Consider the following 55,179-nt stretch of genomic DNA (forward strand, 5'->3'; position numbering starts at 1 on the left):
ACCACCCCCACCCAGGAGATCGTCGCCGGACTCTTCACCGACATCCTCGGCGTCACCGACGTCGGCCCCACCGACAACTTCCTCGACCTAGGCGGACACTCCCTCCTGATCATGCGGCTCGTCAGCCGCATCCGGACGCTCTTCGACACCGAACTCCCCCTGCGCCAGATCTTCGCCGACCCCACCGTCACCGGCATCGCCCACCACATCGACCACCCCACCGAAGGGGCCGGCAGGCAGACGTTCCCGATGTTGCTGCCGCTGCGCACCGCCGGTGACCGCGTCCCGCTGTTCGGCGTCCACCCGGCGACCGGGACCAGCTGGGGCTACTCGGCGCTGGTCCCCCACCTCGACCCCGGCCGGCCGTTCTACGGCCTGCAGGCCAGGGGCCTCGGGCAGCCGGGTGCCACCAGGTCGGTCCCGGCCATGGTGGACGAGTACACCGCGCTGATCCGGTCGGTCCAGGAGCACGGCCCGTACCGGCTGATGGGCTGGTCGTTCGGTGCGGTCGTGGCCCACGCCGTGGCGGTGGACCTGCAACGCCACGGCGAGCGGGTCGAGCTGCTGGCCCTGCTGGACGGCTACCCGGCCGAGGTCGCCGCGGCGCGCGGGCCGGTCCACGCCGAGGATCCGGCCGTGCTCGCCGAACTGCTGGCCGAGCTGGGCCTGCTCACCGCCGACCGCTCGCCCGCGTCGCTGGACCGGGCGGCGTTCGTCCGCATCGTGCGCGGCTCCGACAGCCCGCTGGCCCGCATCGAGGAGGCGGAGATCGCCGCGCTGCTCGACGTGTTCGCCAGCAACCTCAACGCCGCCCGGGTGCACCGAAGCGCCGCCTTCGACGGCGACATCACGTTCGTCGAGGCCACCGCCGGGCGGCCCGCCGACTGGCCGGGCGGGCACGCGTGGACGCCCTACGCCACCGGACGCGTCGACGTCCACCGGCTCGACTGCGGCCACAGCGACCTGGTCAGCCCGGCCATGGCCGCGATCGTCGGGCCGATCCTGCAGGCCCCGGCGCGGTCGCGCGTCTGACCGTCGTCCGCCACCCCACGCCGAGGAGGTCCCGTGTCCACGACCACCGACATCCGCCACTTCTACCAGCTCATCGACCACGACCAGGTCACCGAACTGGTCGGCCTGTTCGCCGCGGACCTGTGCTACCACCGGCCGGGGTTCCCCCCGCTGATCGGCCGCGACCAGCTGCGCCACTTCTACGAGCACGACCGGCCGATCCGCTCGGGGCGGCACACCCTGACCGGCATCGTCGTCGACGGCGCCACCGCCGCCGTCCACGGTTCCTTCACCGGCACCCTGCGCGACGACCGGCCGGCCGGTCACCGCTTCGCGGACTTCTTCAGCTACGACGACGCCGGCCTGATCACCCGGCGCGACACGTTCTTCTTCGTCCCCCTGGTCTGACCCCGATCCACGGGAAGGAACCGCCATGGCAGGCATCCTGCACACCGCCACCCGCACCAAGCCGGTGATCGATCCCGGGCACGGCGACGCGTTCACCGACCACATGGTCGGCATCGAGTGGACGCCCGAACAGCAGTGGACCCGGCCCGTCCTGCTCCCGCTGGCCGACCTCGCCATGCACCCCGGCACGGTCGGACTGCACTACGGGCAGGTCGCCTTCGAAGGGCTCAAGGCCCACCGGCAGCCGGACGGGTCGATGGCCGTCTTCCGTCCCTGGGACAACGCCCGCCGGTTCCGCCGTTCGGTGGCCCGGCTGGCCATGCCGGAGCTGCCCGACGAGCTGTTCGTCACCGCCATCGACGACCTCGTGCGCCACGACGAGGGCTGGCTGTCCGACGACCCCTCGCACAGCCTCTACCTGCGCCCGCTCATGTACGGCGACGAGCGGACCCTGATGCTGCGCCCCTCGCGGACCTACCGGTTCCTGCTGATGGCGTTCGTCACCGGCGGCTTCTTCGGCGACGACGTGGACTCGGTGTCGGTCTGGGTCGCGCACGAGCATCCGCGGGCCTTCCCCGGCGGCACCGGCGACGTGAAGATCGCCGGCAACTACGCGCCCACGTTCAACGCCCAGCAGCAGGCGCAGGCGGCCGGCTGCCAGCAGGTCATCTGGCTCGACGCCACGGAACGCGAGTGGGTCGAGGAGATGGGCGGCATGAACCTGTTCTTCGTACGCGGCCACGGCTCCCGCGCCGAGGTGGTGACCCCGCGGCTGTCCGGCACGCTGCTGCCCGGCGTCACCCGCGACACGCTGCTCACCCTCGCCGCCCGGCTCGGCCTGACCCCCCGCGAGGAGCGCATCGGCCTGCGGCAATGGCGCCGCCAGTGCCTCGACGGCGACATCACCGAGGTGTTCGCCTGCGGCACCGCGGCGGTCGTCACCCCGGTCGGGCGGGTCCGCGACCGCGACGGCGACTGGACGATCGGCGACGGCACGCCGGGACCGGTGACCCGCGCGCTGCGTACCGCGCTCGTCGACCTGCACCACGGCATCGCACCGGATCCCGATGGATGGATGCACCACATCCACTGACAGAGAAGGGCCTCCTGTGGGTTTTGACGAAGTTCGCGAGCGCTGCGGCGTCGTAGCCCTCTACCAGCCGGAATCGTCCGGCGATCGTCTCGACCGCCTCGCCTACTACGGGTTACTCGCACTTCAGCACCGCGGCCAGGACTCCGCCGGCATCGTGGTGGCCCTCGACGGCCGCCTGTTCCGGCACCGGGGCACCGGCCTCGTCCAGGACGTCTTCGACGAGTCGGCGCTCAACGCCGCGCACGCGACCGCCGCCGTGGGCCACGTGCGTTACGCGACGGCCGGCGGCACCGGCGAGAGCAACATCCAGCCGCTGCTCGGATCGACCCGCGCCGGCCACCGCTTCGCGCTGGCGCACAACGGCAACCTGCTCGCCGTCGACGACGCTGACGACCTGGCCGGACGCCGGCACGTCGACCGCACCGGCGAGGCGGACGCGGACACCCCGGTGCTCGTGCGGGCGCTGTCGGACCAGGACGGCGACACGCTCGCGGCGATGCTGGCCGTGCTGCCCCGGGTGTCCGGGGCGTTCAGCCTGGCGGTGGCCACGCCCGACGGCCTGCTGGCGGCACGCGACCCGAACGGTTTCCGGCCCCTGTGCCTGGGCCGCCTGCCCGGTGGCGGCTGGATCACCGCCTCCGAGACCACCGCCCTGGACGCGGTGGGCGCCGCCTTCCTGCGCGAGGTCGAGCCCGGTGAGCTGCTCTCCATCGGCCCGCACGGCGTCCTCAGCCATCGCTTCGCCTCGCCGGCGCCGTCCACCTGCATCTTCGAGTACGTCTACTTCGCCCGCCCCGACTCGATGCTCAACGGCCGGCGCGTGCAGCAGGTGCGGCAGGCGATGGGCGCGGCCCTGGCACACGACGCCCCGGCCGCCGCGGACGTCGTCGTCCCCACGCCCGACACCGCCCGGCCCGCGGCCCTCGGTTACGCCGCGGCCAGCGGCATCCCGTACGCCGAGGCGCTGATCCGCAACACCTACGTGGGACGCTCGTTCATCATGCCGGCAGACGGCGAACGCCGGCACGCGGTCGACCTGAAGCTGAACGCCATCCCGGAAACCGTCGAAGGCCGCCGCGTCGTGCTGATCGACGACTCGGTGGTGCGCGCCAACACCGCCCGCGCCGTCGTGACGAAACTGCGCCGCGCGGGTGCGGCGGAGGTCCACCTGCGGGTCGCGTCCAGCCCGCTGCGCTGGCCCTGCTTCTTCGGCGTCGACATCAGCACGAAGCACGACCTGGCCGCGCGCGCCCGGTCCGTACCGGAGGTGGGCGAGTTGATCGGGGCCGATTCGATCGGCTACCTGTCACTGGAGGCGATGAAGCGGGCGATCGGCGGCGGCCGCACCTGCGACGGCTGCTTCACCGGCACCTACCCCCTACCGCTCCCCCTCCCCCTGACCACCACCGCGACCGCAGGCCGCTGACCCCGGGACCCGGAGGAGCTTCTGGGCGTGGTCGGCCGACCCGCAGGGGCGACGCGGCCCACCGGACCGCGGCGCCTCTGCGAAGGGGGTCAGGGCTTGGCGATGTTGTACTGGACCATGTACCGGCGGGCTCAGCAGCAGCCGGGGTGTCTCCACCATCGGCCGGACCGGGTCGCCGACAGCCCGCGGAACGTTGACTTTGTCTCAAGCAATGACGCATCATGTTGCTACAAAGCTTGCGACAAAAGGAGAGGGCATGACGAACACTCCCATGTCCGACGCCGGACCTCCGCCGGCGGACATCCGGTGCGCCGAGACCTGGCTGCGGCGGCACGGTCTGAGCGACGGCCCGCCGACGCCCTTGCTGGCCACGCGCCTGGCGGTGCGGCGGCGGGTGCGACTGCTGGGCAGCGTCCTGTTGGCCGTGCTGTTCGTCGCGGCCTCCCTGGCACAGGTCGCCGCCCTGCCGGGCGCCTCCGGCGGGTCCGGGTCGGGCCGCATCGTGCCGGTGATGGCGCTGAGCGCGTCGATCGTCGCGCTGTTGCTGACCCAGGTGCTGCTGGACGCCTGGGTGCGGCGCGTCGACCGGCGCGCCGGGGCGGCACTGCCGCGGCGGGTGACCCACCCGGTGCAGCTCGGCTGGGCCGCCCTGCTCGGACGGCCCCATGCCGTCATGGCGGGCGCCACCTTCGCCTGCGCGTTCGCGCTGGGGGTGAGCGCGCTGGTCGTCACCGAGGGCACCGCACGGCACGCCGCCGTCGTGCTGCTCGTCGCCGTGATCGGAGTCGCCCTCGGCGCCGTCCTGCAACTGCGCGAGATGCTGGCCCGGCCCGTCGTGGCCGAGGACGAGGTCTCGCTGACGGCCGACGTCGTCATGCGGATCGAGGACGCGCGCGAGAGCTCCGCGCCGGCTGTGCTGTGGGCGCTGCCGGTGGTGCTGCTGTCCGGGTTCGCGCCCGGGTGGTGGAGCGCCGCCTCGGCGGGCTTCCTGGTGGCGGGGGTGCTCGCCTTGGTCGCCGTCCACGTTAGGGCGCCGTCGTACGCGGCCACGGCGCGGCGCGCGGTGGGCCTGCGATGATCGTCATCGATGCGGGCTCGCCGGTGCCGCCGTTCGAGCAGCTGCGGGCCCAGCTCGCGCGGCAGATCCAGGACCGCACGCTCGCCGTGGGCGCCCGGCTGCCGACCATCCGCCACCTCGCGGCCGACCTCGGCCTGGCCGTCAACACGGTCGGCCGGGCCTACCGGGAGCTGGAGGAGGCGGGGCTGATCGAAACGCGCGGCCGGGCGGGCTCGTTCGTGGCGGCCGCCGGCGAGGAAGGCCGGGAACGGGCCCGCCGGGCCGCCGCGGACTACGCCGCCGTGATCGCCAGCGTCGGCATCGACGCGACCGAGGCGATCCGCATCGTCCAGGCGGCCCTGACGTCCGGCGCGGCAGCACCGGCCTCGCCATGACCGCCACCCGGCCGCCGGCTCATCCCGGGCGGCGTCCCCATGCCGAGATCAGCGGCGCGAGGGTGAGGTCGAGCTCGCCGGCGTCGACGGCGGCCAGGTGCGCGTCGATCTCGGTGTCGTCGGCCAACCCGGCGGCGAGCAACTCGGCGCGGACCATGCGCACCGTCGCGGCCTCCAGCCGGTCGCAGGCCACCCCGCCGACCGGGAAGCAGCCGGCCGCCGAGACCTCGACCAGGCCGGCCGCCCGCAACGCCCGCGGCAGCGTACGGCCGTAGCGCAGGTCGGCCCCGCGGCGGGTCATCAACTCCCGGACGGCGCGCCGCAGCCGGTTGGCGCGCCGCTGTGCCGGGCCGACCTCGTCGAGGCAGGCCAGCGGCTGCAGCTCGGTGTCGGCGTCCTCGATCAGCAGCCGGCCGCCGGGGCGCAGGGCCGCCACCATCGTCGCCAGCGCCCGGGCACGGTCGGGCACGTGGACGAGCACGAGCCGGGCGTGCACCAGGTCGAACGTGCCCGGCTGCGGCGGCGGGTCCCCGACGACGTCGTGCCGGCGCACCTCGTACCCGCCGTGCGGGTCCAGCCAGGACGGATCGATGTCCGTGGCCAGCACGTAACCGGTCGGCCCGACGGCCGTGGCGAGTGCCTCGGGAATGCCGGGGCCTCCGGCACCGACCTCCCAGCAGCGCCAGCCCTCCTGCACGCCGAGCCGGTCGAAGTGCCCCCGTGTGACACCGTCGAACAGCTCGGCCAGCCAGGTGAACCGCTCGCCCGCCTCCGTCCGGGCGTTGTCGAGCAGGTAACGGTGGTCCGGCTCGGACCCGGGGTCGGCGAGGGGCTGCGATGAACTCATGCCTACATCCTCACGATCTTCCACGCACTGTGCCAGCGAGTGGTCAGCGTGGTTCTGGTTTGTCCGGCAGTCGTACGACGGCGGTGCCGGCCTGGGACTCGCCGAAGCCCCAGCCTGCGACGAGGGAGCAGCCGACCGCCTCCAGGACGTCGGCCCACGGCCAGTGGTCGGTGCCGTGGTAGAAGCCGCCCTCGCTGCGCGCGTCGCCCTCGGAGAGGCAGAGCATGCGGAGATGGTCGCGGAGCGCGGGATGCGTGACCGCGCTCAGCCTTTCCTCCCAGGGCTCCTCGGCCGAGCGGACGCGGGCCATGTCCTGAACCGACACCAGGTGTCCGGGCCCGCGCTCGGTGAACGTGGCGGCCCGCATCGCATCGGTGAGAGTGCCGTCGGTGGCGACGCGCAGCAGCACGGTCAGCCAGCCGTTCAGTTTCCCGGACTCCGGGCCGGTCAGGTCGACGCCATGGAGGCCCAGGAGCGGCCCCAGCTCCGCGCCGTGGGCCAGCGCCTCACCGGCTTCGCCGATCGAGGAGACGGTCCGCAGGTCGGCGACGAAGGCGTCGTCGAACGGCCGGGGGCCCTTGTGGCCGTCGGCGCCCCACGGTCCCGTTCCTGCCAGGAGTTCGGCGTCGAAGCTGAACAGCGACTCGCTCAGGTCGAACCGCCACGTCCACGGGGAGAAGGGGTATTCGCCGTCCGAATCCGGAAGATGTCTCGGCTCCCCGGCCGACAGCGCGTCAGGGGTGGCCCAGGGACTCGGGAACAGGAACTCGTCGAGGGAGTCCGAGGCGTAGTACACGCCGTACCTGGCGGCAGGGTCGGCGGCCGGCTCTCCGCCGAGCAGTGTCGCGAAGGCGCCGGCGAGCGCGGCCTCCCACCCGTTGAGGTCGGTCGCCGGTTCCGTCTCGGGTGTCACGCTATGCACTCCTTCATGTCGTGTCGCAAGCCGTCGGCAAGGGTGGACGTGATCCTTCCAGACTCGTCGCCCATCGGCATCGGCATGCGACGGGCCCGACGGTGCCGGAGATCGAGCGCGACCGTGGCGGCGACGCCCGCGGGCGCGTGCCCCTCGTCCATGCAGCGCTGCACCGCAGGCGATGGACCGCGCGAAGATCATCGAGCACTGGGACGTCATGCAGCCCATCCCGGACACCGCCGCCAACGCCAACGGCATGTTCTAGCCGCGACCGGCTCCGCGACGCGGCCGGAAGCCGCTACGGCGGAGCCGGGGCCGCGATCCACGGCTTCAACGTGGCCGGTCTGAGCGCGGCCGCGGTTCCTGTGCCTCGTCGCGGCCGCGGTCTTCGCCGGGCCGCGCCCCGAGCCACGCGTGAGGGCCGGGCGGCGCGGGTGAACCTTCCCTTCGGGGCGCTACAGCCCGAGTGAGGCGATGAGGTCGCGCATCTCGTCGCGGAAGACGGTCGCCGGGTCGTGGACGAGCCCGCGCAGGTGCCCGTAGATCTCCAGCGCCATCAGGCCGTGCATGCGCCCCCACACGCGCATGGTCAGGGCCAGCCCCGCGGGCGGCAGGTCGGGGAACGTCTCCCGGGTGTGCGCGACCAGCCCGGGGTCGAAGTCGGCCCAGTCATAGCCCTGGCTCGCGCGCCCGGCGACCGGCCACGCGGCGGCGACGAGACCGGTGATGCCGGTGCAGGCGCGCACCTCGGCCGCGATGCCGGGGCTGTCGTCCGGCGCCCGGTAGCCGGGCACCGGGTCGCCGTAGATGAGCCGGAAGCCCTCGGGGTTGGCCAGGGACCAGTCCCGTACGGCCTGCGCCCAGGCCATGATCCGCCCGCCGACGTCGGATTCGGGCACCGCGTCGCGCGCCGCCTCGGCGGCCTCGACGAGCGAGGTGTAGACGTCGCCGATCAGCGTCGTGACCAGGTCGTCGCGCGTGGCGAAGTAGCTGTAGATGGCGCCCGCCGTCATGCCCATCTCGCGCGCGATGGCACGCAGCGAGATCGCGTCGGGGCCGCCTTCGGCCATGAGCTTGAGCGCGATCGCCTTGATCTCGGCGCTGGTCTGGGCGCGCAGCCGTTCGCGTCTGCTCATGGTCGCTTCCATGCCGACACCCTACAGGGTTTGACTATTGAACGCCGTGCTCTATGGTGAACGCCGTGTAGTAATTCTTCGGCATGCAGGAAGGCATCTATGGATTCGCCTCGACTGCGCCTTGGGCTGCTGGCGTTGACGCAGCTCATCGTGGCTCTCGACTACAACATCGTGTACGTGGCGCTGCCCGACATCGGGCACGCGCTCGGCTTCAGCCCGTCGTCGGTCCAATGGGTGGTCAGCGCCTACGCGATCGGCCTCGGCGGCCTCCTGCTTCTCGGCGGACGGGCCGTCGACCGCCTCGGCCCGCGCCGGATGTTCATGGCCGGACTGGCGTTGTACGGCGTCGCCTCGCTGGCCGGCGGGCTTGCGAACGGTTCGGAGACGCTGGTGGCCGCCCGCGCGGTCCAGGGCGTCGGCGGCGCGCTGCTGACGCCCGCCACCCTCACGCTCATCTACCGGGGATTCGCCGAGGGGCCGGCCCGCAACCGGGCCCTGGGCGCCTGGGGCATGGCGGGCAGCGCGGGACTGGCCGCCGGGTCACTGCTGGGCGGCGTGCTGACCAACTATCTCGGCTGGGAATGGGTGTTCTACGTCAACGTGCCGCTGGCGCTGATGTGCGCCCTGGCCGCACCCCGTCTGCTGCCCGCCGACCCCGCCCGCACCCCGGGCTCCTTCGACCTGCCCGGCGCGCTCCTGGCCACGGGGAGCGCCGCCCTGCTGGTGTTCGGGCTGGCCGGCGGCCCCGACTCGGGATGGGACTCGCCCCGCGTCTACGGCTCGCTGATCGCCGGCGCCCTCCTGCTGGCGGCGTTCCTGCTGGTGGAGTCGCGCACCCGCGACCCGCTGATCCCCCTACGGCTGGCGCGCGGCCGTTCCCTGGCCACCACCATGATCGTGATCGCCGTCTTCCAGGGCACCCTCGGCGGCGGCTACTACGTCCTGACCTCCTACCTGCAACCCGTCCTCGGCTACAGCTCCCTGCAAGCGGGGCTGAGCTTCCTGCCGCTCACGCTGGTCTGCATGTTCGCCGCCGTGAAGATCGCCCCGGCGGCGCTCGGCCGGTGGGGCATCCGCACGACGCTCTCGGTCTCGACGGTCGGCACCGGCGTCGGCATCGCCCTCATGGTCATGGGCACCACACCCGCGGGCGGCTTCTGGACCCTGCTGCCCGGCAGCGTCGTCTGGGGCCTGTTCGGCGGCGTCGCCTTCGTCACCCTGTTCGCCTCCGCCGGGTCCGGCATCGCGCCGCACGAGCAGGGCGTCGCCTCCGGCATCGCCAGCACCGCCAAGGAGATCGGCGGCGCCATGGGCCTGGCCGTCATCGTCGCCATCACCACCGCCTCGCCCGACCTGCTCGGCGGCCTGCACGCCGCCGGATGGGCGGCCGCGGCGCTCACCGTCGCCGGGGGCCTGACCGCCCTCGCCCTCGAACCCTCCCGGTCCCGCACTCTCGAAGGAGCAAGCGCATGAACACCGACGACCTCATCCTCAAGTACATCGACATCTGGAACGAGCGCGACCGCGCCGCCCGTGACGCGCTCATGAAGGCCGTCCTCACCGACGACTCGCTCTACTCCGACCCCGACTACGCGGGCCTGCGCGGGCACGCGGAGCTGTCGGAGGCGATCGGCAGGGCCCATGGGAAGTTCGGCGACCTCCGCTTCACCCTCGGCACCGTGATCAGCACCCACCACGACCGCGCCCTGTTCACCTGGCGGCTCGGCACGGTGGCCACCGGCTACGACGTGGTCGAGTTCAGGGGAGACCGCATCAGCGGCATCATCGGCTTCTTCGTCTAGACGACCGGGGAGCGGGCCGGACCCCCGCGCCACCGATCATGACTCCTGTCATGTGGAGCCGATGACAGCCGGGACTGACCGCCGAGCCGCGTTCGGATCATGCTTACGCCATGACCATCCGGACGCTTGGAAAGAACGCCTCGGCCGCCGCCCTGACCGCCGCCCTGACCGCCGGAATGTTGGCGGCGGCCACCCCGGCCCAGGCCGCCCCCACCCCGGCGCGGGAGACCGGGCCCGACCGGCAGGCGCTGCGCCGGTCGCTGGACGCCGTGCATCAGGCCGGCATGTACGGCATCTACTCCGCCGTCCGCGACGGGGAACGCGACTGGCGGGGCGCCGCCGGCGTGGCGGACGTCGCCACGAACCGTCCGGTGCGCCCCGACATGGTGCACCGGGTCGGCAGCATCACCAAGACGTTCACCGCGGTGGCCCTGCTCCAGCAGGTGGCCCGCGGCACCGTCGAACTGGACGCCCCCATCGCCCGTTACCTGCCCGACGTGGTGCCCGGCGAGCGCGGCCAGAAGATCACCGTACGGATGTTGCTCAATCACACGAGCCACATCGCCGACCACGTGGGCCCGGCCTTCCCCTCGTTGCTCCAGGGCACGTTCGAGAGCCTCGACGACAACCGTTTCCGCGCCTTCTCCCGGCGCGAGCTGGTCGACCTGGGCCTGGCCGCCACGCCGACCGGCGAGCCGGGCGCCACGCCGGGGATCTACTCCAACACCAACTACCTGATCGCCGGCCTGCTCCTGGAGAAGGTGACGGGCGAGAACGCCGAGCGGTACATCACCCGCAACGTCATCCGCAAGGCGGGCCTGCGGCACACGTCCTTCCCGCGCACGCCGGTCATCCCCGGCCCGCACTCGAAGGCGTACGAGTCGATGTTCGGCTTCATCGACCCGCCCAAGGACTACAGCGTCTACAACATGTCGTGGATCACCACGGCGGGCGCGGTCGTGTCCACGATGGACGACCTCAACCAGTTCTACCGGAAGCTGCTGCGCGGCGAGCTGCTCCGCCCCGCCGAGCTGGCCGAGATGCAGAAGACGGTGCCCGTGGCCGGGGTGTCGGGAGCCTACGGCCTCGGCATCTACGCCACCGACCTGCCGTGCGGACGGTTCTGGGGGCACAGCGGCGGCGTCTTCGGCATGGCCACCGACTCCTACACCAGCCCGGACGGCGCCCGCCAGCTCTCCATGGGCGTCAACCGCACGAAGTACCAGAGCCTGGACGAGAACGGCAACATCGTGATCAGCCCCATCGACTACGCCACCGTCGACTACCTGCTGCTGGGGCTCTGCGGCCAGAGCCCGGCGCGCACGAAGGCGGCGCAGCCGGAGATCGTCCCGTTCGCCGTGGACCGGCTGCTCTCCGTCAAGCGCTAGATCGACGAGTCGTCCAGCCCGGCCCTGGCCAGGGCCGGGCTGCCGCACGCCATGCCGCCTCGCCCGAGAGCACTCAATGTGACATCCCATACACTCATTGCGACAGTCGGGGAGAGGGGATTTCCATGAGTCGTGCACTGATCATCGTCGACGTGCAGAAGGACTTCTGCGAGGGCGGCAGCGTTCCGGTGAAGGGCGGCGCCGATCGAGCCGCCGCCATCGCCGAGCTGCTCCGGAGCGCCGACGGGCAGTACGCCTTCGTCATCGCGACCCGTGACCACCACATCGATCCGGGCGCCCACTTCTCCGACGACCCCGACTTCCAGGACTCCTTCCCCGTGCACTGCGTCGTCGGCAGCGAGGGAGGCGAGTTCCACCCGGAGTTCGCGCCCGCCGTCGAGTCCGGGTACGTCGACGAGGTCTTCTTCAAGGGCGCCCACTCCGCCTCCAAGAGCGGTTTCGAGGGCTCGACCCAGGACGGCACGACGCTGTCGGCCTGGCTGAAGGCCCGTGACGTCGTCGACCTCGACGTCGTCGGCATCGCGACCGACCACTGCGTGAAGGCCACCGCGCTGGACGGGGCTCGCGCGGGCTTCACCGTGCAGGTCCTGCTCGACTACACCGCCGGCGTCGCCGCCGACACCACGCGCACCGCACTGGACGAGCTGCGCCGGGCCGGGGTCGCACTGAGCGGCGAACCCGTCGTCGCCTGAACAGCCCCGACCTCAGCCTCGTACGGGTTCGGCGACGGGAGCCACCTGGACGGGCAGCAGCCGGGACAGCAGGGCCGTGGTCAGACCGGCGATCAGCGCCGCCTCCAGCACGCGTTCCAGGATGATCATGTGCAGCATCCATGGCAGCGCCGCCCGTAGGGGGAGCACCACCAGCTCCAGCACGAGGGCGTAGAGCACCGCGGCGGCCAGTCCGGTCACCATGCCCTTCGCGACCGGCGACGTCCTGGACCAACCGGCCACGGCGGCCGCCAGGGCGGCGCCGGAAGCGGCGCCGGCGGCGATGAGGCCCGACACGGTGGCGCCGGAGCGCTGGAAGATGTAGCCGTTCACCGTGCTCGACACGACCGCCGTGATCACCGCCGCGGCTGCTCCGCAGGCCAGGGCCAAGGCGAGGCGGCCCTTGCGGCGCGGCGCCGGCGGCCGGCGTTCGCCGAGGGCGGCCAGCCGCACCGCCATCGGGGCCAGCATGAGCAGGACGATGGCGACCAGCAGCAGGACGCCCCCCGACAGCCGGGAGTCCAGCATGATCTGCGCCGTGATCAGAACCTGGGCCAGCGGTTCCGATACGGCGGGATATTTCTGGACGTGGGCGACGATGATCTGCGTCTGGACGTCGTAGAACATCCGAGCGCTCAGCGTCACGACCGCCGCGATCAGCGACAACGGCGCCAGCGCCGACCACAGGCCGCGCACCCGCGGCGCCCACACCCTCGCCACCCACCGCACCCACAACCCCAGCAGCAGGCCCGCCACCGCGAGCACCACCAGCCCGCCGAGCTGCACCGACACGGGGAACGGAGCCAGCGCGTGGTCCGTCAGCCTGCTCGGCGCCAGCACCCAGCCGCCCGCCAGCCCCGCGGCCAGGCCCAGCGGCACGTGCACGGCGTCGCCGGGCGCCCCCACGGCCCGCAACGCCCGCAGCCCCAGGGCGACGGCCAGCAGCAGGGCGAACGCCTCCGCCGGCCACGGCAACGTATTGGTGCGTCCCTGCGCGGTCAGCGACGTGGCGGGATCCATGGTCAGGGAGAAACAGCCGCCCAGGGCCAGCGGGAAGACGAAGCCCTGGCGGACCAGCGGCGCCTGCCCGTCCAGCGCGGCCCGGCGTACGGCGAGATGCGGGTGGGTGCGCACCCGCAGCGACACCGGCCGGCGGCGCGCGGCCGGCGCCTGCTCGAACAGGCGGCGCAGCGGCGTGGCGTCCTCCTGCCAGGACAACACGCGGGCGTCGGCCAGCAGCTCACGCGACTGCAGCACCACCGAACGGGTCAGCCACGACAGCACCGCCAGACCGGTGATCTGGACGGCGAACAACCACGACAACATCACGTTCGAGCCGAACGGCATCTGCTCGGACCGCAGGAACGGCGCCCGCCCCGACAACATCCCGTTCACGGCGGCCAGCAGGCCAGGCACAAGGATCACCGCAGCGTACGACCGCCACATCGCCAGCGTCACCGCCGTGATCGTCAGATCCCGGTTGCGCACGTGCGCCAGCTCGTGCAGCACCACCGCCCGGAACAGCGGCCGGTCGCGCTCGAACAACATCCAGGTGCCCCGGCTGATCACGACATATCTGCGTCCGATGCGACCGAACGCCAGCCCGGCCACCCCGGGGTTGAGCACGTCGAGCAGGAAGACGACCCGGCGGCCGCCGAGCACCTCCCCGGCCATCCGCCGCAGCTCGTCGTGGACCTCGCCGACGACCGGACGCAGCCGCCTGCGGCGGATTCGCCAGGCCGGGCCGAACCAGTACTGAAGCCCGGTGAGCAGGACGAGCGTCGCGAAACACAGCAGCACGCCGAGCCGGAGGTCCTGGCGGGCCCCACGCCTCACCACCTCGCACGCGGGGTCGTCCAGGCCCTTCAGCGCCGCCAGCTGACACGCCTCCCTGACCTTCGCCGCGACCTCCGCCCCCTGCACCGACAGCAGGTCGAACACCCCTGGCCGGTAGATCGCGGTCGTCGCGAAGGTCAGGCTGATCAGCAGGACGAACGCGGACGTGGTGGCCGACGGGAGACGGCCTCTCATGACGGATTGCGGGCGAGCTCGCTCACCACCGCGTCGGCCAGCGCGTCGGCCTGCGCCTGCGACATGCCCATCCGGCGGGCCTTGCGGTAGGCGACCGTCCGGATCTCCGCCAGCCGGGCCGGCGGCAACGGCGGCGGGCCCTCGGGCAGCTCCCGCGGACGACGGCGCAACCGGCCGATCAGCCGGCCCGTCCACGAGCCGACGTCCTTGCCCACGTCCGCGAGCACGGTGGTCACGACGCCGGAGACGATGGCCGTCACCAGCAGCTCGTCCACCCCTGGCAACCCGAACCCGAGCGGATCCCGGCGAGACCTCGGCCTGTTCCTGCCGCCGAGCGCGGCCCAGGTCTGGTCGAACAGCGGCAGTTCGGAAGGGGCGATTCTCGTCACGACTCGGCGGCTGAGATCCTTGGCGAGCACATCGGACACCTAGGCCTCCAACAGGGGGATGCTGTTCCCTGAATATAGGCAGCCTTGACGGTCACTGTCCGTTGAATCATGACAGGCCGGACGAGGTCGCACCTCCCGCCCTTTTCCTACTGCTGGGCCTTGCCGAGTTTCCCGGTGATGGACTCCTGATAGACGTCCGCGTAGGTGCGCGAGTCCTTGATCAGGTCGTCGCAGAAGGCGGCGACGTCGGTGCCGATGAGTTCCAGCACTCCCTTCCCGGCCGCGACGCCCTCCTCGAAGAAGTCGACGATCCCCGGAAGCAGGGGCCCGTCATGCAGGTCGACCGGTCCGACCTTGAAGAAGTACTTCTGAACCTCCTTGTAGACGATCTCGTAGTCCGGCGGGAGCGCCTTGACCCGCGCCAGGTGCGCCCGCCACTGCTTCTTGCCTTCGATGATGTCCTGGATGCCCACGTCAGCCTCCCAGCCGGCCCAGTTTCCTTGCGACGTTCCTGTTCAACTGCTCGCGCCAGCGGTCGCGATAGCTCCGGGCCCCTTCACCGCCGGCCAGCGCCGCACAGAAGCCCGCGATGTCGTCACCCAGCACCTCGTGAGCGCCGCGCCCGTCGGCCGCCGCCTCTTCGAGCAGCCCCAGAGCGCTGTCGAGGATCGGCATCAGGTTCCGGCCGGTGAAGTCCGCGTGGGGGTAGAGGTGCTGCTTGATCTGCTCCCACGCCGCCCGGTGGTCGGCCGGCAACGCCCCGGCCCGGGCTTCGAACGCCTTCCATTCCCTGGTGAGATCGCTGCCCGTGATGGTCTCCCAGAAGTTCATCTTCCGACCTCCTTGAGGCTGTCGATCCGTGTTGTGATGTACTCCCACTTCGCCCAGAACGTCGCGAGTTCTTCGCGCCCCGCCTCGTTGAGCGCGTAGAACTTGCGCGGCGGGCCCACCCCGGACGGTCGTTTCGTCACCTGCACGAGCCTGTTCTTCTCCAGGCGCAGCAGGATGGTGTAAACGGTCCCCTCGACGACGTCGGTGAAGCCGAGTTCGTTCAGGCGGCGCGTGATCGCGTACCCATAGGTCTCCTCGCTGCCGATGATCTCCAGCACGCAGCCCTCAAGCGTGCCCTTCAGCATCTCCGTCAGGCCGTCCATCGCGGATCCTCTTCTTCCCGGTACCCGGTGGCACCGAGTACCAGTATAAAGTACCACAGAGTAGCGAGATCGGCCCAGCCATCGGCGGACGTCCCGCGGTCACCGCGACGGCGCCTCGGCGAGGCGGCACAGCTCGTCGTGGACCATCCGGCGCACGGCCTGGGGGGTGAAGTGGTGCGGACAGGCCGCCGTCTGGAGCGTCAGGCCGTCCATGAACACGTGAAGTCGCATGGCCTGCCCTTCCGGGCCGGCGTCGGCGAACTCCTGCCCTATGCGTTCGGGATGCGGCAGGCCGTGACGGGAGGCGACCGCCAGACGGCAGAGGTGGCGTTCGCCCGACCAGCCCTCGCGGCGTTGCTCCGCCGGCGACTCGTCCATACGCGAGCGCATCAGGCACGCCAGCCATACGTCCACCTCGACGCGGCGGTCGTCGTCGAGCGGAAGCATCTCTTCGAGGAGGAGCTGGGCGCGCCGCCTGCCCGGCAGATCCGCCCGGAGGTGGCCGATGACGCGCCTGGCGACGCTTCTGCCGACCGCCTCGGCCCGGCTGCTGCCGCCCAGGACGATCCCTGACCTCGGCGCACCGCCAGGCTGTGGGCTTCGCGTCCAGGCCGTCGTTCTCCTGGTGTCAGCCGTGGCCTTCGCCGTGGCGCCACGGGTGGCGGGCGGCGGCGAACCGGCCCACACGCTGCTGAAGGCCGGTCTTCTGCTCGCCGTACCCGTGCTGCTGTTCTGGTTGTCGCGGCGCGATTCCGCGGCTCGGGGCCTCCTCCACGAGAGGCCCGCGGCCTGGCGTCACTACGGCCCCGTCGCGCCGGTGGCCCTCTGGCTGGCGCTCACCTACGCGGGCCCGCCGGCCGAGTCGCCCAGCGACTACGCGGCGAGCGTCGACCCCGTCACGCTCCTGGCCGCCATCGTCGTGGTGTTCGTCGTCAACAGCCTGCTCGAAGAGGTCTTCTACCGGCGCTGGCTGCAGACCCGATGGGAGCGCGTGCTGGGGATGTTGTGAAGCCCGCCGCCGGCGCTCATCAGGGCGTGTCACCCGGCCGGTCCACGATCCCCGAGCCGAGCACCGACATGCCCACGCTCTGGCCGTCGCTCACGGCCTTCACCCCCAGATAGCGGTAGTCGCCCGGACTGAGCACGTAGGAGAGCTTGCCGAACTGACCCGCGTCGAAGACCACGCCGACGCCGGGACGGCCGTCCATGTCCGTGGCGTTCTCCTCGACGGACACGTGCGGGATCTTCGCCAGCGCCCGGAACATGGCCGCGGCCGTATCCGGCGGGATCACGGGCCCGAACTTCATGTACCACCCGATCGTCCCGAACGCCTTGACGTCCTGCGCGATCTCCGGCGGACACTCCGGCCCGCAGATCGACAACGGCATGGGCGTCGAGGCGTCGTCGCGGACGTACCGCAGCAGCGCGTCGGGATCCGCGGGCATGGCCGCCACCTCCCGTTGGGTGCGCCGCACGGTCGTCGATCCCTTCTCGGCCGGGCCGATCTTCAGCTCCCCGCCCTCCTGGCGCAGCGCCGACCTGGTCCCGTCCATGCGGTCCCAGGTCTCGAACGTCGGCAGGTCGGCCCCCATGTGCTGCGACTCCTTGAGATAGAACCACTGGTCGGGCCTGATCTCGGCGGGTGCGTTCCGGGTCGCCATGAGCGCGGCCCGTTCCAGCACCATCGCCGCGCTCGGCACGGCCGGCCGCCGCGTCCGCGGCTCGTCCCCGCCGGCCGGGACGAGGACCGCCGCGGTCGCGGCCGCCAGCACCCCCGCCGCGGCCAGCGCGAGCCCGAACTTCAGCCGGTACGCCGGTCGCTTCGGTCGTGCGGGGGCGCGTTCCAGGTGCGCGGCCATCCTGAGCCGGACCTGCGACACGTCGGGCCGCTCGGGAACCTCGTCGCGCATCCGGCGCAGCATCTCGATCTCGTTCACCACGGTCTACCCCTCTTCCGGATCGATGTCGGACAGCACCCGGCGCAGTTTGGCCCTCGCCCTGTTCACCCGCGACCGGACGGTCCCCACGGGCACGTCGAGCGCCGCCGCGGCCTCGTCGTACGTCAGCTCGCCCCAGATCACCAGCAGCAACGTGTCCCGGTGCGCCCGGGAGAGCCCGGCCAGCGCCTTCGCCAGCCGCCTGCTCGCCCCGCCCGCGCTCACCCGCCGGTCCACCTCGTCCGTGAACGGCTCGATCACGGCGTCGACGCCGGTGCGGCTCAGCGCCTTGTACAGGCCGATCTCACGGCGCCGGTGCCGGCTGACGAGGTTGGTGGCGATCCCGTAGAGCCAGGCGCGTTCGCTGCCCTTGCCGCCGTCGTAGGACGCCAGGTGTTGCAGGGCCACGGCGAAGGTCTCGGCCACGATGTCGTCGGCCGGCTCGGGGCCCAGCCGCCGCATGACGTAGCGCTTCAGCTCGGGGGCGTGACGGGTGAACAGGACGGCGAACCGCTCGGATTCGCGCCAGGGCGACGGGCCCTCGGCGGTTTGGGGCCAGGAGGAGGGAGCCGCCTGGCTCTCGTGTCGCATCTGTCGCCTCTCGGATGTCCTCGAACATGACACGAGTAATTGCCATGAACGCGGGCGAAGTTCCATATTTCTCGACACGTCTCGCGGTCAGCGCCCGCTGCGGGCCGATCAGGCGGCAGGAGTGCGGCCTCGGTCCAGCAGGCTCAGTCCAGCAGGGCGCGCAACGCCAGGTCGGCGACCTGCCGCAGCTCGTCGCGACCGCGACCGGCCGCCGCCTGGACGGCGATGCCGTCGGAGATCGTGTGGACGAGTGCCGCCAGGGCGGCCGGCTCGTAGTGGGAGGGCAGGTCGTCGGCCTGCTCCAGCCGCCTGCGCAGCGCCGCCTCACCGGCTTTGCGCACCGCGACGGCGTCCTGGCGTACGGCGTGCGAGTCGGGGCCGCCGGCGTGCACGCTCTTGACGCAGAGGCAGCCCTCGGGCGTGTCCTCGCCCGTGGTCAGGGCCACGGCTCCGTGGATCAGCCGCTCGACGACCTCGCGGCCGGTGGGCGCGTCCAGCGCGGCGGCGGTGTAGGCGCCGGGGCCGTCGAGGTAGCGGGCGAGGACCTTGCCGAACAGTTCCTCCTTGTTGCCGAAGGCGGCATAGAGGCTGGGCTTGTTGATGCCCATCGCGGTGGTCAGGTCGGTCAGCGAGGTGCCCTCGTAGCCCTGCCGCCAGAACACCTCCAGCGCGCGGTCGAGTGCGGCGTCCGCGTCGAACGAGCGTGGGCGTCCCCCGGGCATGCGGTCCTCCGTGCTCTCTGCCAAGTTCTATACCTATCGGTACGTTATCTCTTGCGTGACGGCTCCGCACTGCCCTAGTTTCATACCGCTAGGTACACAACTAAGGAGTGACGCATGATCCGAGTCGGAGTTGTCGGGGCCGGCGGCTGGGCGGACGGCTCGCACCTGCCCGCGCTCGCCGCGCTTGAGGCGTTCGAGGTGACCGCGGTCGCGACCACCAAGCAGGCGAGCGCGGACCGGGCCGCCGCCGCCCATGGCGTGCGGCACGCCTTCGCCGACGCGGGCGAACTCGCCAGGCACCCCGAGGTCGACCTCGTCGTCGTCTCGGTGAAGGCCTCCGGGCACGCCGCCGTGATCAGGGCCGCGCTCGACGCCGGCAAGCACGTCGTGTCCGAATGGCCGCTGGGTGTCGACGCCGACGAGGCGGGCGAGCTGACCGAGGCGGCCACCGCCGCGGGCGTCGTCCACGCGGTCGTCCTCCAGGGGCACCACGCGCCGAGCGCCCGCTTCGCCGCCGACCTCCTGGCCGACGGCCGGATCGGCACGCTCGAATCGGTCGCGCTGGTCGCGGAGGGCGCGCCCTGGGGCGGCAGCCGCATCCGGCCTGAACTGGTCTTCGGCCTCGACCCCGCGGAGGGGACCGACATCCTGACCATCATGGCCGGCCACTTCCTGGCCACCCTCGAACGGGTCGCGGGCCCGATGGCCGAGGTCTCGGCCCGGCTGCCCCGCACGCACGACCGCGTCCTGGTCACCGGGACGGAACGGACCGTGCCCAACGCCACCCCCAGCCACGTGCTGCTGCACGGACTGCTGGCGAGCGGCGCCACCGCCTCCGTCGCCGTGCACGGCGGCCACGGTCCCATCCAGGACGCGTTCCTGCTCAAGCTCGTCGGCAGCGACGGGACGCTGACCGCCACCCCGGTCCAGCGCGGGACGTTCATCCACTGGGGCGACTGGGACGTCAGGATCGGCGACGACGTCCTGACCATGCCCGACAGCTATCGCACCGTCCCGGCCGGCGTCCGGTCCGGCCCGCCGGCCAACATCGCGGCCCTCTATCAGGAGGTCGCCCGGGCCATCGCCGAAGGCCGGCAGCCGCAGCCCAGTTTCGAGACGGCCCTGCGCCACCACCGCCTCCTCGCCGCCGTCGAACGGTCCGCGGCCGACGGGATCTCCCAGAAGGTCGCGTGACCCGTCCGGCGCCGCCGAGGGCGGGACGGCGTGAGCCTCAGGAGGACCGGCGAAGTTCCAGCAGTCCTTCCGCGATCCTCGCCACGCCCTCGGCGATCACGGGTTCCTCCGGGGTGAGACTGATCCGGAAACACCGCGTCGCGTGCGACGCCGGCATCGGCTTCCCGAAGAAGTGGCGGCCGGGCACGACGAAGACCTTCTTGGTCTTCATGAGCTGGTACAGGGCCATGTCGTCGAACCAGTCGTGATCGATCCACAACCAGCAGAACATCCCGCCCTCTCCCTCGTGCAGCCGCCAGGCGACGGAGTCCGGCAGGAGATCGGCCAGCAGGCGCTCGGCGTAGAGGCGACGGGCCCGGTAGAACGGGCTGATCGCCGAGGTGGCGAGCCGGTCCAGCAGCCCCGAGGACATCGCCCTGGCCGCCACCAGCTGCACGAGCTGCGGAGCGTGCAGGACGGAGTTGGCCATGAACGACACCATCGCACGGATGTACCGGGACGGCCCGATCGCGAACCCGATGCGTTCGGCCGGCAGGCCCGCCTTGGACAGGGTGAAGCAGTTGATCAGGTGTTCGTCCCACTGGGGCGCCACCCGGGAGGCGGCGACGCGGGGGAAGGGGGCGCCGTAGGCGTGGTCGACGATGAGCGGCACATCACGGCGCCGCGCCACGTCGACCAGCCGGGCCAGCTCGTCGCCGTCGATGCTGCGGCCGGTCGGGTTGCTCGGGCTGGACAGGAGGAGCATGCCGACCTCGGGGCACCGCTCCACCGCGTCGAAGTCGAAGGCGTAGCGGAAGGACCTGTCGCCGGTCAGCTCGACCTCGGGGGCGATGCCGGTCACGCCGTCGGGGTCCATGGACAGTCCGAGGTAGCCCGCGTAGTCCGGGGTCATGGGCAGGACCACACGCTGGAGCGAGCCGTCCGCGGCCTGGCCGGCGAACAGGGCGGTGGCGATGAAGAAGAGCATCTGGCTGCCCGGTCCCACCACGACGTTGTCCGCCGTGATGCCCCAGCCGTAGCGGGCGTTGAAGTGGGCGACGATCTCGTCGACCATGGCGGGCATGCCGCGCGAGGGGCCGTACCGGCTGGTCGTCGAGGCGTAGTCCTCTGCCACGACCGTCGCGGTCAGGTCCTTCCAGGCGTCGAGGACCTCTTTGATCTGGGCGGGGTTGCCGATGCTCAGGTTCAGCCAGTCGGACGCGCCCGAGGCGGTGGAGGTGGCGACGTCCTCCATGATGCTCCGCAGGCCCGACATGTCAGACATCTTCTGACCGCTCCGCGATAACCTCATTCTTGCCTGCCCCTTCTCGGATCTGGCCGAGACACCGGCACATCCCCGCGGTTTCTCGTGATCAACTGAGTCCACCGCATTCGCCGTCGCCGCACAAGGCGGCACCCGAACCGGGTTCCGGCACCTTCACGGTCGCATCAGCGCTTCATCGCGCCCTCGGCCGCGGCGTCGGCGGCGGCCGCGATGGCGGTGCCCGCGATCTCAAGGCGGCGGGCGAGCTCTCCTTCCTTCATCTTGTCCGCGGTCAGCTCGCCGGTGAAGATCCGGGCGATCTCGTACTGGTACATCCTGCGCACCGCGCCGCCCGCCTTCTTGGCCGCCAGGGCGTCCCCGACGGCCGCCGACGGTTTCGACGCCAGCGCGCGGACCGCTTCGTCCAGCGCCTCGATGCCCACGATCACCTGGTCGAGCAGCGGGGTGAAGCCGGCCTGCCCGGGGAGCCGGTACAGGTGGGCTCCCCTGACGAAATCGCGCAACGCGTCGAGCACGTCGTCGATGGCGCGCGAGAGCCGGAACAGGTCCTCCCGGTCGATCGGGGTGATCAGGACGGACTCCAGCGCCACCACCAGCCGGGCCCGCTGGGTGTCGCCGAGGTGCTCGATCGTCCGCATGCGTTCGTGCGCGCCCGTGTTGTCGATCTCGCCCGCCACCATGGCCAGCGCGAGCCGGGCGCCCTCCTTGGTCGCCCGCAGCTGTCCGGCCAGGGCCTCCGTCAGCGCGGTGTCCATGCGCCCGGCCAGCAGGTCACGCACCCGGCTCAGCCGGCTCACACGACCATCCCCCACCCGAGTGCCCCCAGCCCCGCCAGCAGGGCGCTCGTCGGCAACGTCAGCAGCCAGGCCAGCACGATCTTGACGGCCGCGTGCCAGCGCACCCTGCCGCCGCCCTCCGCCATCGCCGACCCGATCAACCCGCCCGCCACCGCCTGGGTCATGCTCACCGGCAGACCGGCCGCGGCGCAGCCGATCACGGTGAGGCCGGAGCCGGCCTGCGCGGCCACGCCGTACAGGGGGCGGACCGGGACGATCTCGATGCTCAGCGTGCGGCCCGCCTTGGGCAGGCCGTACAGCGCTCCGACGCCGAACAGGGCCGCGGTCGTCAGCGTGACGGGGAGCGGCGCGTCCGGGACGCCCAGTGCGAGGACGAACACGGCCGTCATCTTCTGGCCGTCGTTGGCGGCGTAGGCGAGGCTCTGCACGGCGAACCCGGCCCAGTGCCAGCGTGCCAGCCCCCGGCTCGCGGTCACGGCGCCCAGCAGCCGCGCCACCAGCGGCGCCGCCAGCGCCCCGGCGAACGGCGCGGCCAGCCCCACCGCCAGCACGAGCACCACCGGCCCGGCCGCCACGGGCATCCCCCAGCCGATCCCGGCCCCGGTGAGCCCTCCGACGATGGCCAGGGTGAGGCTGGTGGGCTTGCCGAAATGGCTGAGGGTGAGGACGACGACCAGCGCCGCGATCACCGCTACCGCCACCGCCTGCCGGGCGTGCGGGCCCTGTGGCGTGGCCAGGCGTCGCGTGAAGGTCTGCGCCACCTCCTGGGTCAGCAGGGGGACCAGCGCGTTCATCGCGACGAGCACGGCGATGCCGGTACGGGGCCGTACCGTGGGCAGCTTGTGGCCGGGGGCCAGCAGGGCGCCGCCGTCGTTGACGCCTGTGACCAGGGCGAAGACGGCCGCGAGCACAACCTCTAAGGGCACGGGAGGCCGCCTTCTCCGGTCACAGCCCGAGCCGTTCCCGCTCGACGTGGTCGAGTGCCATGCGTACCGCGCCGAGCGCGATGCTCTCCTCGCCGAACGTGGACAGCGTGACCTCGGGAGGGTTCAGGCACGTCTCGGCCAGGTGGGCCCGTACCCGCATGAGCAGCGACTCCCCCGCGCGCGAGAACCCGCCGCCCACGACGACCAGCTCGGCATCCCGTCCCGCCTCGGCGAGCACGGCGGACAAGTCCTCCCAGCCCCCGGTCGGCGAGCACTCCTCCGCCAGCCTTCGTTCGGTCAGGTCGGACAGCGCCACCTCAGCCGTCTGCCGCGACAGGCCGGCGGCGCGGGCGAGCTGGGTCAGCGTCTGCGGCCCGCCCTGGCGCAGGACGGGCAGGGTGGCGCGCGTGTTGAGACGACGCAGCAGGGCGGTGTCGTTGGTAACACCGAGAGTTGTCATAAGGCCCCTTGACGGTCGGGATGCGGTAACCCTAGCTTTACGTCGCGTCTTCTCATAATTGGAGTTAGTTGGGGAGATGCGACAGGTTGGGCCGGCCTTGGTCGGTGCGGGCGACCGAGGGACGAGATACACGCGATACGCGACGGCGGACGGCCGTGCCAGGCTCACCACCGTGGCCGAGCCCGATCCACGGCGCCGGGAAGGACTGCTCGCCCAGCACCCGGACGCCGGGGGCTTCGGCGACTGGCGGGAGCTCGCCGAGCAGCCACGGCTCGCGGACGCGGTGGTGATCGCGACGCTGGACGCCGGCCACGTGGAACCGACGGTGCGCTTCGCCGAGCTCGGCTACCACATCCTGCTGGAGAAGCCGATGGCGATCCGGCTGGAGGACTGCCGCAGGATCGTCGCGGCCGCCGAACGGGCGGGCGTGTTGTTCGCCGTCTGTCACGACGTGGTCGACCATCAGGTGGTCGGCCTGGAGTTCGACGGCGGCGCGACCACCTCGTTCACCATGACCGCCTTCTCCCCCATCCTCTCCGCCCCCCGCGAGAGCCTGCACAGCCACGAGATCGCGTGGGCGGCCGAGGAAGCCCGTCTCACCGGGACCGTCGTCACCCTGAAGGAACGGCGACGGAAGCCGGGCGGGACGCGGACGCCGCGCACCGCCCGGCCCCTGGGGCGGGATCGTCAAGCCGTCGCTGCGGCCTTCAAAGGGCACGACGGGCGACCCGGATGTGACGTCACCGTTGGGGCTCCCGCCTGAAGGTGACGTTGGCGCTGTAACTGAACCCGCCGCCCCGGACCGTGTTCGCGTAGACCGCCACATCGCCGACCGGCAGGGCGGCGTTGGTGGCGTTCACGCCGACGGCGGGACGGGTCGACCCCTCGGTCAGCGTGATGTCGTTGCCCATGATGTCGATCGTTCCGTTCGGATTCGGGCTGATCGACTTCACGTAGACGCCGCCCCAGCTCGACCTGATCGTGTTCTCCCGGATGACGACCCGGGAGGTGTTCATCGGTCCGATCGCGTCCCACTTCGCGTTCTCGATCAGGTTGCGCTCGATCCACACGTCGCTGTGCACCGCACCAGGAGCGCCGGTGTGGGAGCCGGTGAGTTTGCCCCAGCCCGGATACTCCTGCGACGCGCCGCAGTAGTTGTCGATGATCCGGACGTTGGTGGTCGGGGTGTTGTCGGCGACCCCGCCCCAGGTGGTCCCGTCGGTCGGCAGGTCGAGTTGCACCGCCTCACCGTGCCACAGCCCGGCCGTCGGCGCCTCGACCCAGCCTTCGAACCGGCACTCGCTGACGGTCACCGTGTGGACGGCGTTCAGCTCGACTCCGTGCCACCACTTGACGTTGCGTACGGTGACGCCGGACAGCTCGACGTCGTGCGTGTGCTCGAAGGTGATCGCGTTCATCGGCGGCGCGGCCGTCGCCCGGGCACGATCGTCACCGGTCGCGTTCCGCACGAAGTGCGCCGTCGGGTCCCATGTGCCGCCCTCCAGCCGGATGTTGCCGGCTGCCCGGTAGCCGGTGCAGTCATCGGGGACGGCGTTGAGCAACAACGTCGCCTCGCGGGAGTTCACCGCTCCGACACTGACGAACGAATCCGGGTAGGTCGGCTCCGGGGAGTGCTGGTTCTTGTCCTTGTGGTACGTCTGCGGCTGGACCGCGATGTCGGAGGTGAAGGTGGCACCCGCCGCCCGCAACGTGGTGTTGCCGCCGATCATCAGGGGTCGCTTGAGCACGTGGACGCCCGCCGGGGCGACCACCACACAACGCCCGCCGGCGTCACGTTCCAGGCTCCGGTCTCCGACGGCGGCGAGGTTGAGCTGCTGCCGTAACCTGCGCACGCTGTCGGACTCCCCCGCGACCGGCGGATTCGGGCCGGGCCCGCTCGGTGCGGCCTGGGCCGCCGAGGCGCCGCCCGTCGCCATCACCGCGGCGCCGCCCAGTACACCGGCCGCGAGCGCGGCCCGTCGACTCACTGTCATGTCGTCTCCCTTTCCGGGGTCGGGAACGTGGCTGTCAACGCCGCTTCAACTGCTCCTGGAACTCGCGGCGGATCTGGTCGCCTCCCTGGCTGCGCCAGGCCTGGCGGTAGGTCTTGATGTCGCCCAGCGGCCGGGAGCCGACCACGATCTGGTTGATGTAGGTGGCGAAGAGCTGGTCGAGCTGGGCGCCGCGGGCGTCCTGGGTGTCCGACTGGAGCCCTTCGACCGCGCTGGCGACGGACTGGCGGACCATCTGGGAGTTGGTCTCCACACATTCCTTGGCGGTCGGGAAGATCCAGCTCTGCGGTGTCAGTCCGTAGGCGATGGCCCCCTTGTCCGCGTCGAGGTTGGTGCCCTCGACCGCGACCGGATCCCCGTCGTCCCCGCGGTTGAAGTACTCGCCCTCGGCCCCCCAGCCCTGGTAGTACCACTCCTCGCTGCCCACGGGCCCGCGCCGCCAGTTGAGCAGCCGGAGGATCTCGGCCAGCCGCTCCTTGTCCTTGGCGACCTCGGCCGAGATCGCGTTGATGCCGTAGACCCCTGCGGTCTTCCGGAAGACGGCCTTGCTCGACCCGCCATGACCCGGCGGGACGAACGCGGCGAAGGCGCCGTCCAGCTTGGCGACCACCGCGCCGTACTGGGAGTTCGGGCGGTGGAAGTTCGCCGCCGAGTCCACCGCCATGCCGACCTGGCCCTGGACGACGAAGGCCCGGTAGCGGTCGGTCTGGCCGCCCAGCGCCAGCGCGTCGGGATGCATCCCGCCCTTCTTCCACAGCGCGGTCAGCCAGGCGATGGCCGCCTCGAACTGCGGGGTCTCGATGGCGTGAGTGAGCGCGCCGCCTTCGTACCGCCAGTTGTTGGGTACGCCGAACATGCCGTAGGCCAGGTCGAGGGCCATCCCTGGGAAGGCCGTCAGCCCCCAGGTCTTCTTGCCGCTCTCCGGGTTCCCCTTCGTCATCGCGACCAGGAGCTCGGCCGTCTCGGCGGCGTCTGCCGGCGGCTTGGAGAAGCCGACCTTCTCCGCCCAGTCCTTCCGGTACCGGAATTCCAGCAGCTCGACGGGCACGTCGATCGGGACGCCCCACAACCCGCCGTTGATGGTGCACGCCTGCCACTGCTCGGTGCGGACGTTGGCCAGGTTGGCGTACTCCAGCACCTTGTCGCCGGACAGGGTCTCGCTCAGATCGGCGAACGCGCCCTGCTTGACGGCCTTCATGCAGCCCGCGGTGAAGGTCAGCTGGACGACCTCGGGAAGGTCGCCGCCGGCCAGCATGGTGGCGAACTTCGCGTCGTAACTGCCCGCCGACACCTCCGTCACCTTGAAGTCCACGCCGAGACGTTCGTTGAGCCCCTGCCACCACCGGTTCTCGGCGAGCGGGGTCGCCGGCGGCCCCCAGGTCAGGTGGAAATGCCGGACGGCGCCGCCGCGGCCCGGCACCGCGGCGACGGTCCTGGTCAGCTTCTTCGGCATCGAGGCATAGGCCGTCGGGACACCGGGCACCTCCGGGACGATGGCCCCCGGATAGACCGGCGGCGCGACGTACGTCGGCGGCGGCACCGCGGCCTTCCTCGTGCCGGACGGACCCGCGCCACCGGACGCGCAGCCGGTCAGGGCCACCCCGGCGACGGCGCCGAACCCCAGGCCGAGCGCGGCCCGCCGGCTCATGGGGACGCCGCCGGCACGCGGCGAATTCGACTGTGAGGACATGCGGAAACTCCCAAGTTGGTCTGAGGCGCGAAGTGGTGACGGGTGGCGGCGGCGCGGGCGGTCAGCCCTTGATGGCGCCGGTCAGCACGCCCTTGGTGAAGTACTTCTGCAGGAACGGGTAGACGATCAGGATCGGGACCGTGGCCGTCACCAGAACCGCCATCTGCACGGACTGGCTGGAGGGCAGGTTGTACATCTCGGCGCCGTTCATCGAGCTCATCGACGCCCCCTGGAGGACGTACGAGTTCAGCACCAGCTGGATCGGCCACTTCGACGAGTCGTTGAGGTAGAGCAGCGCGTTGAAGAACGAGTTCCAGTACGACACCGCGTAGAACAGCCCGATCACCGCCAGCACCGCCTTGGACAGCGGCAGCACGATCTTGATGAAGATGCTCAGCTCCCCGGCGCCGTCGATCCGCGCGGCCTCGAACAGCTCCCGCGGCAACTGCATGAAGAAGTTCCGCATCACCACCACGTTGAAGGCGGACGCCAGCACGGGGACGATCAGCGACCAGTAGGAGTCGAGCAGCCCGAACGCCTTCACCACCAGGTAGTTCGGGATGATGCCGGCGCTGAAGATCATCGTCAGCAGGACCAGGTAGAGGGCCGGCCGGATCCCCGGGACCTGCCGGGTCTTGGTGAGCGCGTAGGCCAGGGTCGAGGTGACGGCCAGCGACAGCGCCGTGCCGACGAGCGTGATCAGGATCGAGACGATCAACGACCGCTGCACGATCCCGCCCTTGAAGATCGTGCTGTACGACGAGAGGCTCCACTCGCTCGGGATCAGCCCGGCGGTCGTCGTGGCCTCCGGGCCGGCGAACGAGTTCAGGATCACGTACGCCAAGGGGTAGATCATGACCAGCAGGATCGCGCCGATCAGGATCCCCTTGATCGTCGTCACGACCCGGTTCGGTCGTTCGACCCAGACCGGCTGGTGGGATGACGTCATCAGAACAGTCCTTCGCTGCCGGCGCGGTGCGCGATGCGGTTCGCGGCGACGATCATCAGGGTGCCGATGGCGCCCTTGAGCAGGCCGGCGGCGGCGCCGATGCCCCAGTCGCCACCGAGCACGCCGCGGAAGTAGACGAACGTGTCCAGCACCTGCGCCGCCTCGGCCCCGACGGACGGTTGTTGCAGGAGGATCTGCTCGAAACCGACGGACAGGACGTTGCCCAGCCTGAGGATGAGCAGCAGGACCATCACCGGCAGGATTCCCGGAAGGGTGATGTGCCAGGTGCGTCGCAGCGATCCGGCCCCGTCCACCGCGGCCGACTCGTACAGCTGGGGAGGGATCGAGGCGATGGCGGCGAAGAAGATGATCGTCCCCCATCCGACGTCCTTCCAGATCACCTGCGAGGTCAGCAGGATCTTGAACGTCTCGGCGTTCGCCATCACGTTGACGCCGTCGAGGCCGAGCCGCTGGAACAGGTCGGCCAAGGCGCCCGCACCGCCCAGCACCTGCTGCCAGACGGCGATCACGATCACCCAGGACAGGAAGTGCGGCAGGTACACGACGGCCTGCACCACGCGCTTCGTCCGCTCGCTGAGCAGCGAGTTGAGCAGCAGCGCCAGCAGGATCGGAGCGGGGAACGCGAACGCGATCTGCAGGAACGAGATGATCAGAGTGTTGCGTACCGTGCCGACGAACTCCGGATCGTCGAACAGCTTGGCGAAGTTGTCCAGCCCGGACCACGTCGAGCCGCTCAGCCCCAGGAACGGCGAGTAGTCCATGAAGGCGATCGACACGCCGCCCAGCGGAAGGTAGTGGAACACCAGGAAGTAGAGCATTCCCGGTAACAGCAGAAGATAGATCACCTTGTGCTGTCGCAGTGCGTGCGCGAGACGTCGCATCCGTCCGGCGGGCGGTGACGACCGCGGGTCCGGAGGGATCAGGGTCGTCGCGCCGGGACGGGCGGCGACGGCCTCACGGTCCGTCATGCCCCTCCCCTGAATGGACGTCACGGCATCAATCCTCTGTCTCGACCACGCTCAACTTCAACGTTACAGTTGGCACGGTAACACCGGCGGGACGAGCCGTAAATAACAGTTTCGGCAAGGCGGAGGCGTACGTGACAGGTCGAGCCGTGGTCGAGGTCGTTGGTCAGAGCGGGGCGCGGGACGAGCGCGAGTTGCAGCAGGCGCTGGACGAAGTGGCCGGGTCCGCCGGCGGGCGGCTGATCGTCGGGCCCGGCGAGTGGCGGCTCCGCGAGGCGCCGTTGCGGGTGCACGCCGGCACCCGTCTGACGCTCACACCCGCGACGCGCATCGTGCGGACCGGGCCGATCGAGACGATGTTGGTCAACGGGCCGTACGGCGGCGACCGGACCGTCGGCGCGCACGACGGGCCCGGGAACATCGTGGTCGAGGGCGGCGTCTGGGACGTGAACGGCTTCGAGAATCCCCGGCCGTCCTTCGGCATGGTGTTCAACCACGCGAGGGACGTCCAGGTTCGCGACCTGGAGATCCGGAACATGCCCGAGTGGCACGCCATCGAGACGAACTCGACCTGCAACGTGACCATCTCCGGATGCCGCTTCGTCACCGGGATCGCTCGCGAACCGCACGCGTACCAGACGGAGGCGGTCAGCCTCGACCTGGCCGCACCGGGGCTGACAGCCTGGGGCGCCGAGGACGACACCCACAGCAGCCACGTCCGGGTGATCGACAACTTCTGCTCCGGCTATCCGACGTTCGTCGGCTGTCACACGGGACATCCGAGTCTCCAGCACGGTTCGGTCGTGATCGCCAACAACACCGCCACCGACCTGTCCTGCTGGGCGGTCAACCTGACGAACACCAGCGCCGTCTCGATCACTGCGAACACCTTCACCGGCACCGCCGCCGGGATCCGGATCAGGACCGGCGGCGACCGCCGGGTGACCGGCGTCGCGATCACCGGCAACGTGGTGAGCTGCACCGGCGGGCCCGCTGTCCACCTGGACGCCGCGGTCGGCGGGGAGATCGCGGCGACCGTCGTCAGCGGCAATTCGCTCACCTCGCCGACGCTGCCGATCATCGAGCGAAGTGGCACAATAGACGCCGTGGTAGGGCCCAACGCCGGATACTCCTACGCCGCGGACGGCGAGCCGATGGCGAGCCGGGGCGTCTGATGCCGAGAATGTCCAGCGGTCCGACCCTCAAGGGGCTGGCGGCGATCATCGGCATCAGTCCGACCGCGGTCAGCATGGCCCTCAACGGCCGCCCCGGTGTGAGCGACGAGCTTCGGGCGCGCGTGCGGGCGATCGCCGCGGAGCAGGGCTACCGCCCGAACTTCGCCGCGCGCGCACTCCGGGTCGAGCGTTCCAACATGCTCGGCCTGATCAGCCGGAACCTGAGCAACCCCGGCTACCTGCGCCTGATCGACGGCTTCAGCGGCGCCGCCGAGGAGCGGGGCTACCAGGTGCTGGTCGGCACCTCCGACCTCGACCAGGCACGCGAGACCAACATGATCAGGGCCATGACCAACCGGCAGCTCGACGGGCTGGCGATCGCGCCGATCGACGCCAAGGCCGTGCTGGCGACCTGGCAGGACGAGTCCGATCGCCCGTTGGTGCTGGTCAACTCGGCGCGCAGCGCGAGGTCGTCGGGTGCGATGAGCATCCGCGGCAACGCCTCCCAGGCGGTGCGGTCGGCCGTCGACCATCTTCTCGAACTCGGGCACAGCCGGATCGCCCTGCTCACCAACCCCGGGCTGTCGTCGGCGTCGGAACGGGTGTCCCTGTTCCGACGGATGATGAAGGCCCAGGGGCTCACGTCCCGCGTCATCTCCGGCGGCACCGCCGACGAGACGGTCGAGCGGGTGGTCCGCGCGCTGTCCGGAGACGATCGTCCGACCGCCGTCATGACCGACAGCGACCTGCTGGCGCACTACGTCTACGAGGCCGCGATCGAGACCGGGCTCCGGATCCCCCACGACCTCAGCGTCGTCGGTCACGACGACCTCCCGACCTCGCGCCTGCTCGGCCCGGCACTGACCACGATCGCGCTCGACCGGTTCGAGATCGGACGGCAGGCGGCGACGATGCTGATCGGCGCCCTGAACGGCGACGAGATCGACAGACCTCATCGGGAGCTTCCCGTCGAGCTCAAGGTCCGGCAGTCGACGGCCCCGCCGGCCGGGTGATCTCACCGGCTCGATCCGGTGCCTTCCGGTAGCAGAGCGGCCGCTCTCACCGGACAGACCATTCCTCACAGCCTCAGCCAGTGCCGACCACGGTCACGCGACGGACGCAGGCTGTTCGAGTCACGCGCTGGCACGACAGGAGAAGCATCCCCGATGCGCATCGCCCACATAACCGACATACATCTCCGAAGCCGCATCCCTGGACATTCCACGGTGCCGGTGCGGCGCAGTCGTACGGCTCCCGAGCTGCTGGCGGCCGCGCTCGACGACGCCCGCCGTCGTGGCGCCCAGCTGATCGTGATCACCGGCGACCTGGTGGACGTCCCGGGATACCTGTTCGCCCCCGAGCGTGACGCCGCCCGCGACGGCCTGGCCTGGCAGCGGGTGCGCGCGGACTATCGCCTCGTACGGCGGATGCTCGACGAGTGCGGCATCGAGTGGATCGCCGTTCCCGGCAATCACGACAGCCATCGCGTGCATGCCGAGGAACTGGGGTCTGGACCGTTCGTCCGGGACGTCGGCGGGCTACGCGTCGTCAGCTTCTGGGATCGCGAGTCGACCGGCAACGTGCCGCGTCGCACGCTGACCGAACGGGAGCGGTTCGACTCGTCGTTGCTCGACCCCGGCACGCGTCCGCAGGTGCATCTCCAGCACTTCGTCATCACGCCACGGCTGGACGAGGGCTACCCGCACACCTACGCCGAAGGTGAGGAGCTCCGGCGGCGGACCAGCGACTCCGGCCGGGTCGTCCTGTCCCTGTCCGGGCACTACCATCCGGGGGCCGAGCCGACCACGATCGGATCGACCACCTTCAGCGTCACGCCGGCGCTGGTCGAGCATCCGCACCCGTACCGGATCTTCGACATCGAGCTCGACGGCGGCCGGGTCGGCGCCGTCCGGCATGAGCAGGTTCGTCTCGCGGGTGAGGCACCCGCCCGGAAGGCGGTGTTCCTCGACCGCGACGGCTGCGTCAACACGCTCCCGACCTACAGACACGGCCCTGGGGCGATGCACCTGCTGCCGGGCGCGGCACCCGCGCTCCGGCTGCTGCGTGATCACGGGTACGCCCTGGTCGTCGTGACGAACCAGTCCTGCGTCGGCCTCGGCTACGTGGAACCGGGAACCCTGGACGAGGTCCATGATCGGATGTCCGAGCTGCTGGCCGGCGAAGGGGTCGCCGTCGATGCGATCTACAGCAGTCCGGTGGCCGGGGAACAGGCGATCTCCGCCCGCTACAACGTGGGTGACGCGCCGAAGCCCAGCCCGGCCATGATCCGACGCGCGGCCGCCGAGCTGAACCTCGACCTGTCGGAGAGCTGCCTGATCGGCGACCGGTCGTCGGACATCGCGGCCGCACAGGCCGCCGGCGTACGCCCGATCCTGGTTCGCACCGGTGACGGGCGGGCCACGGAGCGAGCCTGGGGCGACGCTCCCGCCTGCCTGGTCGTCGACGATCTCGTGGCCGCGGCGGTCGAGGTGGTGTCGGCCTCGCCACCGGGCCTGTAGGCGCGCTCTCACCTGCGTTTCCCCTGTTTCTCCAAGGGTTCCCTCGCATTCTCGTGCCGGACGCAAAGGTTCGGCGTCCGGCGAGCGGGTGGGCGGCCGCGACCATGAGCACCTGCGAGGAGACGTGGGTGACCGCGCCGACGGTGAGGTCGGGTTCGTGCAGCGGCAGCCAGACGTGACCCACGTCGATCTCGCCCGAGCGCAGCAGGGCCGGCGGGTCGACCGAGTCGATGTCGCGATGCAGGACGCGGACCGCCGGATGCCTGCTCTGGAGGCGGCGGCCGACGCGGCCGCGATCCCGGACGGATCGCGGGGTCCGTTCGAAGAGCAGGGCGCCGATCTGGCGCCTCTGCTTGTCAAGGGTGCGTCGACCGGGATCGCCGTCGAGGTGTGGGCGCTTCGCGCCGAGCCCCTGCGGGGTCGCGTCGAGGGGCTCGTCCGTGCCACGATCCTCGACGTGCTGGACGGCTTGGCGGCGGACGCGTCCGTTCGGTGTGTGAGCGTCACGCTCACCGTGAACGCCCGCGGACTGCGCCTGACGGTGACCGCCGACGGCACGGGCCCGCCGACGGCACGGCTGGCCGACCGCCTGCGCGTCAGGCGCGCCGGTTTCGCGAAGCTGGGCGGCGGGTTGTCGACGAACGCGGTCCCCGGCGGCGGCCTCACCGTCAGCGCCGCCCTGCCCGCGCGCGGATCCGGCGCCGCCGGCAGATGAGGCCACGGCGGCGTCTCAGATCACGCAGCCGCCCTTGTCGAGGTCGTGCGGCCCGGTGGTGCTCTCGGCCATCCGCCGGTAGTCGGGGCATCGGGTGAAGTCGTCCGCGGTGCACCGCATGAGGTGCTCGATCAGCGCCTTGGACGCCGATATCTCCTGGAGCCGGTGTTCCGGTTCCGCGTGGTGCCGCTGGAGGAGGGCCTGGCGCTCGGCCTGGCCGGAGACGGTGAGGACGTCCCGGATCTGCTCCAGGCATGATCACCGGGGGCCCTTCCCTCTGGATACGGTACGTCCATGAACGCCCCCCGCTACCCCTGGGCCGCGCGTCTCCACACGATGAGCGGCACGGACGACGATCCCGGCGAGGACTCCTCGTCCTACCCGCCCGAGTGGCTGGGCACGGCCCCCGCGTCCGAGGCCGAGATCCTGCTGCACGAGGAGCGCCTCGGCCTCAGCCTGCCGCCCAGCTACCGGGAGTTCCTCTTGGTGACCAACGGCTGGGACGTGGAGTCCTTCACCAGCCTGCACATACTCCCCATCGCCGAGGCCGGGTGGCTACGCGACGTGGACCCGCACCTCGCACACACGTGGGGCCCGCCGCCGGACTCCCCCGTTCCGGAGTTGCCCGACGACTATTCCCTCGACTACGACGCACCTCAGGACCCGCAGTATTTCGAGGTCGGCGACTTCCTGCCGCACACGTTGCGCGTCTCCGAGGACATCGAGGGCCTCGTCTACCTGCTCAATCCGTACGTCGTCACTGCGGGCGGCGAATGGGAGGCCTGGGAGTTGGACACCTCGTGCCTGCTCGGCGCCACACGCTACCGTTCGTTCTGGCACCTGATGGAGACCTCCTTCCGGCGCGCCTAGGCGACACGTTCCCGGCGGCCGGACGTGGCCAGAGCGGTGATCAGGGCGTAGAGGAGGCCGCCGCACAGGAGGGAGTCGATCGACGGGATGTGCGTGAGGGAGAACGTGCCGTACGCGGTGAGGTAGCCGACGACCGACCCGCCCGCCCACGCCACGAACGTCGGCAGCCTGACCGCGGCGCCGTACGACAGCGCGCCGGTGTCGTAGCCGTTGCGCCGGTAGAGGAGGAAGTCGGCGATGATGATGCCCGCCACCGGCGGCGCCGCGATGCCGAGGAAGAGCAGGAAGTTCGGCAGCCAGGCCGAGACGTCGAAGCTGCCGAGCACGGCCGCGCCCGCGCCGAGCGCGATCGAGACCTGCCACTTCCGGGCCTTGGGGACCAGCGACGACACGGCGAGCGTGCCCTGGAAGATGTTGCCCGCGTTCGCGGTGATCGAGGCGAACACCAGCAGCGCGATCGCCGGCAGCGCCGAGGCGATCAACGCCATGGCGTCGATGAGCGCGGTCCGCCCGGTCAGCGCCGCCGGCACGGCGCCCGCCACGAACAGCAGCGGGTAGGCGATCCCGAAGGCGAGCACGCCGCCGGTCAGGGCCTGCCTGCGGCCCCTGGCGAAGCTGCCGAAGTCGGCGGAGGTCACGGCGAGCACGGTGCCGGTGCCGACCACCGAGGAGACGGCGACGCCCCAGTCCATCGGCGACCCCGGCGTGACGAAGTCGCGCGCCGAGCTGAGGGAGACGTAGACGAGGTAGCCGAGCAGCAGCGCGATCACCGGCACGGCGAACTGCGCCACCTTGCCGAGGATCTCGAAGCCGAACGCCGTCGCCGCCACGAACAACACGCAGCCGGAGGCCACGAGCACGGGCAGCGGCACCTGCGCGCCGGTCAGTTCGGCGACCAGGCGCTGCGCCGCGGTGCCGAAGCCGTTGGCGGTCACCGTGGCCCAGCCGAACACGCTGACCCCGAGCAGCGCGGTGATCGCCTTGGCGCCGCCGCGGCCGAAGGGGAAGCGCACGACGTCGTAGGTGGGCTGCCGGGCGTGCTCGCCGATCGCCAGGGTGAGCACCGCGACGACCATCAGGACGAGCGAGCCGGCCACCACCGAGGTGACCACGCTCGGGAAGGGCAGGCCGCTGCCGAGCGTCGGCGAGGACAGCACGACCGGCGTGATGATGATGCCCAGCAGGATCAGCGCGATCCGGTAGCCGGGCGCGCCGGTCGCGGCCTGGGCCCTCTCGGCCGGGGTCTCGGTCGTCATGGTCAACCCTCTCCGAGCGTCGCGACGTACCGCCGCCAGCCCGTGAACTCGGTGATCTCCCGCTTGCCCGCCACCAGGAACGGCTCGCCGATCACGCCCAGCACCTCCGTGCCGTCGGCGAGGCTGACCTTGCCGACGGACAGTCCGGCGGGCTCGGACAGCAGCACCCCGGCCAGCCCTTCGGCGGGCACCTCCCAGACCTCCACCTCGACCGACACGCCGCTGCCGTCGGTGGTGCGGATCATCGCGGGGTGCCGGTCGTCGATGCTCCACAGCCGGTAGCAGGGGGCCGTGGCGTCCTCGCGCAGGAACGTGGCGCCGGCGCCGGTGAGGTTGCCGTTGAGTTCGAGGCCGCGCATCAGCGTGCCGTTGACGGCGAGCGCCACGCCGGTGGTGGTGCCGGTCATGCTGTTTCTCCCTTGCTGATCCAGGTGCCGGTCGTGCCGGACAGGGCGTCGGCGAGCCGGTCGGGGGCGGTGATCAGGCCGTACGACGTGGGCCTGGCCCGCAGGAAGTCGATGATCGCCTCCACCTTGGGCCGCATGCTGCCCTCTCCGAAGTGCCCCTCGGCGGCGTACTCGGCGGCGGTGTCCGGGGTGAGGTGGTCGAGCCACTGCTCCCGCGGCGTGCCGAAGTGGATCGCCACCCGGTCCACGCCGGTCGGGATGGCCAGCAGGTCCGCGCCGAGCTCGGCGGCGAGCAGCGCGGCGGCGCGGTCCTTGTCGATCACCGCCTCGACGCCGGTGAGCAGGCCCGTGGCGTCGCGGGCGACGGCCACGCCTCCGCCGCCGCCGGCCACCACCACGGTTCCGCCGCCGACGAGGTCGCGGATGGTGCCGAGCTCGACGATCTCGACGGGCTCGGGCGAGGCCACCGTACGGCGCCAGCCGCGTCCGGAGTCCTCGGCCACCGTCCAGCCGAGTTCGGCGGCGTAGCGGCGGGCGGTCTCCTCGTCGAAGAACGACCCGATCGGCTTGGTGGGCCGGTCGAAGGCCGGATCGGCGGGGTCGACCACGGTCTGCGTCACCAGGCTGACCACCGGGCGGCTCAGGCCGCGTACGGCCAGCTCGTTGGAGAGCGCCTTGGTGAACATGTACCCGATCGCGCCCTGGGTGTCGGCGACCGCGTAGTCCAGCGGCACCGGCGCGACCTCGGCGGCGGCCAGCTCGGAGCGGCGCAGGATGAAGCCGACCTGCGGGCCGTTCCCGTGGGTGACCACGACGTCCCAGCCCTTGGCGATCATGTCGACGATGGCCGGCACGGTCCGCACGACCGTGTCGTACTGGTACGGAATCGCCTCGTGGGCGGCGTCGCGGACGAGCGCGTTCCCGCCGAAGGCGACGACGGCGAGCCCGGCCTTCATGCCGCCGCCCCCGCCGCTCCGGCGGCGAGCCCGAGCCCGTCGGCGAGGGCGACGACCGCCTGGGTGAAGCAGGGCAGCGGCGCCGTGGTGACGCCCGCGCCGATCTGCCCGACACCGGCCTCCTTGTGCGCGATGCCGGTGTTGATGACCGGCTGGATGCCCGTGTCGGCGACGGCGCGCACGTCGATGCCGGCCGCGCTCGCGCCGAAGTCGAGCGCGGGCAGGGTGAACACCGGGTTCGTGCCGATCGTGATCTCCCGCATCCGCCGGCTGTGCGCGGTGGCGTCGGCCGGCGTGCCGCCGACGAACTTGACGATCGCCGGCGAGGCGGCCATCGCGAAGCCGCCGAGCCCCGCGGTCTCGGTGATCGCGCTGTCGCCCAGGTCGGGGGCGGCGTCGTCCAGGCCGTAACCGGGGAAGAAGAGACCGTCGACGGGGTTGGCCGGCGCCTGGAACCAGCGGTCGCCGGTGCCGGAGACGCGGATGCCGAAGTTGACGCCGTTGCGCGCCATCGCGGTGACCATCGAGCTGTGCGGCACCCCGGCGGCGGCGTCGAGCATGGCCTTGCAGGCCGCCATCGACACGTTCAGGAAGAAGTGGTCGTTGCCGGTGATGAACTCGGCGGCCCTGCGCAGCACGGCGTTGTCCGGCCCGGTCGCGATGAGCGCGGGCAGCAGCTGCTTGAGCAGCAGGCCGGTGGCCGCCGCGTTGCGGTTGTGCACCTCGTCGCCCATGTGCAGCGCCTGGCCGATGAGCGGCTTGAGATCGAGGCCGTCCAGCCGCCGGACGGCGGGCCGCAGCGCCGCGGCCAGCTCGGTGCCCATCCACCTCAGCCGGTCGAGCACCTCCGGACCGTTCGCGCCGAAGCGCAGCACCTTGCCGAGGCCCTCGTTGAAGTTGCTGTAGGCGAGGTTGCCCGAGGTGGCGTCGCGCACCACCCAGACGGGCATCGACGGGCTGATGACGCCGGCCATCGGGCCGACCGCGCCGTAGTGGTGCGCCGGGGAGAAGGAGATCGCGCCCGACGCGGCGAGCTCGGCCGCCTGCTCGGGGGTCCGCGCCCAGCCTTCGAACACGACGGCCCCGGCGATCGCGCCCTTGACCGGGCCGGCCATCCGCTCCCAGGCGATGGGCGGGCCCGAGTGCAGGATCAGCCGCTCCGCGGCCAGCTCGGGGATGGCCTCCTTCGCCGGTACGACGTCCGTCAGCACCGGCCGCGCGGACAGGTACCGCTCGAAGGCGACCTGGTTGGCCCGCTCGACCTCCGGGTGGCGGACGAGCCTGGCCAGCGCCAGCGCGGCCGCCGGGTCGCCTCCCGCGGGAGGACGCCAGTCCAGGGTGGTCACGGACCCTCCGGCGGCGCGGATGTCGTCCCCGAACCCGGCGAGACCGACGTTGACCACGTCGAGGTGCTCGCTCCACATATGTCTCTGCCTTCCTACCCCGGTCACGGGGTCATCCGGGCGGCGATCACGGCCGCCTGGGCGTTGTTCTCCGCCACCAGGACGCCGGCCTCGCGCAGCCGCGCCACGACGGCCGACCGGTCCTGCGGGTCGTCGTCGGTGCCGCAGACGTGCGCGACGAACGCCGGGGCAGTGCCCTCACGTCCAGCCCGCGCCCGGCCGATGGCGTCGAGCAGGCCGGAGATCGGGTCGTCGGCCGCGCCGTACCCGAGCACGACGTCGAACAGGACGACGGCGGTGGCCGGGTCGGCGGCCTCGGCGAGCAGCCGCTCGTCGCGCGGCGCCGGGTCGATCATGGGATGCGGCCGCCCCCGCGTGAACACGTCGTCGCCCAGGTCGAGGATCGTGTGCCCGACGCTGACGGCGACGTCGGCCGGCGCGGTGTTGCCCGCCACGGGCGTGTTCGACGCGGCCCGCACGCCCTCGGCCAGGGCCAGGAGCTGCGCCTCGTAGCAGAACGTGCCACCGGTGAACACGCCGCGCAGGTCACGCTGCTCCGGCGCGAGACTCACCTGCTCGTGCGGCTCCACCGGCCGATCCTCAGGCCGGGCCTCCCCCCGGACGAGCGCCACCGCGACGTCGGCGGCCCCGGCCAGCGTGCCGGCGAACCGCACCCCCGGGGTGTCGCCGCCGAACGCGGCCGGGTCGGCGCCGAGGAAGCAGATCACGACGGGCACGTCGAGCGTGCGCGCCTCCTCGACCACGGTCTTGGCGACCGTCTCGGCCGGAGGCTTGGAGACCAGCACGATGACGTCCGTCTTCTCGTCGGCGGCCAGGGCGCGCAGCCCGCGGAGCATGGAGATCGCCCCGACCTCCGCCGACAGGTCGTGGCCGCCGGTGCCGAACGCCTGCGAGATGCCCTCTCCGAGCTGGTGCACCCGTGAGGTGATCTCCTGCATGCCGGTTCCCGACGCGCCCACCACGCCGACGCGGCCACGCCGCACGACGTTGGCGAAGCCGAGCGGAAGGCCGTCCACGATCGCGGTGCCGCAGTCGGGGCCCATCACGAGCAGGTCCCGCTCCTCGGCGAAGCGCTTGATCTCGATCTCCTGGTCGAGCGGGACGTTGTCGCTGAACACCATGACGTTCAGCCCGAGCCGCAGCGCCTTCAGCGCCTCGGCGGCGGCGTACGGTCCGGGCACCGAGATCAGCGCCAGGTTGTGCGCCGGGTTCTGCTCCACGGCCTGCCGCAGGCTCCGGAGCGGCGGCGCCACAACGTCGCCGGCGGTCTCGCGGGACGGCTGCTCGGACAGCCGCTCGTCGGCCAGCTCCAGTGCCTGTGCGGTGGCCTGCTCCTCGCCCAGCACCGCGACGACCAGGTCGCCGGGGCCGGCCTGCACCTCGCCCAGCCCGGCCTGCCGGAGGTTGTCCAGGTTGGTGCCGGTCCCCATCACGACGGAGGCCGTCCGGATGCCGGGCAGCTCGGCCAGCGCCGCGGAGAGCGCCATCAGGGCGACCGAGTCCTGATAGCGGTTGGGGTAGATGCGATGTTCGCGAATGCTGCTCATGCCGCCTTCCGATCTGGGGAGAAACCGAGTACGCGCAGGCCGAGCAGGACGCCGGCGACGCCGTCGGCTCCCGAGCTGGCTCCCACGCGCAACGCGGCCTGGGTACGGGCCGGCACCGCCGTGCGGTCGGCTCCGGTGACGAGCGCGTCCACCAGGTCGAGGATCGGCTCGCTGTAGTGGCCCTCGGCAGCGAGCCGCAGGTAGTGGGCGGCGACGTCGGTGGTGCGGTGGGCGTGCCGGCGCACGCCGTCCGCGAGGGTGCGGAACGCCCGCGCGGGCGCCGGGCCGCCCGCTGACCGGGCGGTCCGTGACAGGACGGCCAGCGTGCCGACCAGCAGGTCGTCGCCGCTGGGGGTCAGGCCGGGCCCGAACCCGACCAGCCGCGCCACGGCCCCTGGCACGTCATGCGGCCGTCCGGTCAGCGCCTCCAGCAGGCTTTCCGCTCGTCCGTCGAGGCCGGGCACGGTGAGGCCCTCGGCCTCGACGTACCGCTCGCGCAGCTCCGCGACCTGCCGCCAGCCGGTGACCGTGGACGACGCCCGTGTCGGCGGCGGTGGCGTCCAGACCGGCACGTCCCGCAGATCGAGCACGTGCGCGCCGAACGACAGCAGCCCCGACCTGCACCGGACCGGATCGCCCACCCGCGCCGCAGGCCGCCACCCCGTCACGCGGACGGACGTCGGCGTGTGCGGCGCGACGGCGTCGTGCACGGTCAGCAGGAGGCCGTCCACGGCCAGGTTGCACGCGGTCGCGAAGACGCTGTGGACCGTTCCGGCGAAGTCCGGCCCCGGCACCAGATAGCCGGCAGAGACGGCGACCATGTCGAGCTAGCCGTTCAGCAGGTCCACGGCGCGCTTGGAGTCCGACACCCAGCCGAAGATCGCGCCCTGCGCCTTGATCATGTCGAGCCCGACCCGGAGGAACTCGGGGAAGTAGGAGCCCACGCAGTCCTCCAGGACCACGCACTCGTACCCGCGGTCGTTGGCCTCGCGCACCGTGGTGTGCACGCACACCTCCAGGGTCACGCCGCAGACCAGCAGCGTGCGGATCCCCCGGCTGCTCAGGATCGCCTCCAGGTCGGTCGCGTAGAACGCGCCCTTGCCCGGCTTGTCGATCACCGGCTCGCCCTCGATCGGGTAGAGCTCGGGGACGATGTCGTGCCCCTCCTCGCCGCGGACCAGGATGCGGCCCATGGGCCCGTCGGTGCCGATGAACGTCTTGCCGCCCCGCGTCCGCTTGGCGGGCGGGCAGTCCGTGAGGTCGGTACGGTGGCCCTCGCGGGTGTGGATCACGAGCATCCCGGCGGCCCGCGCCGCCTCCAGGACCGCCCGCGTCGGCTCGATCGCGCCGCGCAGCAGCGAGACGTCGTTGCCGAGCAGTTCCCCGAAACCGCCCGGCTGCAGGAAGTCCCGCTGCATGTCGATCACGACCAGCGCCGTCGTCGCCGGGTCCAGCTCCAGATCGAACGGCTCGGCTGCAATGCTCCTGGCAGTCACAGGCCAACTCCCTTGTTGTCCAGCGGTGTTCACGCTCAGTACCCAGACTGCCTTCCACCAGGCTATTCTGTCCAACAGATAGACTTGGTAGCCCTCATCGAAACGGTCGATAAATGGAGCTCAGACAGCTGTCGCACTTCCTCGCCGTGGCCCGGCGACGCAGCTTCACCCTGGCGGCCCACGACGTCAACGTCGTCCAGTCGTCACTGAGCGCATCCATCCGCCAGCTCGAACGCGAGCTCGGCGCCACCCTCTTCGACCGCACCACCCGCCGCGTCGAGCTCAGCCCCGCCGGCCGCGCCCTCCTCCCGATCGCCCGCCACATCCTCGCCGACGCCCGCGCGGCCAGGGCGGAGATCTCCGCCGTCCAGGGGCTGCTGCGCGGGCAGGTGGCGCTCGGCACGATCCAGATGCTCACCTGGATCGACCTTCCCGAGGTGCTGGCCCGCTTCACGAAGGCGTACCCGGGGGTCGAGATCAGCCTCCTGGAGGCGCCGGTCGACGAGATGATCGAGGCGTTGCGCAGCGGCGAACTGGACCTCGCCTACCTCGCGTGCGGCGTCGACGAGCTGCCCGCGGCGCTCACGGTGATCGACAGCGACACCGAGCCGCTGGCGGTGGCCGCGGGCCCCGACCACCCGCTGGCCGGGCAGCCCGGCGTCCGGCTGGCCGACCTGGAGGCGGAGCCGTTCGTCGAGTTCCAGGCCGGGACCGGGCTGCAGACCGTCGTCGACCGGCTGTGCCACGACGCGGGGCTCAAACGGCGGATCGTGCTCAGGACCACCCAGCTCGAACTGCTGGCCTCGCTGGTCAGGCACGGGCTCGGCCTCGCCGTCCTGCCCGTGGGCGTGGCCCACCAGGCCGGCCTGACGGCCGTCCCGATCATCGGGAACACCGCGGACCGGACCGTCGCGCTGGTCACCCGGGCCGGCCACGACAGCAACCCGGCCGTACGGGCCCTGCTCGACCTCCTGCGACCCGACCCCGCCGGGTAGCCGCGCCGGTCGCGGATCGGGCAGGGGGCGAGCGCGGCTACAATCGGTCGCGTTGTTCCACCTCAGGCTGAGGGGCCCGCGACGTCACCACCAGTGACGGAGCCAGTGGAGCGGCCCGGCGAGTTCCTCCACGCCGGGCGAGCGGGCCCCGTGGATCTTTCCCCATCGCAGGACACCTCCTCTGGGCTCGTGTGCTCATTCGATCAGAGATGTCAAAGGAAAGAACCTTGGCCCGCTTCGACACCATCGTCGCCATTCGCCTGGCGAAGGCGCTGCTCACCTTCACCGTCGGCGGCTTCGCGCTGCTCGTCGTGTTCGGCAACCTCACCGACTACGGCACGAACTTCGAGTTCGTCCGGCACGTCCTGGCCATGGACGCCCAGAAGCCCGAGCTCGCCGCGGTCAGCCAGATCAACTACCGCGCCATCACGTGGACGTGGGCGCACCACGTCGCCTACGTCGGCGTCATCCTCACCGAGGCGGTCATCATGGTGACCTGTCTCGTGTCCGCCTGGCAGCAGGCCAGGGCCGTCGGCCGCGACGACGCCGCCTTCCACCAGGCCAAGCGCTGGGGCGTCGTCGGCTGCACGGTGGCCCTGCTCCTGTGGTTCTTCGGCTTCCAGGCCATCGGCGGCGAATGGTTCGGCATGTGGATGAACGGCACCTGGAACGGCATCCCCGACGCGGTGCGGCTGTGCACGTACATCGGGGTCGTCCTGGTCTTCCTCAGCCTCCGCAACGACACCCGCGAGAACGCCTGAGCAGCCCGGCGGGATCCGGGGCCGTCAGGAGGCGGGCCTGATGCGCGAGTGCCGCGCCAGGAACCAGTCGGTGGCGATGTCGGTCTCCGTGACGCGCCCGATCAGCGCCAAGGCCGAGCTGATGCTCTCCGGATCCTCCACGGGGTTGTCGCGGACGTCGTCATCGCTGATCTCGAAGCGCAGCCCGTCCATCAGCCGATCGAGCGCGTGCGGGTCGTCGCCGGACCGCCTCCAGTCGTCGGGCGAGAGCGGGTCGAAGGAGACGACCATGCGGCCGTCGCGGGCGTATTCGAAATAGGCGTTGCCGGTGATGTCCATGCGGAGGCCGAGGGCCTGACGGCCGCCTTCGGTGACCGAGCACAGGAACTCGCCGTGGCCGTGCGCCGGCACGACGCCGATCCAGCCGTTGACCTCGGCCACCCAGGTGGATCCGTCGTCGATGTTGTGGTCGAGGATCTCGCTCAGGTGGCACGGGGTCCGGGTGGCGAGGTCCAGGTGGAAGGTCCGGGCGAGCGACCCGAGGTCAGCGCCCTGGACCCACATGGCGCTGAATCCCAGCGCCCACAGGTCCATCTCGGCGTCGAGCCCCTCGGTGAAGAGGGTCGCGACCAGAAGGTCGTGCAGGTAGGTCGGTGACCGCATGGCCGCCTCTCGAAGGAGGGGCATCCCGCAGGACGCCCCGAACCGCGTGTCCGGATCCTGATCATCTGGGCTCGCCGCACCAAGGACAAGCCCCACCCCGCCGGACGGCTCAGGCGGGCAGCACGGCCGGACGGTCGCGGCCTCCAGCGCGGCGGCCAGCGCGGCGGGGTCGGCGCCGACGATCGCGATCGTGGGCATGGCGGAAGTCCTCTCGTGGAACGGGTGAAGGGGCAGAACGCGCGCGTGAAACCCGCGGGTCAGGAGCGTTCTGGGAGTTCGCGGGCGGGGTCCACGGCCCGCAGGATGCGGGAGGCGATCATGCCGAGCTGCCGCTGCTGGGCCTTGGTCAGCGGGTCGAGGACCAGGCGGCGCACCTCGGCCACATGCTACGGTGCGGCGTCCTGCGCGTCTCCCACACGCTCAAACACTTCAAGCTTGAACCTGGAGTCCACACGGTAGGGGGCTTTTGCCGGATCAGTTCACGGCGAAGAAGCTTCCGATGTTGCCCTGCTTGACGTCCCCGGGCTCCACGGGATCGAAGACCTTGATCCGGCAGTTCGAGTCCGGGAAGAGCAGGACGGTGCCCGCGGCGCGGTTCGACAGGCCGCTGCCGGGGCCGAAGCCGGGAGCGGCGGAAGCCCGCCGCCTTTACAACGTAGATTATTTACAGGCCGATGGTGGCCTTGGCGCCCATGTAGGCTCCGGCTCCCGGCCAGCCGGCCCGGGCCAGCTCGACGAACCGGTCGGCGAACCCGAGCGCGGGCAGCTCGGCCAGGGGCACGAACTCCACGCCGCGGATCGGGACGGTGTCGGCGCCCGCCACCATGGCGCCGACGGTGCCGCCGATGCGGGTGACCTCGAACGTCATGTGCACGACGTGGATGTCGCCGCCGGGCAGGTGGTCGCACACGTACAGCAGCCGGCCCACACCGACCTCGACGCCGGTCTCCTCGCGCATCTCCCGCACGAGCGCACGGCCGATGGTTTCGCCCGGTTCGACCTTCCCGCCGGGCAGGGACCACGAGCGACCGGAGTCGGCGTCCTGGTCAAGGAGGAGGATCCGGCCGTCCTCGACGAGCACGCCGGTGACTCGTACCTGCATCACCCGGACGGTACCTCAACAGTCGGGGGGCTACACATCGCGCCAATAACATGTACAGTCAGTAGGGAATGTGGACTATGTCGGCACGTCACAGGAGGACTCCCCCATGAGCGTCACCGACCAGCTGATCGCCAACTCCGAACGCTACGCCGCCGCCTTCGACGCCGGGGACCTGCCGCTGCCGCCCGCCCGAGGCGTGGCCGTGGTGGCCTGCATGGACGCCCGGCTCAACGTCTACGGCCTGCTCGGGCTGCGCGAGGGCGACGCGCACGTGATCCGCAACGCGGGCGGCGTCGTCACCGCCGGCGAACGTCGCAGCCTGGCCATCAGCCAGCGCCTCCTGGGCACCCGCGAGATCATCCTCATCCACCACACCGACTGCGGCATGCTGACGTTCACCGACGACGGCTTCAAGCACGACATCTACCAGGAGGTCGGCGTCAAGCCCGACTGGTCCGCCGAGGCGTTCCAGGACCTGGAGGCGGACGTGCGCCAGTCGGCCAGGCGCATCCAGGCCGACCCGTTCATCCCGCACAAGGACTCCGTCCGCGGGTTCGTCTACGACGTCACCACGGGCCGGCTGAGCGAGGTCAAGCTGGACGCCGCGTAAATGGCCCAACGGGCGCTTACCGCCACCATATACCAGGTAGGGGTATCGTGAGGGTGTGACTTCGGGGCGGAAGGGTCGGCCGGCGGGATTGCTCCCACCGGCGCTGCTGGCCGTGCTCATCGCCCTGGGCCTGGCCGCGATGCACACCCTCGGCCACGTCGGGGGCCAGAACCAGCCCCTGCCCGTCTCCGCCGGTGCCGTCCAAGCCCACGACGGCCCGTCTTCGATGCCCGACCACGGCGGAGCCCCGGGTGGCGGTCACGACACCGCCCCCATCTGCCTGGCCATCGCGGCCGGGCTCATCGCGCTCGCCTTGCCGTTGCTCCATGTGGCGGGCCTGCTCACCCCGCCGTCCGGCGGTCTCGCCCGCCTGGGGTGGCGCATCGCCCGCCGGCTGCGCGGGCCGCCTGACGCTCTCGTACTGAGACGAACCGTCGTCCTGCGGACCTGAGTCGCGGACCCGGATCGCCGTGGCATTCACGCCCCGGCCGGATCCGGCCGCGTCCATCCGTGAGCACGACTTCTCAGCGAGGCATCAACCATGCAGATCGATCGACGTACCATGCTGCGGGCCACCGGGCTCGGCATTCTGGGCAGCGCTCTCACCGCGTGCGCCGGTGAACCCGCCGCCACCGGGCCGGCGTTCGTCACGCCGACCAGCGAGCAGGTCCGGCAAGCGGAGCGGGCGCGCCGCACGGGCGCTGTCCGCGACTTCCGCCTGACCGCCGCCGAGAGCCAGGTGGACCTCGGCGGCGTCACCGTGCGCACCTGGGCGTACGACGGGAAGGTCCCGGGGGCGCCCATCCGGGTCAAGGCGGGCGAGGTGGTCCGCGCCCGCCTGACCAACCGGCTCCCCCAGGACACCAGCATCCACTGGCACGGCCTGGCGCTGACCAACGAGGCCGACGGCGTGCCCGGCGTCACTCAGCCGCCCGTCGCCGCCGGAGCCGAGTACGTCTACGAGTTCGCCGCCCCCGACCCCGGCACCTACTGGTTCCACCCGCACTCCGGAACCCAGCTGGACCGAGGTCTGTACGCGCCGCTGATCGTCGAGGACCCCCGGGAGCCGCTCGGCTACGACGCCGAATGGGTCGTGGTCCTCGACGACTGGCTGGACGGCGTCACCGGCACGCCCGAGGAGGTCCTGGCCGAGCTGTCCCGAGGCATGAGCATGGGCATGAACCACGGCGCCGCCACCCCCACCGGCGGCATGCACGACATGCCAGGAATGGACCACGGCGCCACCCCCGCCCCCTCCTCCGGCACGGCAAAGCACATGCTCATGGGCGCGACGAGCCCGCTGCTCGGCGGGGACGCCGGCGACGTGCGCTACCCGCACTTCCTGCTCAACGGCCGCGTCCCCGCCGCCGCCGAGACCTTCCGCGCCAAGCCGGGAACGCGGTTGCGCATCCGCGTCATCAACGCCGGAGGCGACACCGCCTTCCGCTTGGCCCTGGCCGGACACCGGCTGACCGTCACCCACACCGACGGCTTCCCCGTCCGGCACGCCGAGACCGACGCGCTGCTGATCGGCATGGGCGAGCGCTACGACGTGCTGGTCACCCTCAAGGACGGCGTCTTCCCGCTGGTCGCCCTGGCCGAGGGCAAGAACGCCGTGGCCCGCGGCCTGATCCGGACCGGCGACGGCGCCTCCGCCCCCAAGGCCGACCTGCGCCCCCGCGAACTGGACGGCGACGTCGTCCGCCATTCCGAGCTCCGGCCGGCCGAGGCCGCGCGCCTGGCGGCCAAGAACCCCGACCGCGTCGTCAGGCTGGAGCTGACCGGCAGCATGATGGCCTACGACTGGGCGATCAACGGCAAGAAGTACGACCCGAAGATCATCTCCCCGGTACGGCCGGGCGAACGCGTGCGGCTGTCGTTCGTGAACCGGACCGCCATGTGGCACCCCATGCACCTGCACGGCCACACCTTCGCCCTGGCGGACGGCGGCGTCCGGAAGGACACCGCCATCGTCCTGCCCGGCAGCACGCTGAACGTCGACTTCGACGCCGACAACCCAGGGCTCTGGATGATCCACTGCCACAACATCTACCACGCCGAATCAGGCATGATGACCCTTCTCGGCTACCAGCAGACCTGATCGCCGACCGCCCTTCGGCGGAATCGGGAATACCCCCAGAGGGTATGGCGCTTACAGCGGCGCAAGGCCCGCCGGGGGCACGAACCCCCGGCGGGCGGCCCTCCACGCAGGGAGCGCGCTATGAGAAAGCTGCCATTGGCGATCTGGGCGATGGTCGTCGGAGCGTTCGCGATGGGCGCCGACGAGTTCATCGTCGCCGGTGTCGTCCGTGAGATCGCCCAGTCGTTGAACGTCACGATCGGGGCCGTCGGCGCGCTGGAGAGCGTCTACGCGCTCGGGGTCGCGATCGGCGCGCCGGTGTTCACGGCTCTGGGCACCAGGTTCGGCCGGCGGTCGATGCTCCTGACCACCACGGGCGTGTTCCTCCTGGGCAACCTGGTCTCCGCCCTCGGCCCCGCCTACGCCACCATCATGGCCGGACGGATCATCTCCGCCATGGCCCACGGCGCCTTCCTGGGCATCGCCGCCGTGTACGCCGCCGAACTGGTCGACCCGTCGCGGAAGGGACGCGCGGTGGCCATCGTCTTCTCCGGGCTGACGGCCTCCACGGTGCTCGGCGCGCCGATCGGGGCGGCGATCGGACAGGCGCTCGGCTGGCGGTTCACGTTCTGGACTTTGGTGGTCTTCGGCGGCATCGCGCTGCTCGGCCTGATCGGCTCGCTGGGCCGCCGCGGCGCGGCGGACGTCCAGCACGAACACCACCACGACCCCCGGCCCGGCGCCGAGTTCGAAGGGCTCGACGCGCACGCGCTGGCTCACCTGGGCGGCGCCGGCCAGGGGCCGACCATGCGCGAGCAACTCGCGGCCCTGCGCCGTCCGGCCGTGTGGGGCGCGCTGGTCACCACGATGCTCGGCTACGGAGGCGTCTTCACCAGCTACGTCTACCTCGCGCCGCAGATCACCGAGGTGACCGGGTTCGAGGCCGGCTGGGTCACGCCGCTGCTCCTGCTGTTCGGGATCGGGCTCTTCCTCGGCAACCACCTCGGGGGCAAGCTCGCGGACAGGGCGCTCATGCCCACCGTGATCGCGACCCTCGGCGCGCTGGCCGTCGCGTTGTTCGCGATGACCTTCGCCGTCGAGAGCAGGCCGGCGACGGTCGTGATGATGCTGGTCTTCGGGACCGCGGCCTTCGCCGTGGTCGCCCCGCTGCAACTGCGGGTCATGACGGCCGCGGGCCAGGCACCGGACGTGGCGTCCGCCGCCAACATCTCCGCCTTCACCCTGGGCAGCGCCATCGGCATCTACCTGGGCGGGGCGGCCATCGACGGCGGGCTCGGCCTGAGCTCGGTCAACTGGGTCGGCGGCCTCCTCACCACGGCCGGACTGCTGACCGCCCTGGCCACCTGGAGGAGGGCGGACCAGCGGCCCGCCGTGCCGGCGGACCACCATCACCACGCGCCGCCCGCCGCCCACCACCACTGACGCGACGATCCGAAGACCTCCCCGCACGGGGAGGTCTTCCTGCTTTCGGGACGGACCTCGCGGCCAGGCGCTTCACGGGCGCACGGCGAGCTCGGCCGGGCTCGGCCCGGGACGTCCGTCCGTGGCGCGCAGTGCGTACAGGTCGCCGTTGGAACTGCCGACATAGACGAGGCCGCCGGCCACGACCGGCCGGGTCTGGAAGCGTCCGCCGCTCTGGAAGCGCCAGCGAGGAACGCCGGTGGCCGCGTCCAGCGCGTGCAGTACGCCGTTCTCGTCCCGGGCGAAGACGATGTCGGCGTGGACCGACACCTGGGCGGTGAACGGCCCGCTCCACCGTTCCTCCCCGGTTCCGGGGTCGAGGGCGTGCAGGCTCCCGCCGGCGACGTAGACGTTCCCTCGTGACGCGGTGACGTTCCAGAGGCCGCTGTCGCCCTCGCCGGTGAGCCTCCATCGTTCCCGGCCGGAGGCGATGTCCAGCGCGTACGTGCGTCCGGCGAGGTCGCCGAGGTAGACGGTGTCGCCGATCACGACGGGGTCGTACCGGACGGCGGCGCCGAGGCGGGCCTGCCACCGCGTCCTCCCGGTGACGGGGTCGAGCGCGGACGCCTTCGCGCCGGTGATCATGAAGACGGCCTTCCCGGTCGCGGCCAGGTAACCGCCCGGGGTGATGCCGCCGATGCCCACGCGGGAACGCCGGCGAAGCGCGCCCGACCGTGCGTCGAGCGAGTACAGCACGCCTTTCCGGCTGGTCACGTGGACGGCGCCGGCGGCCACGGCCACGCGGCCCAGGTCGCCGGGGACGCGGAAGCGCCACCGCTGCCTGCCGGTGGCGGCCTCCAGCGCGACGACGTGGGTCAGGCCGACGCCCGCGTACACGCCGCCGTCCTGGATGGCGAGGTCCTTGATGCCCATGTACCGGGTGTCGAAGCGGCGGCTCCACCTCGTCCGGCCGGTGGCGGGGTCGACGGCGGCCACCCCGTCGCCGCTCGCGGCGTAGAGGGCGCCGTCCACGAGCAGGGGCGTGGCCGGCTGCGATCTCCACCGGACCCGGCCCGTGGCGGCGTCGAGGGCGTACAGGCCGTCGTCGGCTCCGGCGTAGACGACCCCGCCGTCCACCACCGGGTCGGTGTTGACGCTTCCGTCGGCGAGGTGGGTCCACCCGCCCGTCCGCGCCGGCGGCGGGATGCGCCGCCCCGGCAGGTAGCGGGCCGTCAGGTTGTCGCGCACCCGGGCCGCGGCCAGGCGCTGCGCCAGCCGGGACGGCGACGCCAGATGCACGATGACCGGTCCCACGTTGACGAGCGTCCCGGCGAAGGTCCCCCCGGGGCCGTGGGCGGTGTAGGAGAAGATGCCCTCGCCCTGGACCGTGGGGTCGTGGTCGAAGCTCTCGTGACGCCTGGTCTGCTCGGCGGCGGCGGTGAAGAGGGCGGGGGCGTCCGGGGACACCCAGCTCACGGCGAGCGAGACGACCGCGCCGTCGCCCTCGGGCGGCACCCAGTCGCAGGTCACGGGCCTGGGTAAGGTGAGACGGCCCAGGGACTTCCTCCCCGGGACGCGGCGGACGTCCCGGCCGAGGTCGCGCGCGGTGAGCAGGGAGCAGGCGTCCGGCCACTCCCCCGGCGGGACGCCGCCGAGCGCCACGGGACCGGTGGGATGCCCGTAGACGGGACGCAGGGCGGTGACCTGGGCGTCGCCGTGGATGAAGGCCATTCGGGCGGTCGTCCCCAGGTAGCCGGTGGTGTGGGTGAGCGGCCTGTCGAGGGGAAGCGCGACGGGAGTGCCGGTGTCCCGCGAGAGGAGGTAGGCGGGCAGCGGCCAGGCGTTGTTCCAGTCGAACCCGGCGCGGTCCTCGGCGTCGGGATGCCGGCCGACCGCCGGGGACGGGCGCTCGGCGACCGCCTCGTCCAGGCGGGATCGGGGCAGCGGGGTGCCGTCCCGTGTGAAGGGGAAGTCCTCGCCGTCCACCGCCGCGATGACGAAGCCCTCCGACGCGTCCTTGAACCAGAGCCGGACGCCGACGCCCGGCGCGACACGCCACGTGGTCACCGGGCGCGTCCAGCTCCGCCGCAGCGTGCGCGGATCGTAGGAGTCGAGCCGCACGCGGCCTCGCCCGCACCGGCTCAGCAGCAGCAGGGCCGTGGGGGTGGAGCCGGGCTCCCCCTGGCAGCCGACGGCCTCCACGGCCCGTGCCCGGACGCCGCCGGTCCGCACGTCGAGCGAGAGCAGCCCGGAGTCCCGGTGGAAGACGACGACGCCGTGCCCGGACACCAGGATCCGGGGCAGGTTGCGCATGTGCGGCCCCGACGGGGGCAGTTCGTACCGCCACAGCGGGCGGCCGGAGGCCAGGTCGTAGGCGTACAGGGTCCGGTCCGACGATGCCTTCGGGCTTCCGGCCACGACGAGGGTGGCGTCCACGGCCCAGGCGTCGCTCAGGACGGAGACCGGAGCGCGGATGGTGAGCCGGATCGCGCCGGTGCGAGGGTCGCGCACGGTCACGGTCCCCTCCGGCGTCGCGATGATCACGTTCTCGCCGGACAGGAAGGAGAACGAGCTCTTCTCGTCGGCGGGGGCCGACCACACCGTCTTCCATCCCACGAGCTCCATCGGGGGCCGCCCGTCGTCGGCCACCGCGAGCGCGGCGGCCGACGTGAGCGCCACCAGGACCCGGAGGAAACGGGCGATCAGCACGCCCGGCGTTCCTCGCAGGGCTGCCAGCCCCCGTGCGACGCCTGCCGGTAGTAGGCCCGGTAGCGGGTGGCCTCGCCGGTCAGCCGGAACGGCCCGCCGTCCGGCCCCTTGATCACGATCTCCTCCGTACGGCCGTCGGCGAGGACCGTGGCCCGGAGGTCGAACTCGTAGTACGCCTTCTTGCCGGTGAAGCTCAGGCTGAGCGTGACCGGCTCGTCCCGTTTCAGGTCGATCTGCTTCTTCCGGAAGTACGAGGTGCCCGCGCCGGTCGTGAAGCGGGGCACGGGACGGTCGAGGTCGGCGGCCAGCTCCACGGTGCCCGCCTCGCCGGCCTTGGTGGCGATCAGGCGGGCGCCCTTCGACACCGGCATGCGGGCGAGGACGCGCGGCTCGATGTTCACGATGCGCAGGCTGCTGCGGTTGCCGGTCAGCGCGACGGTGACGTTCATGCTGCCGATCAGGGCCATCCGATGGCGTGCGAGCATCGCCTCACGCTGCTCGTCGGCGTAGGTGGCCACCATGACCGCCCGGTCCTCGGGGGTGGTCACCGTGTCACGCAGCACGATGTCGCGCTCGTCGTAGTCGACGGCCACGTGGCCGACGGTGACCGAGGCGGCGCCGCGTACCCGCTGGACGGTGTCGGAGCCGTGGCTGTTGTACCAGTCGGTGAAGACGACGCCGAACGCGGCCAGGACCACGGCGCCGGCGATGCCCGCCACCCAGGCCAGAGGCCCCTTGGGCTGAGCGGGAGCGGACGCCTCGGCTTCCTCCTGCCGTCCGGCCGCGGCGCCGCGGCCGGCGGACGTGCTCTTGTTGCGGCGCGTTCTGCCCATCGGGACGCGTTCCTCCAAGACCGGTCGTCAGGACCAGCGTAGGCACCGGCACGGGCACGACGGAGCGACTTCCGACTATTACCCGCGCGGCCCACAGGCCGAGCCCTCGCGCCGACCGGCCCTGACGCGGGCGGCGTACGGCATGCGCGCTCGCCCGCCCGAGGGCCTGCTCCGCGGCGTCGTCCACGTCGGGAAGCGCGCCCACCTTCGCGTCCGCCTTGTAGCGCTGTATCTCGGCGCGCTGGTGCCGGCGGATGAAGTTGGTCGCGAAGCCGTACAACCAGGGCAGGGCCTCCGGACGGGGGCGGCCACGCCGAGCCGCCCTCGCCCACGGCCTCAGAGCGTCCGGGTCACCCCGGCAGGCGGCCCGCGAAGACCGGCGGAACCCTGTCCCGCCAGGGCATCGCCCGTTCCAGGTGCGCGGCGACCTGGAAGAGCAGGTCCTCGCGCCCGTACGCGGCGGCGAGCTGCACGCCGATGGGCAGGCCGCCCGCGCTCTGCCCCAGCGGCAGGCTGATCGCCGGCTGCCCGGTGGTGTTGAACAACTGCGTGAACGGCCCGAACCCGGACAACGTCTCCAGCCATCCCCGCAACGTCTGACCGGGATCGTCGTACCGCAGCGTGCCGTGCGGCAGCGGGAGGCGGCCCAGGGTGGGCGTGACGAGCAGGTCGTATCCAGTGAAGAAGGCCGCCGCCGACCGGGTGATCCGGTTCTGGGCGTCGAAGGCGGCCAGCATGTCCAGCGCGGTGGCCCGTCTGGCCGCCTCCAGGAACACGCGCGAGCCGGCTTCCATCCTGGCCTCGTCGGGCTGCCGTGGCGCGAGCAGGCAGGCGGAGGCGACCCCGGCGGCCTCGATCAGCCACGCCCTCATGGCGTCCTCCCGGTCGACCGCCGGGCTCGCCTCCTCGACGACGTGCCCGGCCCGCTCCAGCGCGTGGGCCGTCGCGGTCGCCGCCGCGGCGACCTCCGGGTCCACGTCCGTGCCCATCCAGGACGTGGTGGTCAGGGCGATCCGCAACCGGCCCGGGTCCGTCACGAGCTCCCGCGCGTACGGGCCGCGTGGAGGGGGCGCGGTGTATTTGTCGCCGATCCCCGGCCCGTGGACCGCGTCCAGCAGGCCGGCGGCGTCGCGGACCGTGCGCGTGAGCACGAACTCGTCGGCCATGCCCAGGACCAGCTCACCGGCCTCCGGGCCGCACGGGCCGCGTCCACGGCTCAGTTTGAGCCCGACCAGCCCGCAGCAGGCGGCCGGGATCCGGGTGGAGCCGGCGCCGTCGCTGGCGTGCGCGACCGGCACGGCCCCGGCCGCCACCAGCGCCGCCGCGCCGCCGCTCGACCCGCCCGCGGTGCGGCCGAGGTCCCAGGGGTTGCGTACGGGCCCGTAGCGCACGGGCTCGGTGGTGAAGCTGACGCACAGCTCGGGCACCGTGGTCAGGCCCAGCGTGACCAGGCCGGCGGCGCGGAACCGCGTCATCAGGTCGGTGTCGCGCCTGGCCAGGACGCCGGGATAGGCCCGGCTTCCCAGCGTGAACGGCACTCCTTCGGCCACCGGCCCGTGATCCTTGATGAGGAACGGCACCCCCGTGAAGGGCCCGTCGGCGGCGTGGTCGAGCGCCGGCGTGAACACCGGCAGCGCCAGCCCGTTGACGTGCTCGTCAACCTGCGCCAGCGCCTGGCGGGCGGCCGTCTCGACCTCGGCCGCGCCGGCCTCGCCCGTCCTGATCAGGTCGCGGAGGGCGGTGGCGTCGTACCTGGCGTACTCATGGATGTCCATGGAAAGTCCTTCTCCGGGCGCGCTCGGGCGCCCGCACGTCGATCGTCTGAGGGAAGAGTCAGGGGGTTGCCGACAAGGGGGTGACGGCTCCTGGGCCGCCCCCTGCCGGTGATCGACGTGTTCCTAGGCTCGGTACATCACCGGCCATGCTCGCAGTCGCCGGCCCGGAGGTCCACCGGGTTTCCGCCGGACCAGACGCGGGCCTGCGTAGACGCCCTTCTCCGCCAGCGCCGCGTTGAGCGTCAGGGCGTAGTTGCGCAGCGCCGCCGACGACAACGCCAGAGCGCCGAGTGCGGGCATCGGCAGGACGGCGCTCAGCCCGCCGGCGAACAGCAGGCCGCCCCCTCACCTCTCGACCATCCCGGGCAGCACCCGGCCGACCGCGTCGATCGCCGGGTACAACATGTCCATCGCCCCCCGGGCGTCCGTGGCGGTGGTCTCGGTGATCGACCGGAGCGGCGCGTCCACGTCGGTGGACGCCGCCCCGTAATAGAGCACATCGATCCCGCCGAACCGCTCGTTGACGGCGTCCAGGGCGGCGAGCAACCTGTCGCGGTCGCGCACGTCGGCGGCGAA

Annotated in this window: 57 protein-coding genes and 1 pseudogene (1 of these 58 only partly in view); 23 read left to right on the plus strand and 35 right to left on the minus strand. The window is 71.8% G+C overall.

Going from position 1 to position 55,179, the window contains the following annotated elements; translation table 11 throughout:
• The 6 genes from ACIA8R_RS49775 to ACIA8R_RS49800 form a co-directional block, all read left to right on the plus strand.
• Positions 1-1,032, plus strand: a 1,032-nt coding sequence (locus ACIA8R_RS49775) for a thioesterase domain-containing protein (protein ID WP_397044989.1), incomplete at its 5' end; no start/stop codon positions are given.
• Between the two features lie 33 nt (positions 1,033-1,065).
• Entirely contained in the window at positions 1,066-1,419 is a 354-nt protein-coding gene (locus ACIA8R_RS49780) for a nuclear transport factor 2 family protein (protein ID WP_357707318.1), read from the plus strand.
• 25 nt (positions 1,420-1,444) lie between these two features.
• Positions 1,445-2,512 carry a branched-chain amino acid aminotransferase gene (locus ACIA8R_RS49785; RefSeq protein ID WP_357707316.1) on the plus strand — a complete coding sequence of 356 codons (1,068 nt, stop codon included), beginning with the start codon at positions 1,445-1,447 and terminating at the stop codon, positions 2,510-2,512.
• Between the two features lie 16 nt (positions 2,513-2,528).
• Positions 2,529-3,938 carry an amidophosphoribosyltransferase gene (gene purF / locus ACIA8R_RS49790; protein ID WP_357707314.1) on the plus strand — a complete coding sequence of 470 codons (1,410 nt, stop codon included), beginning with the start codon at positions 2,529-2,531 and terminating at the stop codon, positions 3,936-3,938.
• Between the two features lie 256 nt (positions 3,939-4,194).
• Positions 4,195-5,016: a hypothetical protein gene (locus ACIA8R_RS49795; protein WP_397044992.1), complete on the plus strand. Its 822-nt coding sequence runs from the start codon at positions 4,195-4,197 to the stop codon at positions 5,014-5,016.
• Entirely contained in the window at positions 5,013-5,390 is a 378-nt protein-coding gene (locus ACIA8R_RS49800; RefSeq protein ID WP_357707312.1) for a GntR family transcriptional regulator, read from the plus strand. Before ACIA8R_RS49795 ends, ACIA8R_RS49800 begins: the two co-directional genes overlap by 4 nt.
• Positions 5,391-5,409: 19 nt before the next feature.
• On the opposite strand, the gene ACIA8R_RS49805 is transcribed toward ACIA8R_RS49800, so the two are convergent.
• The 3 genes from ACIA8R_RS49805 to ACIA8R_RS49815 form a co-directional block, all read right to left on the minus strand.
• Entirely contained in the window at positions 5,410-6,237 is an 828-nt protein-coding gene (locus tag ACIA8R_RS49805) for a methyltransferase domain-containing protein (protein WP_397044994.1), read from the minus strand.
• Between the two features lie 43 nt (positions 6,238-6,280).
• Positions 6,281-7,150, minus strand: coding sequence for a hypothetical protein (locus tag ACIA8R_RS49810; RefSeq protein WP_397044996.1), 870 nt, complete (start codon positions 7,148-7,150; stop codon positions 6,281-6,283).
• Positions 7,151-7,605: 455 nt separating this feature from the next.
• Positions 7,606-8,286 carry a TetR/AcrR family transcriptional regulator gene (locus ACIA8R_RS49815; protein ID WP_397044998.1) on the minus strand — a complete coding sequence of 227 codons (681 nt, stop codon included), beginning with the start codon at positions 8,284-8,286 and terminating at the stop codon, positions 7,606-7,608.
• Positions 8,287-8,385: 99 nt separating this feature from the next.
• On the opposite strand from ACIA8R_RS49815, the gene ACIA8R_RS49820 reads away from it, so the two are divergent.
• The 4 genes from ACIA8R_RS49820 to ACIA8R_RS49835 all read left to right on the plus strand — a co-directional run bounded on the left by ACIA8R_RS49820 (position 8,386) and on the right by ACIA8R_RS49835 (position 12,189).
• Positions 8,386-9,759, plus strand: a complete 1,374-nt coding sequence (locus ACIA8R_RS49820; protein ID WP_364097203.1) for an MFS transporter — start codon at positions 8,386-8,388, stop codon at positions 9,757-9,759.
• On the plus strand, positions 9,756-10,088 hold the full coding sequence (locus ACIA8R_RS49825; RefSeq protein WP_364097200.1) for a nuclear transport factor 2 family protein: 333 nt from the start codon (positions 9,756-9,758) through the stop codon (positions 10,086-10,088). The genes ACIA8R_RS49820 and ACIA8R_RS49825 overlap by 4 nt, the downstream gene beginning before the upstream one ends.
• A gap of 110 nt (positions 10,089-10,198) precedes the next feature.
• On the plus strand, positions 10,199-11,476 hold the full coding sequence (locus ACIA8R_RS49830) for a serine hydrolase domain-containing protein (RefSeq protein ID WP_397045000.1): 1,278 nt from the start codon (positions 10,199-10,201) through the stop codon (positions 11,474-11,476).
• A gap of 125 nt (positions 11,477-11,601) precedes the next feature.
• Positions 11,602-12,189 carry an isochorismatase family protein gene (locus tag ACIA8R_RS49835; protein ID WP_364097194.1) on the plus strand — a complete coding sequence of 196 codons (588 nt, stop codon included), beginning with the start codon at positions 11,602-11,604 and terminating at the stop codon, positions 12,187-12,189.
• A 12-nt stretch (positions 12,190-12,201) separates the two neighbouring features.
• Here the strand turns inward: ACIA8R_RS49835 and ACIA8R_RS49840 are convergent, their stop codons facing one another.
• The 6 genes from ACIA8R_RS49840 to ACIA8R_RS49865 all read right to left on the minus strand — a co-directional run bounded on the left by ACIA8R_RS49840 (position 12,202) and on the right by ACIA8R_RS49865 (position 16,348).
• Positions 12,202-14,238 (minus strand): M48 family metalloprotease, encoded by a 2,037-nt coding sequence (locus tag ACIA8R_RS49840; RefSeq protein ID WP_397045002.1) that lies wholly within the window; start codon positions 14,236-14,238, stop codon positions 12,202-12,204.
• Entirely contained in the window at positions 14,235-14,666 is a 432-nt protein-coding gene (locus ACIA8R_RS49845) for a hypothetical protein (RefSeq protein ID WP_357707302.1), read from the minus strand. Before ACIA8R_RS49845 ends, ACIA8R_RS49840 begins: the two co-directional genes overlap by 4 nt.
• Positions 14,667-14,773: 107 nt before the next feature.
• Entirely contained in the window at positions 14,774-15,100 is a 327-nt protein-coding gene (locus tag ACIA8R_RS49850; RefSeq protein WP_397045004.1) for a DUF1048 domain-containing protein, read from the minus strand.
• 1 nt (position 15,101) lies between these two features.
• Entirely contained in the window at positions 15,102-15,458 is a 357-nt protein-coding gene (locus ACIA8R_RS49855) for a DUF1048 domain-containing protein (RefSeq protein WP_364097187.1), read from the minus strand.
• Positions 15,455-15,781 (minus strand): PadR family transcriptional regulator, encoded by a 327-nt coding sequence (locus ACIA8R_RS49860; protein ID WP_364097184.1) that lies wholly within the window; start codon positions 15,779-15,781, stop codon positions 15,455-15,457. Before ACIA8R_RS49860 ends, ACIA8R_RS49855 begins: the two co-directional genes overlap by 4 nt.
• A gap of 99 nt (positions 15,782-15,880) precedes the next feature.
• Positions 15,881-16,348 (minus strand): TetR family transcriptional regulator C-terminal domain-containing protein, encoded by a 468-nt coding sequence (locus tag ACIA8R_RS49865; RefSeq protein ID WP_397045124.1) that lies wholly within the window; start codon positions 16,346-16,348, stop codon positions 15,881-15,883.
• Between ACIA8R_RS49865 and ACIA8R_RS49870 the strand changes: the two genes are divergently transcribed.
• Positions 16,287-16,790: a hypothetical protein gene (locus ACIA8R_RS49870; protein WP_397045126.1), complete on the plus strand. Its 504-nt coding sequence runs from the start codon at positions 16,287-16,289 to the stop codon at positions 16,788-16,790. The two genes, ACIA8R_RS49865 and ACIA8R_RS49870, sit on opposite strands and share 62 nt — an antisense overlap.
• Positions 16,791-16,809: 19 nt before the next feature.
• Here ACIA8R_RS49870 and ACIA8R_RS49875 read toward each other — a convergent pair whose 3' ends face one another.
• The 3 genes from ACIA8R_RS49875 to ACIA8R_RS49885 form a co-directional block, all read right to left on the minus strand.
• The gene (locus tag ACIA8R_RS49875) at positions 16,810-17,721 is read right to left on the minus strand and encodes a CU044_5270 family protein (protein ID WP_397045007.1); all 912 of its coding nucleotides are present in this window, start codon (positions 17,719-17,721) and stop codon (positions 16,810-16,812) included.
• Positions 17,722-17,724: 3 nt separating this feature from the next.
• Positions 17,725-18,309 (minus strand): RNA polymerase sigma factor, encoded by a 585-nt coding sequence (locus tag ACIA8R_RS49880; RefSeq protein ID WP_397045009.1) that lies wholly within the window; start codon positions 18,307-18,309, stop codon positions 17,725-17,727.
• A 143-nt stretch (positions 18,310-18,452) separates the two neighbouring features.
• On the minus strand, positions 18,453-19,055 hold the full coding sequence (locus ACIA8R_RS49885; RefSeq protein WP_397045011.1) for a TetR/AcrR family transcriptional regulator: 603 nt from the start codon (positions 19,053-19,055) through the stop codon (positions 18,453-18,455).
• A 90-nt stretch (positions 19,056-19,145) separates the two neighbouring features.
• Here ACIA8R_RS49885 and ACIA8R_RS49890 point away from each other — a divergent pair, with 90 nt between their 5' ends.
• Positions 19,146-20,225 (plus strand): Gfo/Idh/MocA family protein, encoded by a 1,080-nt coding sequence (locus ACIA8R_RS49890; RefSeq protein ID WP_397045013.1) that lies wholly within the window; start codon positions 19,146-19,148, stop codon positions 20,223-20,225.
• 37 nt (positions 20,226-20,262) lie between these two features.
• Here ACIA8R_RS49890 and ACIA8R_RS49895 read toward each other — a convergent pair whose 3' ends face one another.
• From ACIA8R_RS49895 to ACIA8R_RS49910, 4 genes are all read right to left on the minus strand, one after another.
• Complete coding sequence (locus tag ACIA8R_RS49895; RefSeq protein ID WP_357707291.1) at positions 20,263-21,516, minus strand: valine--pyruvate transaminase; 1,254 nt, start codon at positions 21,514-21,516, stop codon at positions 20,263-20,265.
• A gap of 137 nt (positions 21,517-21,653) precedes the next feature.
• Positions 21,654-22,286, minus strand: a complete 633-nt coding sequence (locus ACIA8R_RS49900; protein ID WP_397045016.1) for a DUF47 domain-containing protein — start codon at positions 22,284-22,286, stop codon at positions 21,654-21,656.
• Positions 22,283-23,212 carry an anion permease gene (locus ACIA8R_RS49905; protein ID WP_397045018.1) on the minus strand — a complete coding sequence of 310 codons (930 nt, stop codon included), beginning with the start codon at positions 23,210-23,212 and terminating at the stop codon, positions 22,283-22,285. Before ACIA8R_RS49905 ends, ACIA8R_RS49900 begins: the two co-directional genes overlap by 4 nt.
• A 19-nt stretch (positions 23,213-23,231) precedes the next feature.
• Entirely contained in the window at positions 23,232-23,672 is a 441-nt protein-coding gene (locus ACIA8R_RS49910; protein WP_397045020.1) for a hypothetical protein, read from the minus strand.
• Positions 23,673-23,748: 76 nt separating this feature from the next.
• Between ACIA8R_RS49910 and ACIA8R_RS49915 the strand changes: the two genes are divergently transcribed.
• On the plus strand, positions 23,749-24,435 hold the full coding sequence (locus ACIA8R_RS49915) for a Gfo/Idh/MocA family protein (protein ID WP_397045022.1): 687 nt from the start codon (positions 23,749-23,751) through the stop codon (positions 24,433-24,435).
• On the opposite strand, the gene ACIA8R_RS49920 is transcribed toward ACIA8R_RS49915, so the two are convergent.
• The 4 genes from ACIA8R_RS49920 to ACIA8R_RS49935 form a co-directional block, all read right to left on the minus strand.
• Positions 24,413-25,666 (minus strand): hypothetical protein, encoded by a 1,254-nt coding sequence (locus tag ACIA8R_RS49920; protein WP_357707287.1) that lies wholly within the window; start codon positions 25,664-25,666, stop codon positions 24,413-24,415. The two genes, ACIA8R_RS49915 and ACIA8R_RS49920, sit on opposite strands and share 23 nt — an antisense overlap.
• A gap of 34 nt (positions 25,667-25,700) precedes the next feature.
• The gene (locus tag ACIA8R_RS49925) at positions 25,701-27,374 is read right to left on the minus strand and encodes an extracellular solute-binding protein (protein WP_397045024.1); all 1,674 of its coding nucleotides are present in this window, start codon (positions 27,372-27,374) and stop codon (positions 25,701-25,703) included.
• A 61-nt stretch (positions 27,375-27,435) separates the two neighbouring features.
• Complete coding sequence (locus ACIA8R_RS49930) at positions 27,436-28,323, minus strand: carbohydrate ABC transporter permease (protein ID WP_397045026.1); 888 nt, start codon at positions 28,321-28,323, stop codon at positions 27,436-27,438.
• Entirely contained in the window at positions 28,323-29,312 is a 990-nt protein-coding gene (locus ACIA8R_RS49935) for an ABC transporter permease subunit (protein WP_357707284.1), read from the minus strand. Before ACIA8R_RS49935 ends, ACIA8R_RS49930 begins: the two co-directional genes overlap by 1 nt.
• Before the next feature lie 131 nt (positions 29,313-29,443).
• Here ACIA8R_RS49935 and ACIA8R_RS49940 point away from each other — a divergent pair, with 131 nt between their 5' ends.
• The 3 genes from ACIA8R_RS49940 (at position 29,444) to ACIA8R_RS49950 (ending at position 33,003) form a co-directional block, all read left to right on the plus strand.
• Positions 29,444-30,484: a hypothetical protein gene (locus ACIA8R_RS49940; protein ID WP_397045028.1), complete on the plus strand. Its 1,041-nt coding sequence runs from the start codon at positions 29,444-29,446 to the stop codon at positions 30,482-30,484.
• 8 nt (positions 30,485-30,492) lie between these two features.
• Complete coding sequence (locus ACIA8R_RS49945) at positions 30,493-31,497, plus strand: LacI family DNA-binding transcriptional regulator (RefSeq protein ID WP_397045030.1); 1,005 nt, start codon at positions 30,493-30,495, stop codon at positions 31,495-31,497.
• 153 nt (positions 31,498-31,650) lie between these two features.
• Positions 31,651-33,003: an HAD-IIIA family hydrolase gene (locus ACIA8R_RS49950; protein ID WP_397045032.1), complete on the plus strand. Its 1,353-nt coding sequence runs from the start codon at positions 31,651-31,653 to the stop codon at positions 33,001-33,003.
• A 127-nt stretch (positions 33,004-33,130) separates the two neighbouring features.
• Here ACIA8R_RS49950 and ACIA8R_RS49955 read toward each other — a convergent pair.
• Positions 33,131-33,724, minus strand: a pseudogene (locus ACIA8R_RS49955) (hypothetical protein); the annotation flags it as partial.
• A gap of 288 nt (positions 33,725-34,012) precedes the next feature.
• On the opposite strand from ACIA8R_RS49955, the gene ACIA8R_RS49960 reads away from it, so the two are divergent.
• Positions 34,013-34,588 (plus strand): SMI1/KNR4 family protein, encoded by a 576-nt coding sequence (locus tag ACIA8R_RS49960; RefSeq protein WP_397045034.1) that lies wholly within the window; start codon positions 34,013-34,015, stop codon positions 34,586-34,588.
• On the opposite strand, the gene ACIA8R_RS49965 is transcribed toward ACIA8R_RS49960, so the two are convergent.
• Genes ACIA8R_RS49965 through ACIA8R_RS49995 form a run of 7 tightly spaced genes read right to left on the minus strand, consistent with a single transcriptional unit; the run spans position 34,585 to position 41,674 of the window.
• Positions 34,585-35,844, minus strand: coding sequence for a cytosine permease (locus ACIA8R_RS49965; protein WP_397045036.1), 1,260 nt, complete (start codon positions 35,842-35,844; stop codon positions 34,585-34,587). The two genes, ACIA8R_RS49960 and ACIA8R_RS49965, sit on opposite strands and share 4 nt — an antisense overlap.
• A 2-nt stretch (positions 35,845-35,846) precedes the next feature.
• Entirely contained in the window at positions 35,847-36,251 is a 405-nt protein-coding gene (locus ACIA8R_RS49970) for a gamma-glutamylcyclotransferase (protein WP_357707275.1), read from the minus strand.
• The gene (locus ACIA8R_RS49975) at positions 36,248-37,207 is read right to left on the minus strand and encodes a carbamate kinase (RefSeq protein ID WP_364097129.1); all 960 of its coding nucleotides are present in this window, start codon (positions 37,205-37,207) and stop codon (positions 36,248-36,250) included. The genes ACIA8R_RS49970 and ACIA8R_RS49975 overlap by 4 nt, the downstream gene beginning before the upstream one ends.
• Entirely contained in the window at positions 37,204-38,631 is a 1,428-nt protein-coding gene (locus ACIA8R_RS49980; RefSeq protein ID WP_397045038.1) for a DUF1116 domain-containing protein, read from the minus strand. The genes ACIA8R_RS49975 and ACIA8R_RS49980 overlap by 4 nt, the downstream gene beginning before the upstream one ends.
• A 23-nt stretch (positions 38,632-38,654) precedes the next feature.
• On the minus strand, positions 38,655-40,178 hold the full coding sequence (gene fdrA / locus ACIA8R_RS49985; RefSeq protein WP_397045040.1) for an acyl-CoA synthetase FdrA: 1,524 nt from the start codon (positions 40,176-40,178) through the stop codon (positions 38,655-38,657).
• Complete coding sequence (locus ACIA8R_RS49990; protein ID WP_397045041.1) at positions 40,175-40,999, minus strand: DUF2877 domain-containing protein; 825 nt, start codon at positions 40,997-40,999, stop codon at positions 40,175-40,177. Before ACIA8R_RS49990 ends, fdrA begins: the two co-directional genes overlap by 4 nt.
• A gap of 6 nt (positions 41,000-41,005) precedes the next feature.
• Positions 41,006-41,674 (minus strand): isochorismatase family cysteine hydrolase, encoded by a 669-nt coding sequence (locus ACIA8R_RS49995; protein ID WP_357707269.1) that lies wholly within the window; start codon positions 41,672-41,674, stop codon positions 41,006-41,008.
• Between the two features lie 113 nt (positions 41,675-41,787).
• Between ACIA8R_RS49995 and ACIA8R_RS50000 the strand changes: the two genes are divergently transcribed.
• Both ACIA8R_RS50000 and ACIA8R_RS50005 read left to right on the plus strand, forming a co-directional pair.
• Positions 41,788-42,669 (plus strand): LysR family transcriptional regulator, encoded by an 882-nt coding sequence (locus ACIA8R_RS50000; RefSeq protein ID WP_397045043.1) that lies wholly within the window; start codon positions 41,788-41,790, stop codon positions 42,667-42,669.
• A 227-nt stretch (positions 42,670-42,896) separates the two neighbouring features.
• Positions 42,897-43,430 (plus strand): DUF2165 domain-containing protein, encoded by a 534-nt coding sequence (locus tag ACIA8R_RS50005; RefSeq protein ID WP_364097114.1) that lies wholly within the window; start codon positions 42,897-42,899, stop codon positions 43,428-43,430.
• Between the two features lie 24 nt (positions 43,431-43,454).
• Here the strand turns inward: ACIA8R_RS50005 and ACIA8R_RS50010 are convergent, their stop codons facing one another.
• A complete protein-coding gene (locus ACIA8R_RS50010) occupies positions 43,455-44,270 on the minus strand; it encodes a DUF6461 domain-containing protein (RefSeq protein WP_397045045.1) in 816 nt (271 codons plus the stop codon).
• A 466-nt stretch (positions 44,271-44,736) separates the two neighbouring features.
• The gene (locus ACIA8R_RS50015; RefSeq protein ID WP_397045047.1) at positions 44,737-45,174 is read right to left on the minus strand and encodes an NUDIX domain-containing protein; all 438 of its coding nucleotides are present in this window, start codon (positions 45,172-45,174) and stop codon (positions 44,737-44,739) included.
• 106 nt (positions 45,175-45,280) lie between these two features.
• Here ACIA8R_RS50015 and ACIA8R_RS50020 point away from each other — a divergent pair, with 106 nt between their 5' ends.
• The 4 genes from ACIA8R_RS50020 to ACIA8R_RS50035 all read left to right on the plus strand — a co-directional run bounded on the left by ACIA8R_RS50020 (position 45,281) and on the right by ACIA8R_RS50035 (position 49,307).
• A complete protein-coding gene (locus ACIA8R_RS50020) occupies positions 45,281-45,784 on the plus strand; it encodes a carbonic anhydrase (RefSeq protein WP_364097105.1) in 504 nt (167 codons plus the stop codon).
• Positions 45,785-45,839: 55 nt separating this feature from the next.
• Positions 45,840-46,235 carry a hypothetical protein gene (locus ACIA8R_RS50025; protein WP_397045049.1) on the plus strand — a complete coding sequence of 132 codons (396 nt, stop codon included), beginning with the start codon at positions 45,840-45,842 and terminating at the stop codon, positions 46,233-46,235.
• Positions 46,236-46,325: 90 nt separating this feature from the next.
• On the plus strand, positions 46,326-47,885 hold the full coding sequence (locus ACIA8R_RS50030; RefSeq protein ID WP_397045051.1) for a multicopper oxidase family protein: 1,560 nt from the start codon (positions 46,326-46,328) through the stop codon (positions 47,883-47,885).
• Between the two features lie 120 nt (positions 47,886-48,005).
• On the plus strand, positions 48,006-49,307 hold the full coding sequence (locus ACIA8R_RS50035; RefSeq protein ID WP_397045053.1) for an MFS transporter: 1,302 nt from the start codon (positions 48,006-48,008) through the stop codon (positions 49,305-49,307).
• Between the two features lie 72 nt (positions 49,308-49,379).
• Here ACIA8R_RS50035 and ACIA8R_RS50040 read toward each other — a convergent pair whose 3' ends face one another.
• From ACIA8R_RS50040 to ACIA8R_RS50060, 5 genes are all read right to left on the minus strand, one after another.
• Positions 49,380-51,995 carry a PQQ-binding-like beta-propeller repeat protein gene (locus ACIA8R_RS50040; protein WP_397045055.1) on the minus strand — a complete coding sequence of 872 codons (2,616 nt, stop codon included), beginning with the start codon at positions 51,993-51,995 and terminating at the stop codon, positions 49,380-49,382.
• Positions 51,989-52,828 (minus strand): hypothetical protein, encoded by an 840-nt coding sequence (locus tag ACIA8R_RS50045; protein WP_397045057.1) that lies wholly within the window; start codon positions 52,826-52,828, stop codon positions 51,989-51,991. The genes ACIA8R_RS50040 and ACIA8R_RS50045 overlap by 7 nt, the downstream gene beginning before the upstream one ends.
• A 350-nt stretch (positions 52,829-53,178) precedes the next feature.
• Entirely contained in the window at positions 53,179-54,603 is a 1,425-nt protein-coding gene (locus ACIA8R_RS50050) for an amidase family protein (protein ID WP_364097090.1), read from the minus strand.
• A 123-nt stretch (positions 54,604-54,726) separates the two neighbouring features.
• Positions 54,727-54,903: a hypothetical protein gene (locus ACIA8R_RS50055; protein ID WP_364097087.1), complete on the minus strand. Its 177-nt coding sequence runs from the start codon at positions 54,901-54,903 to the stop codon at positions 54,727-54,729.
• A 45-nt stretch (positions 54,904-54,948) separates the two neighbouring features.
• Positions 54,949-55,179, minus strand: partial view of an SDR family NAD(P)-dependent oxidoreductase gene (locus ACIA8R_RS50060; protein WP_397045060.1) — the 3' portion only. The gene runs 87 nt beyond the window's last position; 231 of the gene's 318 nt are visible here — the last part of the coding sequence; the start codon falls outside the window, past its right edge; it ends in the stop codon at positions 54,949-54,951.

Origin of the sequence: Nonomuraea sp. NPDC051191 (assembly GCF_044455665.1) — a bacterium.
GTDB lineage: Bacteria > Actinomycetota > Actinomycetes > Streptosporangiales > Streptosporangiaceae > Nonomuraea.

Bases quoted from the DNA above. Each gene is read 5' to 3' on its own strand.
- ACIA8R_RS49785 (WP_357707316.1), top strand. From the start codon at position 1,445: ATGGCAGGCATCCTGCACACCGCCACCCGCACCAAGCCGGTGATCGAT.
- ACIA8R_RS49795 (WP_397044992.1), top strand. From the start codon at position 4,195: ATGACGAACACTCCCATGTCCGACGCCGGACCTCCGCCGGCGGACATC.
- ACIA8R_RS49800 (WP_357707312.1), top strand. From the start codon at position 5,013: ATGATCGTCATCGATGCGGGCTCGCCGGTGCCGCCGTTCGAGCAGCTG.
- ACIA8R_RS49805 (WP_397044994.1), bottom strand. From the start codon at position 6,237: ATGAGTTCATCGCAGCCCCTCGCCGACCCCGGGTCCGAGCCGGACCAC.
- ACIA8R_RS49815 (WP_397044998.1), bottom strand. From the start codon at position 8,286: ATGAGCAGACGCGAACGGCTGCGCGCCCAGACCAGCGCCGAGATCAAG.
- ACIA8R_RS49820 (WP_364097203.1), top strand. From the start codon at position 8,386: ATGGATTCGCCTCGACTGCGCCTTGGGCTGCTGGCGTTGACGCAGCTC.
- ACIA8R_RS49825 (WP_364097200.1), top strand. From the start codon at position 9,756: ATGAACACCGACGACCTCATCCTCAAGTACATCGACATCTGGAACGAG.
- ACIA8R_RS49830 (WP_397045000.1), top strand. From the start codon at position 10,199: ATGACCATCCGGACGCTTGGAAAGAACGCCTCGGCCGCCGCCCTGACC.
- ACIA8R_RS49835 (WP_364097194.1), top strand. From the start codon at position 11,602: ATGAGTCGTGCACTGATCATCGTCGACGTGCAGAAGGACTTCTGCGAG.
- ACIA8R_RS49840 (WP_397045002.1), bottom strand. From the start codon at position 14,238: ATGAGAGGCCGTCTCCCGTCGGCCACCACGTCCGCGTTCGTCCTGCTG.
- ACIA8R_RS49855 (WP_364097187.1), bottom strand. From the start codon at position 15,458: ATGAACTTCTGGGAGACCATCACGGGCAGCGATCTCACCAGGGAATGG.
- ACIA8R_RS49860 (WP_364097184.1), bottom strand. From the start codon at position 15,781: ATGGACGGCCTGACGGAGATGCTGAAGGGCACGCTTGAGGGCTGCGTG.
- ACIA8R_RS49870 (WP_397045126.1), top strand. From the start codon at position 16,287: ATGACGCGCCTGGCGACGCTTCTGCCGACCGCCTCGGCCCGGCTGCTG.
- ACIA8R_RS49880 (WP_397045009.1), bottom strand. From the start codon at position 18,309: ATGCGACACGAGAGCCAGGCGGCTCCCTCCTCCTGGCCCCAAACCGCC.
- ACIA8R_RS49890 (WP_397045013.1), top strand. From the start codon at position 19,146: ATGATCCGAGTCGGAGTTGTCGGGGCCGGCGGCTGGGCGGACGGCTCG.
- ACIA8R_RS49895 (WP_357707291.1), bottom strand. From the start codon at position 21,516: ATGAGGTTATCGCGGAGCGGTCAGAAGATGTCTGACATGTCGGGCCTG.
- ACIA8R_RS49910 (WP_397045020.1), bottom strand. From the start codon at position 23,672: ATGACAACTCTCGGTGTTACCAACGACACCGCCCTGCTGCGTCGTCTC.
- ACIA8R_RS49915 (WP_397045022.1), top strand. From the start codon at position 23,749: ATGCGACAGGTTGGGCCGGCCTTGGTCGGTGCGGGCGACCGAGGGACG.
- ACIA8R_RS49920 (WP_357707287.1), bottom strand. From the start codon at position 25,666: ATGACAGTGAGTCGACGGGCCGCGCTCGCGGCCGGTGTACTGGGCGGC.
- ACIA8R_RS49925 (WP_397045024.1), bottom strand. From the start codon at position 27,374: ATGTCCTCACAGTCGAATTCGCCGCGTGCCGGCGGCGTCCCCATGAGC.
- ACIA8R_RS49930 (WP_397045026.1), bottom strand. From the start codon at position 28,323: ATGACGTCATCCCACCAGCCGGTCTGGGTCGAACGACCGAACCGGGTC.
- ACIA8R_RS49935 (WP_357707284.1), bottom strand. From the start codon at position 29,312: ATGACGGACCGTGAGGCCGTCGCCGCCCGTCCCGGCGCGACGACCCTG.
- ACIA8R_RS49945 (WP_397045030.1), top strand. From the start codon at position 30,493: ATGTCCAGCGGTCCGACCCTCAAGGGGCTGGCGGCGATCATCGGCATC.
- ACIA8R_RS49950 (WP_397045032.1), top strand. From the start codon at position 31,651: ATGCGCATCGCCCACATAACCGACATACATCTCCGAAGCCGCATCCCT.
- ACIA8R_RS49960 (WP_397045034.1), top strand. From the start codon at position 34,013: ATGAACGCCCCCCGCTACCCCTGGGCCGCGCGTCTCCACACGATGAGC.
- ACIA8R_RS49965 (WP_397045036.1), bottom strand. From the start codon at position 35,844: ATGACGACCGAGACCCCGGCCGAGAGGGCCCAGGCCGCGACCGGCGCG.
- ACIA8R_RS49970 (WP_357707275.1), bottom strand. From the start codon at position 36,251: ATGACCGGCACCACCACCGGCGTGGCGCTCGCCGTCAACGGCACGCTG.
- ACIA8R_RS49975 (WP_364097129.1), bottom strand. From the start codon at position 37,207: ATGAAGGCCGGGCTCGCCGTCGTCGCCTTCGGCGGGAACGCGCTCGTC.
- ACIA8R_RS49980 (WP_397045038.1), bottom strand. From the start codon at position 38,631: ATGTGGAGCGAGCACCTCGACGTGGTCAACGTCGGTCTCGCCGGGTTC.
- fdrA (WP_397045040.1), bottom strand. From the start codon at position 40,178: ATGAGCAGCATTCGCGAACATCGCATCTACCCCAACCGCTATCAGGAC.
- ACIA8R_RS49990 (WP_397045041.1), bottom strand. From the start codon at position 40,999: ATGGTCGCCGTCTCTGCCGGCTATCTGGTGCCGGGGCCGGACTTCGCC.
- ACIA8R_RS50000 (WP_397045043.1), top strand. From the start codon at position 41,788: ATGGAGCTCAGACAGCTGTCGCACTTCCTCGCCGTGGCCCGGCGACGC.
- ACIA8R_RS50010 (WP_397045045.1), bottom strand. From the start codon at position 44,270: ATGCCCACGATCGCGATCGTCGGCGCCGACCCCGCCGCGCTGGCCGCC.
- ACIA8R_RS50015 (WP_397045047.1), bottom strand. From the start codon at position 45,174: ATGCAGGTACGAGTCACCGGCGTGCTCGTCGAGGACGGCCGGATCCTC.
- ACIA8R_RS50020 (WP_364097105.1), top strand. From the start codon at position 45,281: ATGAGCGTCACCGACCAGCTGATCGCCAACTCCGAACGCTACGCCGCC.
- ACIA8R_RS50030 (WP_397045051.1), top strand. From the start codon at position 46,326: ATGCAGATCGATCGACGTACCATGCTGCGGGCCACCGGGCTCGGCATT.
- ACIA8R_RS50035 (WP_397045053.1), top strand. From the start codon at position 48,006: ATGAGAAAGCTGCCATTGGCGATCTGGGCGATGGTCGTCGGAGCGTTC.
- ACIA8R_RS50045 (WP_397045057.1), bottom strand. From the start codon at position 52,828: ATGGGCAGAACGCGCCGCAACAAGAGCACGTCCGCCGGCCGCGGCGCC.
- ACIA8R_RS50050 (WP_364097090.1), bottom strand. From the start codon at position 54,603: ATGGACATCCATGAGTACGCCAGGTACGACGCCACCGCCCTCCGCGAC.
- ACIA8R_RS50055 (WP_364097087.1), bottom strand. From the start codon at position 54,903: ATGCCCGCACTCGGCGCTCTGGCGTTGTCGTCGGCGGCGCTGCGCAAC.